This is a genomic window from Paraburkholderia sp. CNPSo 3281, assembly GCF_024206515.1.
GTDB classification, from domain to species: domain Bacteria; phylum Pseudomonadota; class Gammaproteobacteria; order Burkholderiales; family Burkholderiaceae; genus Paraburkholderia; species Paraburkholderia nodosa.
In genome coordinates this window covers 1-57671 of record NZ_JAMBPS010000012.1, presented here as the reverse complement: position 1 = coordinate 57671, position 57671 = coordinate 1, and the positions used below count along the sequence as shown (strand labels likewise).

Sequence of the window (57671 nt, the reverse complement as noted above, 5' to 3'; positions counted from 1 at the left end):
GCTGCCGGGCGCGATCAGGGCACGTCCGGCTTCACCAATCCGTGCGCACAGCTCGATATCCTCTTGATGAATACGCTTCGCCTCGGCAACGAGCGCTTCATACAGCGCGGCGCCTGTCGCGTCGGACTGCGCGCGTGCGTGTGAGAGCATTCGCTCCAGCGCCCAGCGCAAATTGACCGCGGTGGGCCGCGCGCTGTCCAGATACGCAGCGTGCGCTTCAAGACGCGCGAGGAACGCATCGCGCGAATCTGCCCGCTCGTGCCGCATCGCCACACACAGGCCATAGGCGGCCGCAACGCCGATCGCGGGTGCGCCGCGAACGCGCAGCTCGTGGATCGCGCGCCAGACGGCCTCGACACTGTCCACGGCTTCGACCACGCATTCGCGCGGCAAACGCGTCTGGTCGAGCAGATAAAGGGTGCCGTCGCGCCACTCGATGGTGGGCGGAAGACTCGATTGCTGCGCCTGCAACGTCATAAGCTCTCCGTCGATGCCGGTTGTCCGGGCTCTGCCGCTCATGCGGCAGTCTGTATTCACTTACGCAGGTTCGGTGAGCACCTGTGCGGCCAACGCGGTGACCGCCTCGATCGACGCCAGCTCGCGGCGCCGTACCAGCAGCCCTTCGGCGAGCTTCAGGCAGCGCACTTCCACGCGCGCGCGCACCGCGTCGTCCTTGATGCTCGTAATCTCCGCCACCTTCGCCATGCCGACGATGCGGCGGATCATCTTGCAGCCCGCAAAGCCGAGCGTATCGGCGAAGAGGCGTTTGATGAAATCGTCGCGGAAAGCGTCCGCAGCGCGCGTACCCGCCGGACCGCCAATATAGGCGTGGCCGGTTTCGCGCTCGTGCAGCCGCCAGATCTGCCCGAACTTCTGCGCGAAGGCGTTCCACACGGCCTCCACCTGCTCGAGCAGCCAGCCCTGATAGGCTGCTGGATCGCGTCCCGCCTCGCGGTCGTGCCAGTCGCGCGCGTAACAGGCGAGCAGCAGGTTCGCAATGAACGCGCCCGCGTCGAAGCCCATCGGCCCGTAGAACGCGAACTCGGGGTCGATCACATACGTCTCATGCTCGTTCGCCATGATCGAGCCCGTATGCAGATCGCCGTGCACGAGCGTTTCCGCATGGTTCATGAAGGCCCACTTCATCTCGCCTGCCGCACGCCGCAGCGGTTCGTGCGTGCGCAGCCGTTCGATTGCAGCCGCAGGCAGCGCGGGGCTATAGACGTTCGAAGGATGATCTTCGAACGGAAACGTGAAGACGAGTTCCTCGGTAATTCTGCACAGTTCCGTGTTGATGTCGCCGCCGACGGCCGCTTTCTTGGCATCCGGCGCAAGATAGAGATCGGAGCCAAGAAAGAGCGTGCGGGCCAGAAACGTGGAAATGTGATCGGCGAGCCGCGGATACACGATGCCGTCTATCAGCCCTCCGCGCAGCACGCGATGCGAATCGAGCCGCTGCATCACCATCAGGAACTTCTCGCTATCCGCGTGAAAGACGCTCGGCACGTGCTCGGGACACAGCGCGCCGAAGCGGCGCAACGCCGCCACTTCGCGCTCCATGCGCTCGCGCGGCAAGGGCCACGCTTCGCCGACCAGCCGCAGGTACGGCGGCGCCTGCTTCACCACGACGCTCAGGCGCGGGTCGCGCGTGCTGCTCACGAAGTAGACGTAGTTCAGATTGCCATCGCCCACTTCGACGACCTGTAATTCCCTGTCGTCGCCGAGCCTTGCGCAAACGGCCGGAATGCCCAGCAGATAGGCGGTCAATTCGGCAGAGCTGAAAGCTTCGAAGTGCATACGTTCTTCCTGTCCGGAAATGGGCCGCTGGCCCGCCTAACGTCGCTTGCGCACGAGATCGAACTTGAAAATGCTGGCGTTGTAATAGTCGTTGCTGTAGCAGACCGCGCGGCCGGTCTCGTCGAAATCCACTTCGTCGATCAGCAGGAACATGCCGATGCTCTCCTGTAGTTCCGGCAAATCCCGCGGCGTGAGAACGGTTGGCTGGATCGAACTATGGGTGTGGGAGAGCCGAACGCCCGCCCGCTCCAGCGTGCCGAACAGCGACTCGCCCAGTTCCTGCCCTTCGAGCAGTGCCTTGGGCACGATGTCGATGCAGTAAGCGGCGATCGCATCGTCGGCACGCCGCACGCGCTCGAACCGCGCGCAGGGTTCGCCCTCGGCGAGGCCGAGCTTGTGCGCGAGACTGCCCGAAGCCGCGATCGTCTTCACCTGCAAGCGGCTCGTGGAAGGCACCGCACCGACACTGCGTATCATGTCCGTCACAGACATCAGATCATCCAGCCCGCCTTGCAGCTTGAGCGTGATTTGTCTGACGAAGGTCCCCTTGCCGTGCACACGTGTGAGGAGACCATGGGAAATCATCTGCGCGACCGCCTCCCGCAGGCTCGAGCGGCCCACGCCCAACAGTTCGCAAAGCTCGGGCTCCGGGGGGATTTGATCGCCCGGCTTGAACGAGTGCTCGCGGATCATTTCCAGCAGCGAATCCTGGATTCGCTCGCACATCGATTGATCGACGCTCAGGCGCATGTCTTCCGCAAGATTGCGTGGGTTGGCTATGTTGGGCTCCAATCTACATCAGACGTCTGATGTTATGGGCTCGTGGTTTTCCCTTTCATGCGCCGCAACATAATGAGGGCTGCGGCGGCGCGCCGTGCTATTTGACGCTCACCGAAAGCGGCACCGACTCGAGCAGATCTTCGATCCCGAGCCACAAGATCTGCAGACCGATGCACAGCAGCACAAAGGCGAGCAGACGCATGAGCACTTCCGTCCCGACCGGTCCGAGCCGCTTGCCGACGTGCCCCGCGAAACGCACACAGAGATAGATGCAGCCGCAAAGAACGATCAGGGCGAGCAGCACGCCGACGACATTGACGAGTTGCACATGACCGCGCGGCCGGCCAGTGCCAAGCGCAATCGCGACCGCAATCGACCCCGGTCCAACGGTGACCGGCAGCGTGAGCGGATAGAACGCCGTGGCACGCAGCGTCGCCTGGCGCGCCGAGTCCGGCGGCGCCTGCGATTGTGCCGCCTCCGAGCCATCGGGCGATTTGTGCAGCAGATTCCAGCCGGCGAACGCGATGACCAGCCCGCCCGCAACCCGCAACACCGGTATCGATATGCCAAAGAACGAGAGCACATACGCGCCCATCAGCAGCGCCCCGAGCAGAATGAACAGGCTGTTGATGGCGATGATCCGCGCGAGAAATGCGCGTTCGCCGGCGGTCGCATGCGGCAGCATGCTCAGCACGATGAACCCGGCCGCAGGCGGATTGAGCACCGGGAAGAGTCCGGCGAAGACGAGCAGGAAGGTGTCGGAGAGTTGGTTGAGCATCTCTGTTCCCCGTTGGCATCACGGAGTATACAGACCCGCTCGCCGCCCGTTCAATACGACGATGGTCCGATTGAATGACGATTATGGAACCGGAATGGAACTTCATGGGCCGATGCGGCTCGAACAATGCCGCGAAATCTCGACGCGCGCCGCGCAGACCCAACGTTCAAGCTCATCTGTCGATGCCCCTTGCTTCCCGACTTCGATTGCTGCGCAGCCTGCTCGCCCTGATCGTCGCGGGCCTCGCGGCCGGCGCGGCGCCGGTCGGCGCCCATGCAGCCGCTCATCACACCGTGGCCGAAAAAACCGTCCACGCCACGCCAAAAAAGAAAACGAGAGTCGCGCACAAAACGAAACCCGCGCATCGTTCGATGCCTGCCGACGCGCCCTCCACCAGACTCTCCGGGCCGAAGCGCCGCACCAAACGCGCGAAGCCCAGACACGGCCCGCCGCCGGCGCCGCATCACGCCGCGCACGCGAGCGCCAGCAACGCGCACGCCCCTCGCCTGCTCGCCCGCTGCGGCTTTACGCCGGCATCGCGCAAGCAGCTCTTTTCGCATGCGATCTACGTCGTCGACGAAAACACCCACACGCCGCTCTACGCGCGCCATGCCGACACGGTGGCGCCCATTGCCTCGGTGTCGAAGCTCATGACGGCCATCGTCTGGCTCGATAGTGCGCATGCGCCAATTCAACAGCGGCTCTCCGTCACGGCCGCCGATCTCGACACGCTCAAGTTCACGCATTCGCGCCTCGGCGTGGGAGCGTCGCTCACGCGCGCGACCATGCTGCACGTTGCGCTGATGTCCTCGGAAAATCGTGCGGCTTCGGCGCTCAGCCGCGACTATCCGGGCGGGCGGCCTGCATTCGTCGCGGCAATGAACGCGAAGGCGCAGCGTCTTGGCATGGCGCACACGCATTTCGTCAATGCGACGGGACTCTCGCCACAGAACGTCTCAACCGCGCGCGAACTGGCGAGCCTCGTGCGCGCAGCCAATGGCTATCCGCTCATTCGCCGCTATTCGATCGATCACCAGGAACGCGTGACCACTGGCCACGGGCAGTTGCAGTATGTGAACAGCAATCGGCTGGTGCGCTACGGGCAGGTGCGCGCGAGCGTGCAAAAAACCGGCTTCATCAACGAGTCCGGCCACAATATGGTGATGCGCGTGATGGTGCACGGCCGGCGGCCCGTGATCGTCACCCTCCTAGGGAGCGCCACGCCCGAGGGTTCTCGCCTGGACGGCGTGCGTATCGCGCACTGGCTGTCGTGCTCCTTGCGCTGAACGAGCGCGTCAGGGCGTCTTCACATCAGCGCCCTGCGCTCTCCGAGCGCATTCCAGCGGCGGATGGCGCGGCTTTCGTGGTCGAAGCCAAGAATGCTGACCGAAGCCGTGTCGAGATACAGATGCTCGCCGAGCGCCGCCGAACCGGAAGCCCAGCAGCCCCCCAATGCGCGCAGGAAATGCGCGTGCGAAAAGAGCGCCACGCGGCCCCGCATCGCCAGCAGCCCCTCGATCACCGCCGCGGCGCGCGCCTGAACCCGAGCGAGATCCTCGCCATGCGCGATGGGCGAATGCCACACGCTCCAGTCGGGTTCGGTCTTACGGATATCCGCTGTCTTGAGGCCTTCGTAAATCCCGTAGTCCCACTCGTGCAAATCGGCCGAAATCGTCATCTCGTCGCCGAGGCCCGCGAGCTGGCACGTCTCGATGGCACGCGCCATCGGGCTGCAAAGCACCGCGTCGAAGTGCTGTGCGGCGAGCGACGGCGCCAGCGAGCGCGCCTGCTCGCGTCCGTGACCTGTGAGCGCGATATCGGTGCGACCGGTGTGCTGCCCGGAAAGGCTCCATTCCGTTTCACCATGACGGATCAACCAGACTTCGCGCAGTCCGGAGGACACACTGGCAGGATTGGCAGACATCGGGAGCTCCACGTTCGTGCCCCGCGCGGGACACACGGGATGCCAGCAGCATACCTGTTTTGAGGTCGTTTCGCCGTGCCGCTACCCTCTTGTTGCACATGGCAAAATGAAGGCATATCGAAAGCGACGAGGCTGTCATGCCGCGCCACCATCTATTTGCACTCCGTAGTAATGTGCTTCAGAAAAGATGCGAGATGCCGAGCACCGCAAGCGTTTGCGAAGAATGCGGGGCTGTGACGGAAATGCCGGGCCAGCTCATCGTCGCCTGGCCGTGGTTCTTCAGATAGCCCGCGCGTGCGTAAAGGCTCGTGCGCTTCGATATCTGGCGATCGTAGCCAAGCTCAATGCCGAGTGTTTCGTCGTTGACGCCGTGAATGTTGCGCTGAATACCGGCGATCTGGATCGCGTCGAACGAAGTGGCCTGAATCGTCGCGCCAACCTCCGTCACGTTATACGCATGCGCGGTGCCGAGCGCAGCCGCGAGCGAATGCGCGGGCGGTGTTTTCGGGCTCGCATACGAATAGTTCGCCTGCAGGTTGACAATGCCGATACGGTAGGCGAGCGCCGCCGTGTAGTGCTCCGTGCCCACGAGCGTGAGGGCGGACGGCAGGCCCGGCACGGTTTCCGTGCCTGCATGTTCGTTCATGTAGGCCAGGCCGACGAAGAGGCCATAGCCGGTGTAGGTCGCGGAAACGTCGAGAATATTGCCCGTGGTCGCCGGCACCGGCTGCGTGACGGTCGCAGCGAAGCCATACATGGCGTTGAGCTGAAACCCGGCCAGTTTCGGCGAGACATACAGGATCGAGTTGCTCGTGCGGCCCGCGGCGTATTGCGCGGAAAGCGTGTTGCGATCGGTCGCGAGCACGGCGGCCGAAAGCGGCGAAAGCACCTCGTTGGCGCGAAACGGATCGCTCGGATAGACGGCCCGGAAGCTCGGCTGGTACTGCCTGCCGAACGTGAGCGCGCCGTAGTCGCCGTGCGCCACCCCTACCCACGCCTGGCGATAGAACAAGGCGGTCGTGTCCGCAAAACCCGCGCCATTGTTGATGTTGTAGCCGTTTTCGAGCACGAAATTAGCCTTGAATCCGTTGCCCAGGTCTTCGGACCCCTTAAGGCCGAACATCGAGCCCGTCGAACCGCCGCTGCGCTGCGAAACAGACGCGGTGCCGCCGTTGTTCAGGTACTGAAAGAACGTGTCGGCCACGCCGTAGAGCGTCACGCTCGTCTGGGCGCAAGCTGCGCTCGCGGCCATTGCGAACGTCGCGCCCATCACACCCTGGCTAATCAGCTTCAAACGCATGCATGTCTCCTCTTGTGTTGTCGGTATCCGATCGTTGGCGGAATGGATCGCACTGCGAATTACTAAAAAAACCGGCCCAAAAATCTTCCGGTTGAATCGGGTACGCGAACCTCAGCGCGCCCCACGGCCCTCCTTTGCCGGCTGCAGCCACAGAAAGCCCGCCACGCCCGCTACGGCGAGCAGCACGCCCATCGCGCCGAAACCCGCTTCGTAGCCGCGTGGGCCCGCAGTCGAATCGACGAGATGTCCCATGAGCGCCGGCGCGAACAAACCGGCTGTCGTCGCGAGCGCATGAACGCTTGAGAGCATGGCCGCGCGGTTCGCTCCCGGCACCACTTCGGCCACGAGTTGCGGCCCGAACGTGAACGCCTGAGTGGCGAATGCGCAGGCCAAGCCCACCAGCGCCACCTTCGCGAGCGGCGGCCACGCTGCAAACGAGACGCACAGCAAGATGCCGCCGACCGTGCAGCAGGCGCTCACGAGCACGCCTCGCGCGATGCGCGTCGAGACGTTGCGCCTAAGCAGCACGTGCGAGAGCGTGGCCAGCGCGAACCCGACCGGCACCTGCAAAAGCACCTGGAGACCGAACAGCCACCCAGCGCGAGCGGGGGGCAAGCCCAGCCCGAGGCGGAAATACACGGGCATCCACGTGATGCCGCAGGCGACGACTGCATAGCCCGCGAACGACTGTAGCAAGACGGTCAGCACCGTGGCGCTGCCGAAGTACGGGCGCAGCACACGCCAGCAGGGGGTGACGGCGCGCGGGGCGGCCCCCGCCCGTACGCGCACACCGTGCTCCCCCACAAGACGCAGCGCGAGCCATAGCGCTACCCACGCCACGCCAGCTACGCCGAGTGCGAGGAACGTGGCACGCCAGTGCCAGCGCTGCTCGACGAACGTCAGCGCGGGACCGGCCAGCACGAGCCCCGCCGTCGCGCCGAGCTGCACGATCAGCGTGGGCAGGCTGCGCCGCCGGTCGTCGAAGGCCTCATAGGTCACGTGCATCGCGAGCGGCAACGCGGGGCCCTCGCCCGCGCCCAGCACGATGCGGCACATCACGAGCGTCGCGAAGCTGGCTGGCCAGATCATCGGCAACTGTGCGGCCACCCAGACGAGCGCAAGCCCGGCGAGCAGCCACGTGGGATCGAGGCGGTCCGCGATCGAGCCCACGCCGATGGCCGACACGGCGAACAGCACAAAAAACGCGCTGCCGACGATGCCAAGCTGCGCTGGGCTCAATCCCATGTCCCGCATCAGCGGCACCGCGACCAGCCCGACCACGGCTTTGTCCGCGAAATTAAGCGCCATGAACAGAAACAGCGCGGCGACCGTGGCCCAGCCGTTGCGTGCACGCACAGCGTGCGTCGCGGCCACGGGTTGTTCGATCTGAAGCATGAGTCTTGACCTCGGTTTCTAACGCGACGTGTTTCGATTCGTTATCCGAATCAACTGAAAGCAACCGAAAATGTAATAGCGGGCGTCGTCTAAATGTTGGCGTGCATCAGGTCCGCCGCCTTTTCCGCGATCATGATTGCGGCGGCATTGGTGTTTCCGCCCACGAGCGTAGGCATGACCGACGCGTCCACGACGCGCAATCCCGTCACCCCTCGCACGCGCAACTGCGGATCGACGACCGATTGCGCGTCGGCGCCCATGCGGCAGGTGCCCACGGGGTGATACACCGTGTCGGCGTTGCGACGCACGAACGCGCGAATCGCCTCGTCTCCCTCCGCCTCCCGCGCGATGTCACCCGTGAACAATTCGCGGCCGCCATAGCGCGCGAGCGCGTCCTGTGCGAAGATCCGGCGCACCAGCTGCACGCCCGCGACCATGCCTTCCATGTCGCGTTCGTCGCCGAGAAAACGCGGATCGATCGACGGTGCATCGTGCATGTGAGGCGAGCGCAACGTCACCTCGCCGCGGCTGTATGGCCGCAGTACGCATGCGTGGCACGAATAGCCGTGCCCGCGCGGCGGCTTGCCTTCGCCTCGGTTGCCAAGCATCGCGGGCACGAAATGCAGTTGCAGGTCGGGTGCGGCGAGGCCCGGCGCACTTCGCACGAATGCGCCCGCCTCCGCGAGGTTCGACGTGACCATGCCGGTGCGCTCGCGCCGGTAGCGGTGAATTTCGCGGGCGAGCCGCATCAGGCCCGGCACGGAGCGCCCGAACAGCTCGGTCGATGCGACCTGCTTGTTCACGATGATGTCCAGATGGTCCTGCAGATTCTGGCCGACCTGTGGCGCGTCATACACGACCTCGATGCCGAATGCGTGCAGATGCGCAGCCGGTCCGATGCCCGAGGCCATGAGCAGCTGCGGGGAATGAAACGTTCCGGCGCTCACCACGATCTCGCGGCGCACTCGCACGGCTTGCACAACGCCGTCACGCCATATCTCGACCGCCGCGGCGCGCGCGCCTTCGAACACGATGCGCTGCGCCCGTGCCCCGGTCAGCACCGTGAGCCATTCGCGGCCGCCATTGTGCGCCGTGTCGCCGCGATACCCGCCGTGCAGATAAGCGCGCGCCGTGTTCCAGCGTTCGCCGTCGCGTTGCGTGACCTGATAGAGGCCAACGCCCTCCTGGTCCACGCCATTGAAGTCGGGGTTCACCTTCAAGCCCGCCTGCAATGCCGCTGCGATGAAATGCTGCGAGAACGGATTGGGCGAGCGCAATTCGCTCACGTGCAACGGGCCACGCGAACCGTGAAAGGGATCGTCGTCACGGCCGGCGCAACGCTCGTTAGACTCGCTGCGGCGGAAATACCGCAGCACGTCTTCGTAGCTCCAGCCCGTGCAGCCCGCGTTCGCCCACGCGTCGAAGTCCAGGCGATGACCGCGAATGTAGACCATGCCGTTGATCGACGAACTGCCGCCGAGACCCCGCCCTCGCGGCTGATACGAACGGCGGCCGACCAGGCCGGCTTGCGGCTCGGTATGAAACGCGTAGTTGCGGGGCCCCTCGCGCGGCACCGTCGCCGCGATACCGAGCGGCGCCCACACCGTGTAGTGGTGATCGCTCGGACCGGCTTCGATGAGCGCGACGCTCGCGCTCGCGGTTTCGCCAAGACGCGCGGCAATCGCGCAACCCGCCGACCCCGCGCCGATCACGACGTAGTCGAATTCCTGTGCGGTTTGGCTCATGCCGTGCAACCCGTAATCTGCTTGTATTCGAGAAACTCCGCGAGACCATATGCGCCGTGCTCCCGCCCATTGCCGGACGCCTTCATGCCGCCGAACGGCGCGGCAAGATCCATCTTCGCGCCGTTGATCTGCACGCTGCCCGCGCGAAGTCGTGCCGCCACGCGCCGAACGCGCGCCGCGTCGCCGGACCACAAGTAGGCGGCGAGTCCATACGGCGTGTCGTTCGCGATAGCGACGGCCTCTTCCTCCGTATCGAACGGAAGGATCGCGAGCACCGGACCGAAGATTTCTTCACGCGCGATCGTCATGTCGTTGCGCACGTCGGCGAACACGGTTGGCCGCGCGAAGAAGCCGCGTGACAAGTGCGCGGGCCTCCCCTCGCCGCCGGCCACGAGACGCGCGCCCTCGTCAATGCCGATCGCGATCATCCGCTGCACTTTTTCATACTGGGCACGATTGGAAATCGGGCCGAGGATCGTGTCCGCCGCGGCCGGATCGCCGACCTGTAGCGCGTTGACCGTCGCGCAGGCGACTTCGATGGCCGCATCGTACTGGCTGCGTTGTACGAGCAGGCGCGTGGGCGCGATACAGGTTTGCCCCGAATTCAGCATGCAGGCCAGCACGCTCGCCTTCACCGCGGTTGCCAGATCGGCGTCTTCGAAGATGAGGCTGGGCGACTTGCCGCCCAACTCCTGCGCCACGCGCTTGACCGTGCCCGCCGCGCTTGAGGCGACTTGCGCCCCCGCTCGCGTCGAGCCCGTGATCGACACCATGTCGATGTCGGGATGGCTGGCGAGTGCCGCGCCCACCGTCGCTCCGTCGCCGTAGACCAGGTTGAATACGCCGGGCGGCACGCCTGCCTCGTCGAGTACCTCTGCGAACAGACGCGCGTCGAGCGGCGCGATCTCCGAAGGCTTGAGCACTACCGTGCAGCCCGCCGCGAGCGCCGGCGCGACCTTCGCCGCGATCTGGTTGAGCGGCCAGTTCCACGGCGTGATGAGCGCGACGACGCCCACGGCTTCGCGCACGATCTCGGTCGTGCCGCGCCGTTCGCTGAATTCGAACGATTCCAGTGCGGCGCGCACACTCTGCAGCTGCGCGAGGCCCACGCGCGCCTGCAGCTCGTGGCTCAACTTGATCGGTGCGCCGATTTCCGTGCTCACCGCACGCGCGAGTTCGTCATAGCGCGCGGTATAGCGCTCGACGATGCGCGTAAGCAGCGCCACGCGGCTCGCAACACGTGTGGCCGACCACGCGGGCCACGCGGCGCGGGCCGCGGCGACGGCGCGCTCGACATCGGCGTGCGTGCCGAGGAGCACGGTACCCGCCACCGCCTCCGTGACAGGGCAAACCATCTCATGAATATTCGCGCCTGGCGCGGGCGCGACCCACTGCCCGCCAATGTAGTACTGGTCGATCTTGTGCACGGCTAACGGTTCCTGTCGATTGGGATGCGCAGTGACACGCGCGATACGTCAGAACGGCCTGTCGCCGATGATCGTTGCGCGCATCATGCGCCGCACGGCCGGGAAATAGTCCTGAATCGCGTAGTGCTGGGTTGAGCGGTTGTCCCAGAACGCGATGGTGTTGGGCGCCCAGCGCAGCCGAACCTGGTACTCTGGCACGGCGGCCTGGCGAAACAGATATTGGAGCAGCTCGAGTTCGCCGTAGCGGTAGTCGAAGCCCACGCGAAACGTGCCTTTGCTCAGATAATTCGCAAGATGGGTCGTGAAGCCCTCGTTCACGTACAGGATTTTTTCGCCGCTTTCGGGATGCGTGCGGACCACGGGGTGCGTAACGGCGGGAAATTTCACGCGATTTGCTGCGCGCTCTTCGGCCGACATGCGCGAGCCGAACGACGGCATGATGTCATGAACGGCTTCGAGGTCGGCGAGTTGCTCCCTCACGGCTTGAGGCAGATCAGCATAGGCCTTCGCCATGTTCACCCAGATCGTGTCGCCGCCGCTGCGGGGGCATTCCACGCAACGCAGCATCGACGCCATCGAAGGAGTTTCGCGCCAGGAGACATCCGAGTGATAGATGTTCTCGCGCGCCTTCGAGGCCTGCGTGCCGCCCAGCAGGACAAGTTCGGGATGATCGGCGTGATGCGGAAAAACGGGATGCACTTCGAGCTGGCCAAACCGGCATGCAAGCGCCACATGCTGCGCGGGCGTGATGTCCTGGTCGCGGAAGAACAGCACCTTGTGCTGCACCAGCGCGGCGCGCAGCGCGGCGACGGTGGCGTCGTCCAGCGTTTCGCGCAGGTCGATACCGCTGACTTCCGCGCCGATGGCGGGCGAAACAGGGTCCATCGTAAAGTGGGCGTGCGCAGGGGTCCGGCTCGCCTCGGGCGTGGCGATCGCGTTCGTCATGTCTTGTCTCCGTTATTGGGCGCCGGTGGGATCGGCGCTGTCTGATCGGTGTTAACTTAAGGTGGACACAAATTGCTGTCGTGGTCCTAAAGCAGGAAACGGCAGGAAGCGTTGGTGTGTTGCGCGGTGCTTCGAACGGAGCAAGGGTTTGCCCCGCGGCTCCTCCGTTCGATCGTGCACTCAGGCGCCCCGATCGTTGCGCGGCCAGCGAAACAACGGTGTTTCCTTGCGCGCAAAGCGCGCCGCCGCCTCGCGCAGATACGGCGAGTTCAACGCAATGGCCTGTGCGCTCGCCTCCGCGTCCAGGAGTGCGCCGAAGTCGCGTTCGAACGTCTGCGCGAGCAAACGCTTGGTCATCGCGAACGCATGCGGCGATTGCGCGCTCATGGCGAGCGCCAGGTCGTACGCTCGCGCGTACAGCGCATCGCCAGGCACCACATCTAGCACGATGCCCAACGCCTGCGCCTCGTGCGCCGCCAGTTCGCGGGCCGAGTAGACGAGGTCCCGCGTGCGTTGCGTACCGATGATGCGCGGCAGCGTATGCAACGCGCCCAGATCGGGCACGAGGCCCATGCGCGCGAAAGCGAGGCAAAAGCGCGCCCGCTCGCTCGCGACGATGAAGTCGGCCATCAACGCAATACTGAAGCCCGCGCCGTACGCCACGCCATCCACCGCTGCGATCACCGGCTTGTCGAACGTCGCCAGCGCTGCGCACGGCCGCTGGCTCTCGATCATGCGGCGGCGCACGGCGGCCGTATCGGCGGGGCCTTGCATCGCGCTCACGTCGCCGCCCGAGCAAAAGTCGCTGCCTGCGCCAGTCAGGATCAACGCGCGCACCGTGGCGTCGCGGCGCAATGCTTCGATGGCATCCGCGAACGCGGCGAGCGCCGCAGCGCTCAGGGCGTTCTTGCGCTCCGCGTTGTCGAGCGTCAGCGTGGCGACGCCATTTTCAATCGTAGTACTGATCATTTTTGGAAAAATCGAAGATCCGTAAAAGAACCGCCCCGCATGATGCGGGGCGGCGCGTGGGGCTCAGTCTTCCATCGCCTCGACGTAACTCGCGAGATGATGGTCGGTGTCGCCAAGGAGCGGATCGAATATCGTCAGGTGCTTGAAATAGTCGCCCACTTCCAGCTCGTCGGTCATGCCCATGCCGCCGTGGAGTTGCACCGCCTGCTGGCCAACGAAGCGTCCCGCCTGGGCTACCGTCACTTTCGCGGCAGCGAGCATGCGGCGGCGCTTGCGCGCATCGGGTTCGTCCAGCGCTTGCGCGGCGACGTAGGCCATCGAAAGCGCCAGCTCCTTGTGCACGAGCATGTCCGCCATGCGATGTTGTAGCGCCTGGAACGCGGCGAGCGGCTGGCCGAACTGGCGGCGCGTGCGCAAATACTCGCCGGTGATCTCGATCAGGCGCTCCATCGCACCAGCCGCTTCCGCGCACAGCGCCGCGATCCCGTAGTCCACGCCGTGCCCGAGCGCGGCAACGCCAGCGCCGGGTGCGCCGATTAGGCCTTCCGCGCCCAATGCGACCGCCTCGAACGTTACGTCGGCGGCGCGCTGGCCGTCCATGGTCGGATAGCCGGCCACTTTCACGCCCCGGCTCTCGCGCGGGACGAGGAAAAGCGCGATTTCGCCCGTGGCCGCATCACCCACGCGTGCGCTGACGATGAACGCATCCGCAGCCTCGCCATGCCAGACCAGCGCTTTCGCGCCATCGAGCACGTAGCCGCGCCCAACCGGCGTCGCGAGTGTGCCGACCGCATCGAGCCGGTAGCGCGACGCGGTTTCCGCGAACGCGGGTACGACGACCTGCTGCCCCGTGGCGATCGCGCCCAGCCAGCGGTCCTGCTGCGCAGCACTGGCGTATGCCGCGAGTATCGCGGTTGCCATGACGCTGCACGGAATGACCGGTTCGAGCACCAGCGCACGGCCCAGTTCGCGCTGCACCACGAGCCGGCTCGCCGCGCCTTCGCCGAACCCGCCGTATTCGGCGGGCACCGTGAGGCCGAGCACGCCCATTTCCGCAAGCCGCGTCCAGATCGCGCGATCGAAGCTCGCGCCCTCGCGCGCGCGCCGGCGCCGGTGCGCGAACGTGTATTCGCTTTCGACGAAACGACGCAGGCTATCGGCGAGCATTTGCTGCTCTTCGCTATACGTGAAGTCCATGTGCGTGTCCTAAAAGCCGATGATCATCTTCGCGATGATGTTCTTCTGCACCTCGGTTGCGCCGCCGTAAATCGAGGTCTTGCGCATGTCGAAATAGGTGGACGCAGCAGGCGCCGCCCAATGCGGCCCGCTCACGGGGGCATGGGCGCCGGGCTCGAGCCATTGCGGCGCGTAGGGCCAGCCGTGCGGTCCGGCCACTTCCTGCTGAAGCATGGCGATGTCCTGCTGCAGTTCCGAGCCGCGAATCTTCACGATCGATGCCGCGGGGCCGGGACCGGGCCCGCCATCAGCCGTCGCCACGCGCAGCAGCAGCATTTCCAGCGCCATGAGGTTCATTTCGAGGCGAGCGATCTTGTCGCGCATGCGCGCGTCGTCGAGCATGCGGCCGCCCGTGCCGTCCGCAGCCTGTGCCGCGTAGTGCTTCAACTGCCGCAACTCGCGATAGCAATGGCCGATACCCGCAATGGCCGTGCGCTCGTGCCCGAGCAGATACTTCGCGTAAGTCCAGCCGCGGTTCTCCTCACCTACGAGATTCTCGACGGGCACTTCCACGTCCTCGAACCATGTCTCGTTCACGTCGTGGCCGCCGTCGAGCGTGACGATCGGCCGGACCGTGACGCCCGGCGACTTCATATCGATCAGCAGCATCGAAATGCCTTCCTGCGGCTTCGCTTCGGAGTCCGTTCTAACGAGACAGAAAATCCAGTCCGCGAAATGCGCCATCGTGGTCCACGTTTTCTGGCCGTTCACGATGTACTTGTCGCCCTTGCGCACCGCGCGCGTTTTCAGCGAAGCGAGGTCGGAGCCCGAACCGGGCTCGGAATAGCCCTGGCACCAGAAGTCGTCGAGGTTCGGAATGCGCGGCAAAAAACGCGCCTGCATCTGCGGGCTCGCGTACTTCATGAGCACCGGGCCGATCATCGTGAGGCCGAACGGCAACAGGCGCGGCGCGCCCGCGCCGAGCGTCTCGATCTCGAAGATCAGGCGCTGCAGCGCGTTCCAGCCCGTGCCGCCGAATGCCCTGGGCCACGTGGGTGCGCCCCAGCCGTGCGCGTTGAGGATGCGGTGCCAGCGCACGTAATCGTCCTTCTCCACCCGCTGGTGCGCGAGCACTTTCTCGCGGATGTCGCCAGGCAGGCTCTCCCGCACGAACGCCCGCACTTCTTCGCGGAACGCCTGTTCCGCTTCGGTATAACGCAAATCCATCTGGTGCTCCCAAGTAGCGACGTTACAGCGTACGGGCGATCAGTTCCTTCATGATCTCGTTGGAGCCACCGAAGATCTTGCTCACGCGCGCATTCACGTAGAGCCGCGCGATCGGATACTCCATCATGTAGCCGTAGCCGCCATGCAGCTGCAGGCATTCGTCGATGATTTCGCAGCTGCGTTGCGTGCACCACCATTTCGCCATGGCGGCCGTCTCGGCGTCGAGCTCGCCGCGCAGCACCTTCGCCATGCAGTCGTCGATGAAGGTTCGCGCAATGGTCGTGTGAGTCTTGCATTCGGCGAGCTTGAAACGCGTGTTCTGCATGTCCAGCAGGCTCATGCCGAACACCTTGCGCTCGCGCACGTAGGCCGTGGTGACATCCAGCGCCTTTTCCATCGCGCTCAGCGCGCCGAGCGCGATGATCATGCGTTCCTGCGGCAACTGCTGCATCAGTTGATAGAAGCCCTTGCCCTCTTCCGTGCCAAGCAGGTTTGCGCACGGCACGCGCACGTCGTCGAAGAACAGCTCGGCGGTGTCCTGGCCCTTCTGCCCCATCTTCTCGAGTACGCGTCCGCGCCGGAAGCCAGGCAGATCGTCGGTTTCCACGACGACGATCGACACGCCTTTCGCGCCCTGCGCCGGGTCCGTCTTGACGACCACGCAGATCAGGTCGGCGAGCAAGCCGTTCGAAATAAAGGTCTTCGAACCGTTGATGACATAGTGATCGCCATCACGTACCGCACGCGTCTTGATGCTCTTGAGATCCGATCCCGCGCCCGGCTCGGACATGGCGATCGCCGCCACGCGCTCGCCGCTCGCCATTTTCGGCAGCCACCTGCGCTTTTGCTCCTCGGTGCCGTAGCGCAGGATGTAATGCGCGACGATGCCGCTATGCACGTTCGTGCCGAGGCTCGACACCATCGCGCGCGACTGCTCGAGCGCGATGATGGCCTCGTGCGCGAAGGTGCCCCCACCGCCGCCGTATTCCTCGGGAATGCTCGCGCAGAGCATGCCGAACTCGCCGGCCTTGCGCCACACCTCGCGATCCACATGCTGCTGCTTCCACCAGCGCTCTTCGTGTGGCACGAGTTCGCGCTCGATGAACTTGCGGATCGAATCCTGGAACAGCACGAGATCGTCCGTGATCCACGGACTACGGTATTCAGCCATGTTCGACTCCTTCTTTGCGAGCCACGTTTTACGGACGGCCGCCGCCAACCACCAGCACCTGCCCCGTCACGTAGTTCGATTCGGGAATGCACATCAGATACACCGCGCCCGCCGCTTCTTCCGGCGTGCCGCCGCGGCCGATGGGAATCATCGCCTCGATGTTCTTCATGAGCTGCGCGTTGACGCCCACCTTGATTGCCTGGCCCGCGATGTCGATGGTCGAGCTATTGCCCTCGCCCGCCACCGCCTCGGTGAGGCGCGTCTTGATGAGGCCGAACGCCACGCTGTTCACGTTGACCTTGTAGCGGCCCCACTCTTTCGCGAGCGCCTTCGTGAGGCCGTTGATCGCGGCTTTCGCGGCCGAATAGTTCGCCTGGCCCGCGTTGCCCATCACGCCCGAAACGGAGGAGATGTTCACGACTTTGCGGAACACCTCCTGGCCCGCATCGGCTTCGGCCTTGGCGCTTTCGCGGAAGTAGTCGGCGGCGGCACGCAGGATGCGGAACGGCGCGCTCACGTGCACGTCCATGATGGCGTTCCACTGCTCGTCGCTCATCTTCTGGATCACGTTGTCCCACGTGTAGCCCGCGTTGTTGACGATGATGTCGAGGCGCCCGAACTCCTTGAGCGCCGCGCCGACGAAGCGCGTGCCGAAGTCCGCGTCCGTCACGCTGCCCGTGCACGCCACGGCCTTGCCGCCCGCGGCGACGATCTCGGCCACCACGCTTTGCGCGGGTTCGGCGTCCAGATCGTTCACCACGACAGCCGCGCCTTCGCCCGCGAGCTTGAGTGCAATTTCACGGCCAATGCCGCGGCCCGACCCCGATACGATGGCGACCTTGCCAACCAGCTTGCTCATCTTCTGTCTACTCCGTGTGTGTGAAGGATCGTTCAGGCGTCGAGCGCGACGAGCGCCTCGCCTGAAAGCTTGATTTCGCCTTGTGCGTCGCGCGTGGTGAGCGCGACTTTGACGGTGCGCGCCGTCTCGTCACGTTCGGTGACGATGCCGCTGCAGGTAATGGCGTCGCCCACCTGCGTAATCGCCGCGAAGCGCACTGAGAACTCGCGGATGGCCTGCTGTGGCACCCAGTTCGTGAGCAGCCGCCCGAGATATGCCATGGACAGCATGCCGTGCGCGAAGACGTCGGGCATGCCGGCGCGGCGCGCGAAGTCCAGATCGACGTGAATCGGGTTGTGGTCGCCGGACGCGCCCGCGTAAAGCGCGAGCGTGAGGCGCGTGAGCGGCGCGGCGACGAACGGCGGCAACGCGCTGCCTACGGCCAGGTCGTTCAAACGAATCGATTGCATGTTGGCTCCTGCTTCTGCTTTTCTATCAACCGTTGCGCACGACGATCACGCTGCGCAGGTCTGCAACGGGCGCGTCGTCTTGTGCGTTCGTCACACGCGTTTCGCGCACGACGAATTCCAGTGCGCCGCCCTTCTTGCCGTAGATGTCCGCGATGCGCGTTTCGAATGCGAGGCGTTCGCCCGCAAACGCCATGCGGTGATAGCGGAAGCGCTGCTCGCCGTGCAGCACGCGGGCGATGTCGATATTCAGGCGCTCGACGGTCGCACGCGGATTGGGCGATTCCATTTCGAGGCAGAACAGGAACGTGGGCGGCACGGGCAGCGCGGGATAGCCGGCTTCCCTCGCGGCCTCGTCGTCGAGGTAACGGCGGTCCGTCTGGCCGGTCGCCTTCGCGAAGAAGCGCAGGCGACCCGCCTCGACGAGCGCCGTGTGGCGCGAGATCAGTGCGCCGATATGGCTTTTGTCGATCATCGTCGAGCCTCGCGTTACTGGCGCTCGTAGAGCGTGACCACGCACGCGCCGCCGAGTCCGAGGTTGTGCTGGAGACCGAAGCGCGCGCCCGCGACCTGGCGGTCCTGCGCCTGCCCGCGCAGTTGCCACACGAGTTCGGTGCATTGCGCAAGACCCGTCGCGCCCAGCGGATGGCCTTTCGAAAGCAGGCCGCCCGAGGGGTTCGTGACGACGCGGCCGCCATAGGTATTGTCGCCATCGAGAATGAACTTCTCGGCCGTGCCCTCTGGTGTGAGGCCGAGCCCTTCGTAGGTGATCAGTTCGTTCGCCGTGAAGCAGTCGTGCAGTTCGACGACCTGAATATCTTCGGGTCCAACGCCCGCCTTTTCATACACCTGTTGCGCGGCGGCGCGCGTCATGTCATAGCCCACCACCTTGCGCATGTCGCCTTCGTCGAACGTGCTGTTGCGGTCCGTCGTCATCGCCTGGGCCTTGATGACCACGCGCGTGTCGAGTCCGTGCTTCTTCGCGAACGCTTCCGAGCACACGATCGCCGCCGCCGCGCCGCAGGTGGGCGGGCAGCACTGCAAGCGCGTGAGCGGGTCGAAGACGGCGGGCGAAGCCATCACCTCTTCGAGCGTCACCGTGTTGCGAAACACGGCGAAGGGATTGCGCGCGGCGTGCTGGCGCGCTTTCACGGAAATGCGCCCGAACGTTTCCGGCTTGATGTCGTATTCCTTCATGTAGGCACGGCCGCCGCCGCCGAAGAATTGCGCCGCGCGTGGCGCGGTTTCGTCGAAACCTTGCACGTCGAGCATGGTCTTGACGAAGCGCTCCATCGGCGTGGGGCGGTCGGTGTACGCGCCCTTTAGCGCGCCTGGCACCATCTGCTCGAAGCCGAGCGCAATGGCGCACTCCACGGCCCCGCTTTCCACGGCCTGGCGCGCGAGGAAGAGCGCGGTGGAGCCGGTCGCGCAATTGTTGTTGACGTTCACGACCGGAATGCCGGTGAGGCCCACGCCATAAATGGCGGCCTGACCGGACGTCGAATCGCCGAACACGTAGCCGACATAAGCCTGCTCGACGAGCGCGTAGTCGATGCGTGCATCGGCGAGCGCCGCCTTCGCGGCATTGGCGCCCATCGTGGCGTAGTCGTCGCTCGCGCCGGGCTTGGTGAACGGAATCATGCCGACGCCGGCTACCACAACCTTGTTGCTCATTTTGGATACCTGATTAAGTGAGATTGCAAGTTAACGATGACGATGCCCACCCCTGCGGATCAGCCCACCTGTCTTGACTGGCTCTGCCAGTACGGCGCGCGCAGATCGCGCTTGAGAATCTTGCCGGCGGCCGAAAGCGGCAGCGCCTCGCGGAACTCGACACTCTTCGGGCACTTGTAGCCGGCGATGAACTGGCGACAGTACTCGCGCAGCGCCGCTTCGTCGACGTCGCTGCCGCTGCGCGCGACCACCACGGCGTGCACGGCTTCGCCCCAGCGCGCATCGGGAACGCCGATCACGGCGCATTGCGCAACGGCAGGATGACGCGAGAGCACGTTCTCGACTTCGGCGGAATAGACGTTCTCGCCGCCCGTCACGATCATGTCCTTCATGCGGTCTACGATGAAGAGGTAGCCGTCTTCGTCCATATAGGCGCCGTCGCCGGTATGCAGCCAGCCGTCGCGCAGCGTCTCGCGCGTTTCTTCGGGCTTGTTCCAGTAGCCGAGCATGACGTTCGCGCCGCGCACGGCGATCTCGCCCACGGTATTGCGCGGCACTTCCACGCCTTCGGCATCGACGATCTTGACGGTCACGCCGTAGCCCGCACGCCCGGCCGAGCGGTAAAGGCCGCTCGCCCGCCCTTCGGGGCCGTGATTCGCGGGCGGATTGACCGACACCACCGGCGACGCCTCCGTGAGACCGTAAGCGTGAAAGAATGCGATGCCGGGCAGCGCGGCGAGCGCGGCGTCGAGCACGCCCGCGGCGATCGGCGACGCGCCGTAGTAGATGCGCCTGAGCGAAGAAAGATCGCGCCGCTTGAAGTCGGGGTGCTCCAGCACGGCCTGCAGCATGGTCGGCACGAGCAGGATCTCGTCCACGCAGTCGCGCTCGATCGCTTCGAGCACGGCGCGCGGCTCGAAAGTGGGCACCACCACGTGCGTGTCGCCGGCCACGAAATGGCCCACGGCGCGCGCCATCGCCGCCGTGTGGAAAAGCGGCGCCGCATGCAGCGAAACGGCGTGCGCGTAGCCGCGGAACTCCGCCATGCGCGAAGTCGCCGAAGACCACAGGTTCAGGTGCGACTGCATCACGCCCTTGGGCCGGCCCGTCGTGCCGCCCGTGTACATGATGGTCGCGAGATCGTTGCCGCCGCGAAACACGTCTGCCACCGGCTGTGCGTCGGCGATCAGCGACTCGTAAGCGAGCATGCCGGGCGGTGCGTCGCGCTCGCCGGTGTAGACGAGCGTCGGGCGATGCGCAGCGCTCGCCGCGATGTCCCCGGCGAGCGGCAGGAAGTGGTCGTCCACCAGCAGGATGCGCGTGTCGCAGTCGTCGAGCGAATAGACGATCTCGGGCACGCTCCAGCGGATATTCACCGGGTTGAGTACGCCGCCGCCCCACCACACGCCGAGCATGTATTCGAGGTAGCGGTCGGAATTGAGCGCGAGCATGCCCACGCGGTCGCCCGCGCCTATACCGAGCGACTGGAGCGCGCCGGCTAGCCGCGCCACGCGGTCGCCCAGCTGCGCGAAAGTTCGCGTGCGCTCGCCGAAGCGGATCGCGACTTCCGCCGGGTGTTGTTGCACGCAGCGATGCAGGCCTTGTGTGAGGTACATGGTGTCTCCGGGCTTCCTTATGTCGTTCCGGCTGCGCCGCTTGATCGTCGGTTGGTCGATCGTGGCGCGGATGCCGTGAAGTCGATGTCACTTTAGGCGCGCGCCGGCCTGCTGTCCTGAGCCGAAGGGAGGATTTTAGGACGCGCAGGCGAATCGTTCGAAAGGAGTACGACGCCGGCCAGCCGCTATGGAACAATAGCCCCACGGTTGCACCAGCAACGTAAAAACAGGGCGCGACCCCTCGCCCCAACAACGCCCCGAGTGAGACAGGTCCGCCGCCGCCTAACCCGTGCGGCCCGCGGACCCGAAGGGCGCGCCGCCGCGCGCGCCGCAGAAGGAAACAGCGCCTGTGAACATCGTCGATGCCCACGCCGCAAGCGGCCATCAGAATCCTCCCCGCGGGATCGTCGCGTCGAAGCTGACGCCGCCCGCAGACAGCCCGTCACATCTGTTGCGCACGCAACTGATCGAGACAATTGCAGGCGCCCACACGGCGCGCCTCGTGCTGATCCGCGCTTCGGCGGGCTTCGGCAAGACCACGCTTCTGCAGCAATACGCCGCGCACTGCCGCGGCCATCGCCGCGAGGTGGCGTGGCTGCGCCTCGACGCCGCCGACAACGACTTCGGGCGCTTCCTGCTGCATCTCGACGCCGCGTTGCCAGGCACACGCACGCCGCGCGCGCTCACACTCGACCCGGACACGTTCGCGTCGAGCCTGATCGAGCGCGTGGCGGCGCACGGCAAGCCGCTCGCCATCCTGCTCGACGACTTCGAGTCGGTCCAGAGCCCTACCGTGCTCGCCTTCATGCAGGACCTGATCGCCGCCCTGCCGCCTGGCAACCCGCTCGTGGTCGCCTCGCGCGTGACGCCCGAACTCGGCATCGGGCGCATCCGCGCGCGCGGCGAGCTGCTCGACATCAATCCCGCCGCACTGCGCTTCACGCTCGCGGAGGCGAGCGCGTTCATCCGCGAGAAATGCGCGCTGCCGCTGCGCGACGCCGATATCGCCACGCTGCATCGCTGCACCGAAGGCTGGGCCACGGCCATTTATCTGGCCACGCTCTCGCTGCGCACGCGCACCGACCATGCGGCCTTCGTCGCCTCGTTTTCGGGCACGAACCTCGAACTCGCGGAATATCTCGCCGAGGACATCCTCGCCCGGCAATCCGAAGCGTGCCGCTCGTTCCTGCTGGAGACGAGCGCGCTGCCGCAGTTCTGCGCGGCGCTTTGCGACGCCGCCACCGGACGCAACGACAGCCGCGAGATGCTGGACTATCTGGAGCGCGTCAATCTCTTTCTCGTGCCGCTCGACGGCGAGCGCAGCTGGTACCGCTATCACCGGCTGTTCGCGAGCTTCCTGCAGCATCGGCTGCGTGCGGCGCAGCCGGAACGTGAACGCGAGGTGCACGGGGCGGCCGCGCGCTGGTATCTCGACGCGCAACGCCCTGTGCCCGCCATCGACCATTTGCTCGACGCGGGCGACGAAGCCGGCGCGCTCGCCGAAATCGCGGACCACTCGCGGGCGTTGCTCGGCAGCGGCCGGCTGCGCCTGTTGATGCGCTGGCTCGACCGCATCGGCGCCGCGCGGCTCGCCACGCGGCCCGACGTCGGCCTCACCTATGCATGGGTGCTGCTTCTGAACCACCGCTATGCGGACGCCATGCGCACGACGCAGAGCATTGTCGAGGGCAGCCTCGGGCAGCCCAACCAGGATAGCGTCGCCCTCGTGGCCGAAGCGATTCGCGGCGTGCTGCTCGCGATCACCGACCAGGTCGAGGCATGCGCGCAAACGAGCGCCGCCCTGCTCGACCGCCTGCCCGACCGTGCGAACTTCTCGTTCTACAGCCTCACGAATTCGCTCGCGTTCAGCTACGTCTGCACCGATCGCTACGACGAGGCGCGCGGGGTGCTCTCGCGTGCGTTGCGGCGCACGCATGATCATCCCTATGTCGTGATGCGCACGATGTCGGAAACCATCGAAGGGATCATCGATCTGGTGCAGGGGCGGCTCGGCACGGCGCTGGCGCGGCTCGAAATTTCGGCGGCCAACGCCACGGCGAACCGCACCGTGGACTCGGGCGGCGGCCGCACCAGCGTGGACGGCGTGCGCTCGCTCGCGCTCTACGAGAAAAACGCGCTCGACGAAATGACGCATCTGCTCGCCGACGCGCTGCCGCGCGCCAAGCGCGTGGGCGTGACCGACGGGCTGATCGCCACGCATGTGCTTTCGGCGCGCGCGGCGCTCATCGAAGGCAATGTCGAGCAGTGGTTGCGCCTGCTCGCCGAACTCGAACAGCTGGGCCGGGCAGTCGAATCGGACCGCGCCGTGAGTGCCGCATGGCTCGAACGCACGCGCGTCGCCACGCTCGAAGGCCGCTTCGACGCCGCCGAGCAGGCGCTGCGCGCGGCCACGCTGCACGCGGACTGGGCGCGCCCGGGCGTCTCCTATCACGCGAGCGAGATCGACGAACCGGTGATTGCGCGCTGCCGCCTCGATATCGCGCAGGGACGCTACGCCACGGCGTGCGCGACCCTGAGCGAAGCGCTCGCGCAGGCGATCGCGCGGCGGCGTCATTGGCGCGCGCTGAAGTTGCGAGTCTTGCTCGCACTCGCGCTCGACGGCAACGGCGAGCGCACGGCCGCCTTCGACACGCTCACGGAAGCGCTGCGCATGGCGAGCCATGAAGGCTTCGTGCGCGCGTTCCTCGACGAAGGCGAAGCGCTCATGCGCCTGCTGGGCGCATGGGCCGAGCGCGGCCCCACGCAGATTGGCTCGCTTGGCGTGGTGCCCGCGTTCGTCACGCAGTTGCTGGGCGGCGTGGCGCCCGCCCACGCGCGCATGGCGGACTCAGCGGCGAGCGCCGCCGATCTCTCGCCCTACGCCGCAGACTCTCCCGCCGACGCGCTCACCGCGCGCGAGCTGGACGTGCTGCGCATGCTTTCGGCGGGCCACCGCAACCGCGTGATCGCGGAGAAGCTGTTCGTCTCCGAACTGACGGTGAAGTCGCATCTTCGCAAGATCAACGCCAAGCTCGGCGCGGGCAATCGTACCCAGGCAGTCGCCGTCGGCCGCGCGAAAGGGCTGATTCCCTGATTGTGGAAACTCGGACAATGAACGATCGCCTACCCGTGAATGACATCCCGCTTGACGTTGCGAACGCCCCCGTCGAAAGCGATGGCGACGCCCCGCCGTCCGGCTTCGTGGCGTTGCCGTTCCGTACGGGCTATATGGGCCAGTTCGGCGCGCTTTACTTCGACGAAGCCCGCGGCGTGATCGGCACGCGCGTGGGCGAGCGCCATTTGAACAATCTGGATATCGCGCACGGCGGCATGCTGGCCACGCTCGCCGACACGGCCATTGGCGCGGCCATGATACGCGCGGCGGGACGCGAACGCCCGGCAGTCACGGCGCATCTGGGCCTCGATTACCTCGGTTCCGTGCGTCCCGGCGACTGGCTGGAAGCGCACGTGGCGCTCGACAAAATGGGGGCGCGTCTGCGCTTTGCCACGTGCCGCCTGATAGTGGACGAGCGCTGCGTGCTCAAAGCCAACGCGACCTTCGCGGTGCTGAACCCGCCGGCCTGAGCGCCGAGCGCGCCACATGCGGACAGCGTGACGCCGCCGCCCCTTCCGAGGCGGCGGCGCTCTGGGTTAGCCGTCGTTTATCAGTGATGGCGCTTCACGTCCTTCGCCATATCCTTTGCGGCCTCCTTCAGGTCACCCACGTTCTTGCGTGCCTGGCCAGCTTCCTGCTGGAGGTCCCCCTTCACTTCGCGCGCCGGGTTGTCGGTTGCGCGGCCCACGGCCTCATTGACCTTGCCCTTCATCTTTTCAGCCGTGCCCTTCACCTGGTCCTTGTTCATGGTCACACTCCACGTAAAAGCGACGGTGTGTCGCGACGCTTCGTATAGCGCATGCACTGTGCCCAAGGTGCCCGGCGCGCACGTATTGAGGGACGCAACGTAATACGTCAGTCGTGCGCCATGGCGCGGTCGATCGAGATCTGCGTGGGCATCATGTTGACGTTCGCGTTGTGCATGACCCACAGCGAAAGCCCGACGATCACCGCAATCAGAAACGCCGTGCAGACAAAAATGGCCGTGTTGGCGCGCTGGCTGCGCGACGCGCCGATATGCAGGAAATACACGAGTTGCACGACGAGTTGCGCGATGCACAGCACGACGATGGCTGCAAGCCCGAAGCCCGGCGAAACGACTCGAAACATCACCACGCCGAACGACGCGAGTGTCAGCACGAGCGAGAGCACCGTGCCGATCATGTAGCCCTTGAAGCTGCCGTGCGACGCGTCATGCACGGCGTGATGAATGGCATGGGACTGGCTCACAGGAAACCTCGCAGGTAAACGAACGTAAATACACAGATCCACACGAGATCGAGAAAGTGCCAGAAGAGGCTCAGGCAGGCGAGACGGCGGCGGACCGTGCCGGTCAGACCGAACTTGAAGGTCTGGTGCATCAGGATCGCGATCCACAACAGACCCGCCGTGACGTGCAGGCCGTGCGTGCCGACCAGCGTGAAGTACGCCGAAAGGTAGGCGCTCGTGCCGGGCCCCGCCCCATCGGCGATGAGCTTGGCGAACTCGTTCACCTCCATCGCGACGAAGCCCGCGCCGAACAGGAACGTGATGGCGAGCCACACGATCACCTGGCCGCGCCGCTGCGCGTAGAGATTCAGCATGGCCATGCCGAACGTGACGCTGCTCGCAAGCAGCAGCAGCGTTTCGCCCAGCACGTAGGGCAGTTCGAATAGTTCCCTCGCGCCCGGACCGCCTGCCGTCGCATTCGCGAGCACACCGAACGTGGCGAACAGCGTCGCGAAGATGAGGCAGTCGCTCATCAGGTAGATCCAGAAGCCCAGCGTGGTCCTGGTACTGTCATCGTGATCGTGACCATGAACGTGGGCGTGAGTAGTAGCAGCGTGAGCCATGGTTTACGCCATCTCCTCGATGTGTTCGGATTGATCGAAACGCTGGATGCCAAGTTGTCTGAACCGCGCGTTCTCGATGCGCTCGACCTCGGCGGCCGGAACCCAGTAATCCACGTCCTGGTTGTAGGTGCGCACGATGAACGTGGCGATCATGCCGATGAGGCCCACCGCCGCGAACAGCCACATGTGCCACACGATCGCAAAACCGAACAGCAGGCTGAACGCGGCGATGATAAAGCCCGCGCCCGTGTTGCGCGGCATATGGATGTCCTCGTACTTCGCCGGCTGCACGTAGGCGCGGCCCGCTTCCTTGTTGTCCCAGTGCTGCTCCATCGAAGTGATCTCCGGCAGCACCGCGAAGTTGTAGAACGGCGCGGGCGAAGCCGTCGACCACTCGAGGCTGCGGCCATCCCACGGGTCGCCGGTCACGTCGGGGTTCGCTTCGCGATCGCGCAGGCTCACCACGATCTGCACGATGAACGAGAGAATGCCGAGGCCCACGAACACGGCACCCACGAGCGCCACCACGAGCCACGGATGCCACTCGGCCACCTCATAGTGATTCATGCGGCGCGTCATGCCTTCGAAGCCGAGAATGTAGAGCGGCGTGAACGCGAGCCAGTAGCCGATCAGCCAGCACCAGAACGACACCTTGCCCCAGAACTCGTTGAGCGTGAAGCCAAACACCTTGGGGAACCAGAAGCTCACACCCGCAAGACAGCCGAACACCACCCCGCCGATGATCACGTTATGGAAGTGCGCGACGAGAAAGAGCGAGTTGTGCAGCACGAAGTCCGCGCCCGGCACGGCCAGCAGCACGCCGGTCATGCCGCCCACGGCGAACGTCACCATGAAGCCGATGGTCCAGAGCGTGGCGCTGTGATAGCGGATGCGGCCGCGATACATCGTGAAGAGCCAGTTGAAGAGCTTCACGCCGGTCGGGATCGAAATGACCGTGGTCATGATGCCGAAGAACGCATTGACGTTCGCGCCCGAGCCCATCGTAAAAAAGTGGTGCAGCCACACGAAGAACGAAAGAATGCCGATCGACGCCGTGGCATAGACCATCGACTTGTAGCCGAACAGCGGCTTGCCCGAGAACGTCGCAATGATTTCCGAGTACGCACCGAATGCGGGCAGGATGAGGATGTACACCTCCGGGTGACCCCAGACCCAGATCAGGTTGATGTACATCATCGCGTTGCCGCCCAGCTCGTTCGTGAAGAAGTGCATGTCGAAGTAGCGGTCCATCGTGAGCAGCGCGAGCGTGGCGGTGAGCACCGGGAACACCGCGACGATCAGGATGTTGGTGATGAACGCCGTCCACACGAACACCGGCATTTTCATCATGTCCATGCCCGGCGCGCGCATGCGCAGGATCGTGACGATGAAGTTGATGCCCGAGAGCGTGGTGCCGAGGCCCGATAGCTGCAGCGACCATATGTAGTAATCCATACCGACTGTCGGGCTGTAGCCAAGCTCCGAGAGCGGCGGATAGGCCACCCAGCCCGTGGCCGCGAAATCGCCCACGAACATGGAAACCATCACGAGCACCGCGCCCACCACCGAAAGCCAGAAGGAGAGCGAGTTGACGAACGGATAGGCCACGTCGCGCGCGCCGATCTGCAGCGGCACGACCACGTTCATCAAGCCGAGAATGAGGGGCGTGGCCACGAAGAAGATCATGATGACGCCGTGCGCCGTGAAGATCTGGTCGTAGTGATGCGGCGGCAGATAGCCCGCGGCGTCGCCATACGCGATGGCTTGTTGCGCGCGCATCATGATCGCGTCGGCGAAACCGCGCAGCAGCATGACGACCGCGAAAATGATGTACATGACACCAATACGCTTGTGATCGACCGACGTGATCCACTCGCGCCACAAATAACCCCACTTGCCCGCGATCGTGATCGCGGCGAGCAAGGCAAGGCCGCCGAGCGCCACGACGGCGCCCGTGCCCATGATGATCGGCTCGTGCCAGGGAACGGCGTCGAGCGTGAGTTTTCCGAACATGGTGTGATTACTCCGCTGCCAGGATGGCACTACGGTTGAGCGTGAGCGCCGGGGCGCCTGTGCCAGGGACTGTGCTTGGGACCGTGGGGACCGTGCCGCAAATCGGGTTGCCGTGCACGTCGCGCATGTATTTGCCGACCACGCCGTCGAACAGGCCCGGCGCGACGTTCGAATAGAGCGTCACCGGCGTCTTTTCGCCGGGCAACGCGAGCTGTTCGTAGGCCGCGCGGCTCAGCATCGTGGGCGACGCCTTCGCCTGCGCGATCCAGGCGTCGAAGTCGGCGCGGCTCTTGGCCAGCGTTTCGAAATGCATGTCGGAGAAGCCCGGGCCGCTGAACGCCGCCGAGCGGCCCGCATAGATGCCGGGCTCGTTCGCGATGAGGTGCAGCTTCGTCTGCATGGCCGGCATCGCATACACCTGGCTGCCCAGTTGCGGGATGAAGAACGAGTTCATCAGCGACTCGGCGGTGAGGTTGAACTCAACGGGCGTATCCACGGGAATTGCGAGCTGGTTCACGGAGGCCACGCCGTAATCCGGATAGATGAAGAGCCACTTCCAGTTGAGCGCGACCACGTCCACGCGCACGGGCTTCGTTTGCGATTCGATCGGGCGATACGGGTCGAGCGAGTGCGTCGTGCGCCAGATCAGCACGGCGAGCGTGAGCACGATCACGCAGGGAATCGTCCACACCACCACTTCGATGACCGTGGAATGCGACCAGCGCGGCGCGTAAGTCGCGTTCGTGTTGGAAGCGCGGTAGCGCCACGCAAACCACAGCGTGAGCACGATCACGGGAATCACGACGAGCAGCATCAGGCCGAGCGCGATCAGGATCAGGTTCTTTTCCTGCACGCCGATGTCGCCCTTCGGGGCGAGCAGCGCCATGTTGCAGCCGCTGAGTAGCACGAGCGGTGCGCCCGCCGCGACGAGAGCGGCGCGGCGCAGAAAGCGGGTAATCAGGGGTGGACGGGACGAAGAAGGCGGGCCGGCCGTAGCGGCCCGCCCCGAGCGAGGGTCTGGATTGCGCATGTCTGGTTCCAAGGTTGACGTTCGCGCAAACCCATCCATACGTGCTCACTCTGCTGCCGCACGAGCGGCCCCGGAGGGCCGCCGCAGAAGCCATACATAGCCTATATGTATGGATTTACGCGCTTCATGCACGCATGCTAGAGTAAGACATGACGCATACATCCGCGACAGAATGACACACGACCAACCTGCCGAAAGCGCCGGCGAGATCAATGCATGGGCCGCGGCGATGCAGTCCGGCAACGGCCCGCGCTACCTGCGGCTCGCCGATTTCATCGAGGGCGCGGTGGCGCAAGGCCAACTGCGCCCCGGCGAGCGCGTGCCCGCGCAGCGCAGTCTCGCCACCCTGCTTGCGGTCGATCTGACCACCGTCACGCGCGGTTTCAACGAAGCCCGGCGGCGCGGGCTGATCGAGGCGCGCGGGCCGCTGGGGACCTTCATCGCCGCGCCGCGCGCCGAGCTGCTCCAGCGCGTGGACCTCAGCATGAATATCCCGCCCGCGGCCGCCGGCCTCGACATGAATGCGCTGCTGCGTGAAGGCATGGCGCGCGTGCTGGTGCGCAGCGACGCCGATCTGCTCATGACCTACCACATGGGCGGCGGCGGCCGCGCCGACTGGCAGGCGGGCGCGAAGTGGCTGCAGCCCATGCTCGGCCACGTCGCGCCCGATCGCGTGGTGGTCTGTCCCGGCGCACAGGCGGCGCTTGCCGCGCTCATCCTCGCCTTCACGCAGCCGGGCGAGGTCATCCTCGCCGAGCCGCTGCTCTATCCGGGCCTGCCGCACGCGGCGGCGCAACTGGGCCGCCGTATCCTCCCCGTTGCCGTCGATGCCCACGGCATGCGCCCCGACGCGCTCGAAGCGGCTTGCCGCGAGCACGCGGCGCGGCTCATCTACCTGAACCCCACGTTGCAGAACCCGACGACAGCGACCATGCCGGAGACGCGCCGCCTGGAAATCCTGAGGGTGGCGCAGCGCTGCGGCGCGCGGATCGTCGAAGACGATCCTTACTGGCGTTTCGTACCCGATGCGCCCGCGCCGTTTGCCCGGCTCGCGCCCGCTCAGGTCTGCTATCTCGCGACGCTTTCCAAGACGCTCTCGCCCGGCCTGCGCACGGCTTATCTCGCGCTGCCCGACGAAGAGGCACGCACACGCCTCGTGACCGCGCTGCGCACGTTTTCGCTGATGGCCGCGCCGCTCACCAACGCGCTCGCCACGCACTGGATCGAGGAAGGCGTAGCCGAGCAGATCTTCGCGGACGTGAAGGCCGAAGCGCGCGAGCGCCAGCGCATCGCGGCGCACACGCTGGGATCGTCGGCGGGCGCGGGCATTCATCTCTGGTACACGCTGCCGCGCTACTGGCAGGCGCGCGAACTGGCCGCGGCCGCGAGCACCGAGGGACTCGCCGTGGCGCCCTCCACGGCGTTCCAGCAAGGCGCGGAAACCGCGAATGCGATCCGCATTTCTCTCGGCGCGACGGGCGGCCGCGAAGCGTTGCAGGCGGCGCTGCGCAAGCTCTCGGCGCTGCTCGCGAACGACCGCAGCGCGCAGGCGCAAGTCATCGTGTGACGTCACGTGCCGCTGCCCCTGGCACCGCAATTGCTACGGTTTATCGTTTCCCTTCTTCAGTGCGGCTGCGCGGCCATGCCCACATAATGGCAAAGACGCGGCGCAGCGGCGCAAGTACACTCGTCGCAGCAGGCGGCGACCGGATTCGAGTAACCGCGCCCGCAAGGGCGCCCCAATACGGGAGATACGAGGATGGCAAACGAGCAAATGCTTGCGCAGATGCGCGACAAACCGGGCTTCATCGCCGCGCTGGACCAGAGCGGCGGTTCGACGCCTGGCGCGCTGCGGCAGTACGGCATCGCCGAAAGCGCGTATAGCGGCGACGCCGAAATGTTCCGCCTCATCCACGAAATGCGGGTGCGCATCGTCAGTGCCCCCGCGTTCACGGGCGAAAAGGTGATTGGCGCGATCCTCTTCGAAGCGACCATGGATGGTCAGGCCCAAGGCAAGCCCGTGCCCGACTTCCTCTGGAACGAGCGCGGCGTCGTGCCGTTCCTCAAGGTCGACAAGGGGCTCGAGGCCGAGGCCGACGGCGTGCGCCTCATGAAGCCGATTCCGGGCCTCGACGCCCTGCTCGAACGCGCGGTGAAGGCCGGCATTTTCGGCACCAAGATGCGCTCGGTAATCGAGCATGCCTCGCCTTCGGGCATCGCATCGATCGCCGCGCAGCAGTTCGCATTTGGTGCGCAGATATCCGCGCACGGACTCGTGCCGATTCTCGAGCCCGAAGTCTCGATCAAGGCACCCGACAAGGCCAAGGCCGAGAAGCTGTTGCGCGACGAACTGCTCAAGGGGCTCGACGCGCTGCCCGCCTCGCAGAACGTGATGATCAAGCTCACGATTCCCGATACGCCCGACTTCTATCTGCCGCTCATCGAACATCCGCGCGTGGTGCGCGTGGTGGCGCTCTCCGGCGGCTATTCGCGCACCGACGCGTGTGCGCGTCTCGCCAAAAACCATCGCATGATTGCCAGCTTTTCGCGCGCGCTCATCAACGACCTCACGAAGTCGATGAGCGACGCCGAGTTCGACGCCGCGCTCGCCGCGAGCATCGACGAAATCTGGAAGGCCTCGGTGCAGAAGGACTGAACCCGGCCTGAACGCTGCCAGAAGCCGCGCCGGGCGCGACGCCCGGCCCCGACACCGATCAGGGATGTGAAAACGGGATGACACGCAGCCGGCCTCATTAATCGGGGCCGGTTATACTTGCGCCTTCTTTTTCTCCTATGCACCGGCCATGAGGCAGTTACTCTGCCTGCTCGTCCTGTTGCCGGGCCTCGTGCAGACCACGGCCGCGCAGGCGCAGCAGGCGCCCGCTAGTGACATCGTCAGCGCATCGGCTGCGAGCGAGGTTGCTCCCGCAAGTTCCAGTGCAATGTCCGTCGCGGTTTCGAAATACCTCACGCAAAAGTTCGGTATCGCGAAAGAGAAAGCCGCGCAAATCTCGCAAGCCGTCACGGGCGCCGCCGAGAAATATTCGCTGCCGCCTGCGGTGCTGCTCGCCATCATCTCGATCGAGTCGCGCTTTCGCGAGAAGGCGCACGGCGCGAATGGCGCGACCGGACTCATGCAGGTGGTGCCGTCAGCGCATCGCAATCTTCTGCACAACAAGGATCTCACCAACCCCGAGGTCAACATCGACGTTGGCTCGTCGATCCTCTATGGCTACCAGCGGGCCGCCGGCGGCGACCTCAACGCCGCGATGAAGAACTATGGCGGCTCGAAGGCCTATGCGGAAAAGATCCGCACGCGCGCCGTGGAGTTCAGCCGGGTGCTCGACACCGCTAGCGCGCCTGCCGCGAGCGATGCGCCGGCGAGCGTCGGACTGGCGGCTTCGGCGGCTTCCGCCTTTGCGGCTGCGGCGGCAACCGCCGCGATCGGCGCATCCGCGCCTGCCGCCGCCCCCTCCGTGACATCGGAGGCCTCCGCACTGGCTGCCGTGCAAAACGCCGCTTCGGCCAACGCGCGCTAACACCGCTTCCTGCTTCGTTTAGCCTGCCTTGTGCGGGATCGGCGCACATGCGATGCGCGCCGAAATCACCCCGAGATCACGATACGAAGGCCGACGTGTGTGGCGAACGTTGCGCACGCATCGATCGGCAGCGCCTCGCCGGACGTGCGAACGCCCCTCGCACGGCGGTGCCGCGAGAGGGGCGTTTCGAAGGCGGAACTTCCGGCGCGCGGGCTCAGGCGCCGCTTGCGGGCGTCTCGCCGTTTTCCGTTTGCTGGACCGCGGCTTCCGGCGCGTTGGACGGGGCTTGCGGCTCTGCGCTGTGGGCTTCGGGCTGGGGCGCGGGTTCGGTCTTCGCCTCGGCCTTGGCGTCGTCCTTGGCCTCGGGCTGGGCCTTGCCCTCTTCGCGCGCCTTGGCTTGCGCCTCGGCCTTGGCCTTCTGACGCGCAAGCGCCGCATTCGCTCGGCCGACGTGCGACGGATCGATGCCCGCGCCCTCCGAGGCCGTGCCGTCGAGCTCGTAGCGCGAGCCGCCCGCGGCCACACGCTCGTGATAGCGCGGATGGTTCACATGGCGCTTGAGCACGGCGACGATCATCGTGCGCTCGTACTCGGGGTGACGCGCGACGAGGTCCTCGGCGACGCCGATCTTGAGCGGCAAACGGTCGCGGAACGCCGGGTAGTGCTTCGCGAACACGTTCCAGACCGTGTTGAGCTGGCGGTTGCGCTCCATGCGCGCCTTTTCGGCCTCGCTCAGATTCGCGGCCGGCGGCTGCTGGGGACGGGCCGGACGGCGGCGCTGCTGCTGCCCGGAACGCTCGGCCGCCTCAGGCCCGCGGGCAGGCTTCGGCTGCTGCGGCCGGCGCGGCTGCTGCGCTCGCTGCCCCTGCTCGCCTTGATTCTGCTCCTGCGCTCGCGCGCCCTGAGGCCGGCCGTGGCGCGAGCGCGCACGCTCGTCCTTGCCGCCGGCCGCGCCAGCGGCCGCCGAACCGTCTCTCGGCGCACGCGGGCCCTTTTGGGCTTGCGAGCCGCCATGGCCCTTCGCGCCCTTGTGAGCGGGCTTGCCTTGCGATTTTTGCGCCTGTTCTTCGGCTGGCTGGCCTGAGCCGCCCCCCATGCTCTTCTTGATCTCAAGAAGACCTTCCTTGAAGCTCAGGGTACGGCGTTGTTGCGATGCGGCTTTCACGTCCAGATCTCTTCCATATGGAACCGGACGCTATGATACCGAAAACGCGGCCGACCCAACCGGGCAATCGCTTGCCGCGGCCGGTTTTGAGTCCGCCGTCGCGCGCCGCGCCGCACCGCGAATCCACGCGGCGCGCGGCAAAATCCCTCGGATATCAAGCGTCAACACCTTGCGTGCGCAAGGATCGCATCCTTTTTTCATCACGACACCATGACGATTTCGACATCCGCCCCCCGTTCCACCATGCGCGCCATCGTGACCGGCCATACGCGCGGATTGGGTGCGGCGCTCGCGCAATCGCTGCTGCAACGGGACTTCGAGGTGCTCGGCCTCGGCCGCGGCGCACATGCGGAACTGGCTTCCCGCCATCCGGAACGGTTCTCCGAGACCGTCGTGGACCTCGCCGATCCTGCCGCACTCGAGCGCTGGCTGGCGGGCGACGCGCTCGATGCGTTCGCGCACGGCGCGCAGTGCGTGCTGCTCTTCAACAACGCGGGCGCCGTCGAGCCCATTGCGCCGCTCGGCGCGCAGGACCCGCTCGCCATTGCCCGCGCCGTGACGCTCAACGTGGCGGCGCCGTTGATGCTCGCGAATGCGCTTGCCGCCACGCCCGCGCTCGGCGCGAGCGCGTCGCGCCGCATCGTGCATATTTCGAGCGGCGCCGCGCGCAACGCGTATGCGGGCTGGAGCGTGTATTGCGCGAGCAAGGCCGCGCTCGACCATCATGCGCGTGCCGTCGCCCTCGACGCGCCAGCCGGCGTGCGCATTTGCAGCATCGCACCGGGCGTGATCGACACCGGCATGCAGGAGGCGATCCGCGCGACCGCCGTCGACCAGTTCCCGATGCGCGAGCGCTTCGAACAGCTCAAGCAGAACGGTTTGCTGTCCACGCCCGAAGCGGCCGCGCAGCAATTGATCGACTATGCGTTGAGCGAGGCATTCGGATCGGTGCCCGCCACCGACGTGCGCGAACTCGGCAAGGCGTGAGCGCGTTGCGCAGTGAATGCACCTTGAATGCAGCCACGGAGGCTCCCGCAAACCCTCACCTTTGAATTGTCGCCGTCGCGCTTCACGTGAGCGCGACGCGCGGCCGTACCGCTTTCAGGCGCCGCACGCTACCCGCGAGGACCAGCAATGCGCCGACCGCGAGCACATCGCCCGCGAGCCGTGCGGGCAAGGAAGCGGTGACGTGCGTTGCACGCAACAGCGTGTCGATGAGGTTCGAAGCCACCGCGCCCCCCACGAAACAGACGAGGCCCTGCTGCCCCACGGTGACGACGGCCGGCAGGTGTTGCGCAAGCCATGCTATCCAGCCCTTGCGCACCGCCTGCGCGGCGAGCCAGGCCACGGCGGCGAAGTTCACGATGCGCACGCTCGCGAGATTCTGTTTCATGTAGCCAGGCTGAGCGTCCAGATCGGCGAACAACTGGATGAACGCGAACGTGGCGACAAGCACCAGCGCGAACGCCGTCAACGCGCGGCCCGTCCACGAGACCTGGAACGCGCGCGACACCGGATAGATGCGGCACAGCAGGCCCAGCATGAACATGGCCTGCCAGGCAAACGGGTTGAACGGCCAGATGGCGCCGGGCGCGGTAGGCAAATAACCCACTAGCCAGCACCCGCCGAACCACAGCACGAAGCTGCCCACGAGCACGAGATCGGGCGAGCGGCGCGCAAGCGGCATCACGAATGGCAAGATCATCACGAGCATGATGTACATGGGCAGCACGCCGGCCAGATAGGGCTGGTCGCGAAATACCGCGATATTGGCGAGCATCGTGAACGGCTGCGCGGCGAAGCGCAGATAACCCGACTCCGTCACCAGCGGCGAATCCACCCGCAGCATCACCGCGGCGGCGCCCGACAGCAGCATGAGCGCAGCGGTGCACAGGTAGGCGGCGTAGATCTCGCGCCCGCGACGCCAGAAGCGCCGGTTGGCCGCGCCCTCGCCCTTTCTCCCGGCAATGGCGAGCCAACTCGCCGCGCATACATAGCCGCTCACGAACACGAAAATTTCCGCGGAGTCGCAGAACGCGAAGTTGTGCAGCATCGCATGCGAAAGCACGCTGGAAGGAATGTGATCGAGCGCGATGGAAATCAATGCGAAACCGCGGAAAAAGTCGATTTCGATCGATCGCTTCGCTGTCTGACTCACTGGTGACGACTCCCGTTCGTGTCGAACATTACGATTGAAGGGGTGCGCGACTTCGGTTCGATGAAGCTGTCAGCTTTATGAGTCTTTTTGTAAGGATGCCTGATCGATTCGTCGCCGCACGCACAACGCATGAAAGGATTCCGTAAAAGGCTGCGCCAGAGCACCGCCTCACCAAGCGACTTTAATGCCAGCTCGACACGAAATGCGGCTGCGTAACCCATGGTAAGCATTTCACCCACTTCGCGCTTCCACGCGGTCGCGCACGCACGCCCGGACGGTGCGCGCCATGCACGCCGAGTCAGCGCCCGCCCTTTTCTGGTGCCACATCCTGCGGCTTCACCTCTGCGCCGTCGCGACATTTCGGCCGCCGCGCCTCGTGGAAAGGCGTGCGAAAGCCTGCATGTTCCCTTTGCTCGCGTCATGGCAAGTTGACGCCGCGCCGCGCCGAGGGTTCCGGAAATATTCCGAAGATTCACCGCCGCGCCCAGGGTCATCCCGCCCCCGCCTGCGAATTACTTGACACCTAAAGTAATTGGACCTACATTGACCTTGCAGACTGAACGAAGGAGCGAGCATGCGCATTGTTTGCATGGGTGGCGGGCCCGCAGGCCTCTATTTCGGCCTTTTGATGAAGCGCCGTCACCCCGACTACGAAATCACCGTGATCGAACGGAACCGCCCGTATGACACATTCGGCTGGGGCGTGGTGTTCTCGGACCAGACGCTGGGCAACCTGCGCGCGGCCGACCCCGAAAGCGCGGACGAAATTCTCGACGCCTTCAACCATTGGGACGACATCGAGATTCACTTTCGCGGCAGCGCGATCCGCTCGTCGGGCCATGGATTCTGTGGCATTGGCCGCAAGCGTTTGCTCAACATCCTGCAGGCGCGCTGCGAAGCGCTCGGCGTGAAGCTCGTGTTCGAGTCGCAGATCACGGACGACGACCTCGCCCATGCGGACCTCATCATCGCGAGCGACGGTCTGAACAGCGCCACACGCCAGAAGTACGCCGCCACGTATCAGCCCGATATCGATTTGCGCAATTGCCGCTTCGTGTGGCTCGGCACGTCGAAACTCTTCGACGCGTTCACGTTCGCGTTCGAGGAAACCGAATGGGGCTGGTTCCAGGCGCACGCCTACCGCTTCGACGACAACACATCGACGTTCATCGTCGAAACGCCCGATCACGTGTGGCGCGCAGCCGGCCTCGACACCATGAGCAAGGAAGACAGCATCGCGTTCTGCGAGAAGCTGTTCGCGCGCTATCTCGACGGCCACGCGCTGCGCTCGAATGCGTCGCATCTGCGCGGCTCGTCGCAATGGATCCGCTTTCCGCGCGTGGTCAATCGCGAATGGGTGCACTGGAAAACCGCGGCCGACGGCAAGGAAACGCCCGTCGTGCTGATGGGCGACGCGGCGCACACCGCACACTTCTCGATCGGTTCGGGCACGAAGCTCGCGCTCGAAGACGCGATCGAACTCGCCAACAGCATGGAAGCTCATCCCGGCGATCTGCGCGCGGCGCTCACGCACTACACGAACGTGCGTAGCGTGGACGTCCTGCGCATTCAGAACGCCGCGCGCAATTCCACCGAGTGGTTCGAGCACGTGGACCGCTACGCGAAGTTCGATCCGGAGCAGTTCGCCTATTCGCTGCTCACGCGCTCGCAGCGCATTTCGCACGAAAATCTGCGCGAGCGCGACGCGCGTTATCTGGCCGGCTTCGAAGCGTGGCTCGCGCAGCGCGCGGGTGGCGAGGCGCGTGCCGTGCCGCCCATGTTCACGTCTTATACGGTGCGTGGCGTGACGTTGAAAAACCGCGTGATCGTCTCGCCGATGGCGCAGTACTCCGCCCATGACGGCGTAGCCGGCGACTATCACCTCATGCATCTGGGCGCGCGCGCCATGGGCGGCGCCGCGCTCGTGATGACCGAGATGACCTGCGTCTCGCCCGATGCTCGCATCACGCCCGCCTGCCCCGGCATGTATGCGCCCGAACATTTACAGGCGTGGAAGCGCATCGTCGATTTCGTGCACGCGAACTCGGACGCGAAAATCGGCATGCAGCTCGGCCATTCCGGCGCCAAGGGCTCGACGCGCGTGGCATGGGAAGGCATCGACCAGCCGCTCGACGACGGCAACTGGCCGCTCGTCTCCGCTTCGCCGCAGCAATATCTGCGCGGCGTGAGCCAGTGGTCGCACGAAGCGAGCACCGAGGAACTGCGCGAAATCGAGGCGCAATTCGTGCAAGCCACGCAAATGGCGAACGAAGCGGGCTTCGACTGGCTCGAATTGCACTGCGCGCACGGCTATCTGCTTTCCAGTTTCCTCTCGCCGCTCACGAACCAGCGCACGGACGAATACGGCGGATCGCTCGACAATCGTCTGCGTTATCCGCTCGAGGTTTTCAAGGCGATTCGCGCGATCTGGCCGGAAAACAAGCCGATTTCGGTGCGCGTCTCGGCACACGACTGGGTGGAAGGCGGCAACACGCCCGACGACGCCATCGAAATCGCGCGCGCGTTCAAGGCGGCAGGCGCGGACATGATCGACGTTTCGTCGGGCCAGGTGAGCAAGGAAGAAAAGCCCGTCTTCGGCCGCATGTTCCAGACGCCCTTCGCCGACCGCATCCGCAACGAAGCGGGCATCGCGACGATCGCCGTCGGGGCGATTTCCGAAGCGGATCACGTGAACGGCATCATCGCGGCCGGTCGCGCCGACCTATGCGCCGTGGCGCGGCCGCACCTGGCCAACCCCGCGTGGACGCTCACCGAAGCCGCGCGCATCGGCTATCTCGACATCAAGTGGCCGAACCAGTACATGGCGGCCAAAACGCAACTCGAACGCAACATCGAGCGCGAACGCGCCGCCGCAGCGGCCGCGGCCGGCCTGTCGCCGATCGAGCGTGCGCAACGCGCCGAAGGAACCGTGTGAGCATGAACCAGGCAATCCTGAACGATCGTCATGCAGTCGTGACCGGCGGCGGCAGCGGCATCGGCGCGGCGACGGCCGCCGCACTCCTGCATGCGGGCGCGCGCGTCACGCTGATGGGCCGCGACGCCGCGCGGCTCGACGCCCAGCGTGCCGCGCTCGCCGGCGGCGAGAACGTGGCTTGCGTGAGCGTCGATATCACCGACGAAGACGCCGTGAACGCCGCGTTCGCGCGTGCGGCTGAAACGCTCGGCGCCGTCGATATCCTCGTGAACAACGCGGGCCAGGCTCAGGCCGCGCCATTCGCGCAAACCGACCTCGCGCTGTGGAAGCGCATGCTCGACGTGAATCTCACCGGCGCGTTTCTGTGCACGCGCGCGGTGCTGCCCGGCATGCTCGCGCGCAAGGCCGGACGCATCGTCAATGTCGCGAGCACGGCGGGCCAGGTCGGCTACCCGTATGTCGCCGCCTATTGCGCCTCGAAACATGGCGTGATCGGCATGACACGCGCGCTCGCGCTCGAGGTGGCCACGCAAGGCGTGACGGTAAACGCCGTGTGCCCCGGCTACACGGAAACGGAACTGCTGCAGGCGTCGCTCGAGCAGATCACGCGCAAGACCTCGCGCAGCGAAGCCGAGGCGCGCGGCATCCTCGTGCGCCACAACCCGCAGCAGCGTTTCGTCACGCCGGAAGAAGTCGCCAACGCGGTGCTGTGGCTGTGCGCGCCTGGATCGTCCGCGATCACGGGCCAGTCGATATCCGTTTCCGGTGGAGAAATCACATGACATCGCCCGCATCCACGCGCAAGAACGCCACCGCGAAGGCCGCAACGAAAGCGCCGCGCAAGGGCGTCGAAAAGCCGGCCGGGAATGTCGTCGACATGGAAATGAGCACGGGCGCCGACAGCCACATGGGCTTGCGCCTGTGGCTGCGCCTGCTCACCACGACGAACCTCGTGCAAGCCGAGCTGCGCCGCCGCCTGCGCGTCGAGTTCGATACGACGCTGCCGCGCTTCGACCTGATGGCGCAGCTCGAGCGCCACCCCGAAGGCCTGCGCATGACGGAACTCTCGCGCCGCCTGATGGTGACGGGCGGCAACGTCACGGGCATTACCGATCAGCTCGAAAAGGAAGGCCTCGTCGTGCGCGACGTCGCCCCCGACGACCGGCGCGCCTTCGTGGTGCGCCTCACGCCCGAGGGCCGCGCCCTCTTCGACCGCATGGCGGCCGCGCACGAGCAATGGGTGGTGGAACTGTTCGGCGGCCTCTCGCTCGACGAGAAGTCGAAGATGCACGAGCGGCTCGGCAAGCTCAAACAACATCTGCGCAACGGGCTCGAAAGCTAAACACACTGCAATTGCAAAGATCCGGGAGACATATCTTGACGACACGTTCCAGCGCCGAAGCGCTCCTCGCGGGCAACCGCGTCACGCTTGCCGGTTATGAGGCGCAACACTTCGGCTGGTCGGTTCAAGCCCGCGTGGCAACCATCACGCTCAACCGCCCCGAGCGCAAGAATCCGCTCACGTTCGAATCATATGCAGAACTACGCGATCTGTTTCGCCAGCTCGCCTACGCGACGGACGTGAAGGCTATCGTGCTGCATGGCGCAGGCGAAAACTTCTGCTCGGGCGGCGACGTGCACGACATCATCGCGCCGCTCATCGATCTGCCGATGCCCGAACTGCTGATGTTCACGCGCATGACCGGCGACCTCGTGAAAGCCATGCGCCACTGCCCGCAGCCGATCATCGCCGCCGTGGACGGCATCTGCGCCGGCGCGGGCGCGATTCTCGCCATGGCCTCCGACATGCGCTACGCCACGGCGCGCAGCAAGCTCGCGTTCCTCTTCACGCGCGTCGGGCTCGCGGGCTGCGACATGGGCGCGTGCGCGATCCTGCCACGCATCATCGGTCAGGGCCGCGCGGCCGAACTGCTTTATACGGGCCGCTCCGCAAGCGGGGAAGAAGGCCACGCCTGGGGCTTCTACAACCGGATCTGCGAGCCCGAAACGCTGCTCGCCGATGCACAGAAGCTCGCCGCCGATCTCGCGTCCGGCCCGACCTTTGCGCACGGCATCACCAAGACGATGCTGCATCAGGAATGGACCATGAGCATCGACGAGGCGATCGAGTCCGAAGCGCAGGCGCAGGCGATCTGCATGGCCACGCGCGATTTCGGCCGCGCCTATGAGGCGTTCGCGGCCAAAACGCGGCCGGTTTTTGAAGGGGACTGAATTGAACGCTGCCGTTGAAACCAACCTCCACGACGCGCTCGCGTGGCCGTTCTTCGAAGATCGCCATCGCGCGCTCGGCGCGGGAATCGAAGCGTGGGCGCGCGAGCATCTCGCGCACGTGCCGCACGACGATGTCGATGCGACCTGCCGCGCGCTCGTGCGCAAGCTGGGCGATGCCGGCTGGCTGCGCTACGGCGTGGGGGGCACCGCTTACGGCGGCCATGGCGACACGATCGACACGCGCGCCGTCTGCCTGCTGCGCGAAACGCTCGCGAAGCACTCGGGCCTCGCCGATTTCGCGCTCGCCATGCAGGGCCTCGGCTCCGGCGCCATCTCGCTGGCCGGCGACGAAGCGCAAAAGTCGCGCTATCTGCCGCGCGTAGCGCGCGGCGAAGCGATCGCCGCATTTGCGCTCTCCGAACCGGAAGCGGGCTCCGACGTCGCCGCGATGGCGCTCGCCGCGCGCGCCGAGGGCGACGACTTCGTGCTGGACGGCGAAAAAACGTGGATCTCGAACGGCGGCATCGCCGACTTCTACGTGGTGTTCGCCCGCACCGGCGAGGCGCCGGGCTCGCGCGGCATCAGCGCGTTCGTGGTCGATGCCGACACCCCCGGGCTCGAAATCGCAGAACGCATCGACGTGATCGCGCCGCATCCGCTCGCGCGCCTGCGCTTCACCGGCGCGCGCGTGAAGCGCAGCCAGATGCTCGGCGCGCCGGGCGAAGGCTTCAAGATCGCCATGCGCACGCTCGATATTTTCCGCACCTCGGTGGCCGCGGCTTCGCTCGGCTTCGCGCGCCGCGCGATGGCCGAAGGACTCGCGCGCTCAGCTTCGCGCAAGATGTTCGGCCAGACGCTCGGCGATTTTCAGCTGACTCAGGCAAAACTCGCGCAAATGGCGCTCACCATCGACAGCAGCGCCCTGCTCGTCTATCGCGCGGCGTGGCTGCGCGACCAAGGCGAAAGTGTGACGCGCGAAGCCGCCATGGCGAAGTGGCATGCAAGCGAAGGCGCGCAGCAGGTGATCGATGCGGCCGTGCAACTTTGGGGCGGCATGGGCGTGCAAAGCGGCAATATCGTCGAGTCGCTCTACCGCGAGATTCGCTCGCTACGCATTTACGAAGGCGCGACCGAGGTGCAGCAGCTCATCGTCGGGCGTGACTTGCTCAAGGCATACAACGCCGCGTAAGCGCGTGCTGCGCGACACTTCTCTACGGAACCGGACGAAACATGAAACAAGCCCTTCTTCCCGCAGGCTGGGTCAAGCCGCGCGGTTATGCCAACGGCGTCGCCGCTGCCGGCACGCAGGTCTATATCGCCGGCCAGATCGGCTGGGACGAGAACGCGCGCTTCACGAGCCGCGAATTCGGCGCGCAGGCCGTGCAGGCGTTGCGCAATATCGTCGCCGTTCTCGAAACCGCGGGCGGCAGGCCCGATCACCTCGTGCGCATGACATGGTACGTCACCGACAAGAAGGAATACCTGGCATCGCTGAAGGAAATTGGCGCCGCGTTTCGCGAGCTGATCGGCGACTACGACATCGCCATGAGCGCGGTGCAGGTGGTTGCGCTCATGGAAGACGACGCCAAAGTGGAAATCGAAGCGACGGCCGTGATTCCCGACGACGCGCGTCTCACGCGCCGATAGACCGCCGCCCACGCAACAGAACGATCCGCTCACACAGACAGCCGGAGACGCCATGCAACCCACCGCCCATGTCGATACGTTCGCACGCGATCATCTGCCGCCCGAGTCGCAGTGGCCCGACATGCTGCTCGACAATCCCGACGTTGCCTACCCTGCGCGCATGAATTGCGCGGTCGAGCTGCTGGACCGCGCGATCGAGGCCGGGCACGGCGAGCGCCCGGCCATCTGGTCGGACATCGACGGCAAGCCGCAAGCCACCACGTACGGCGAACTGCTCGCGCTCGTCAATCGCAGCGCCCGCGTGCTGGTGGAAGACATGGGGCTGCAGCCGGGCAACCGCGTCCTGTTGCGCGGGCCGAACACGCTGCAAATGGCCGTGGCGTTTCTCGCGTCGCTCAAGGCAGGGCTCGTGGTGATTCCCACCATGCCGCTCTTGCGCGCGAAGGAGCTCAAGCAGATCGCAGACAAGGCGCAGGTATGCGCGGCGCTGTGCGATGTGCGGCTCACTGAAGAACTCGCGCGCTGCATGGACCCCGCCGACGAGTTCTTTTGCGTAGGCATCAAGCAGGTCTGCTACTTTCACGACACGGCGCCAGGCACGCTGGAAGCGCTCACGGCAGGCAAGCCCGCCGACTTCACGGCCTGCGACACGGCCAGCGACGACGTCTGCCTGATCGCCTTCACGAGCGGCACGACAGGCATGCCCAAGGGCTGCATGCACTTTCACCGCGACGTGATCGCGATGTGCGACCTGTTCCCGCGCCACATCCTGAAGCCCACCGCCGAGGACGTGTTCTGCGGCACGCCGCCGCTCGCGTTCACGTTCGGGCTGGGAGGGCTGCTGTGTTTTCCGCTGCGCGTCGGCGCGTCGACGGTGCTGATCGAGAAACTCACGCCGGCGCTGCTGCTCGACACGATCCAGCGTTTTCACGCGACCATCGTCTTCACCGCGCCCACGTTCTACCGGCAGATGGCGGCGCTCGTCACGCAGTACGACCTGGCCAGCCTGCGCAAGACGGTATCCGCCGGAGAAGCGCTGCCGCAGGCCACGCGCGATCTATGGCGCGACGCGACGGGCATCGAGATGATCGACGGCATTGGCGGCACCGAACTGATTCATATCTTCGTGTCGTCCGCGGGCGCCGATGTGCGCCCCGGCTCGATCGGTCGCGCGGTGCCTGGCTACGTCGTGCAGGCGCTGGATAATGACCTGCAGCCGGTGCCGCCCGGCGTGACGGGCAATCTCGCCGTGCGCGGCCCGACCGGCTGCCGCTACCTCGCCGACGAACGCCAGGCCGTGTTCGTGCGCGGCGGCTGGAACCTGCCCGGCGACGCCGTATCCATCGACGCCGACGGCTATGTGTTCTATCAGGCCCGCTCCGACGACATGATCGTTTCGTCGGGCTACAACATCGCGGGGCCCGAAGTCGAGACGGTACTCATGCAGCACCCCGCCGTGGCCGAGTGCGGTGTAACGGGCGTGCCCGACGAAGTGCGCGGCCAGGTGGTGAAGGCGTTCGTCGTCTTGCGCCCGGGCTTCAGCGCCGGCGACGCCCTGGTCGCCGAGTTGCAGAACTTCGTGAAGAGCGCCGTGGCGGCGTACAAATATCCGCGCCTGATCGCTTTTATCGACGCGCTGCCGCGCACCGAGACCGGTAAGCTCAAGCGCTCGGCGTTGCGGTCGATGTGAAGCAGCGCGAGGCGGAAGAAATACTACGTAAACCGTTGAACCTTTAACTGTTATGCATCGCGCAGCTGATACTCGATATGCGCAAAATCATGCGCATATCGAGTATCAGCTGCGGCTTTGCGCAAGATTGCGCGCATTTTCCCACGAAATCCGGCCGCCTTTATGCGCAGAATTATGCGCAAATCGCTCAATAACCACCTATAATGCGCACCATGATGCGCAAAAAATCCGCGAATCTCTCGATCTCTAACGTCGAACGCCTGGCAGAAGGCCTGCGCGCGACGCGCCGCGAGCGCAAGCTGACCCAGCAGGCCCTCGCGGAGCAGGCGGGCGTCGCCCGCCGCACCGTCACGAACGCCGAACACGCAGGCAACGTCGGCGTACGCGAACTCTGCCGTCTCGTGAACGCGCTCGGCTATGAAGTCGTGCTTCGCCCCATGGATACCATCATCCTCGAGGACCTGAACGACATATTCAGGGACGACGAATGAGTGCCAGCGCCGCATTCAACCTCGAGAGGCTCCTGCGCGAAATCCGCAACCTGGAAGTCCATACGCCGCAGGGACCGAGCGGTCTGCTCGCGCGTGAAAGCCGCTTCGTCTTCAATTACGGCGACGCGCCGGACATGGCCGCCGTATCGCTCACCATGCCGGTGCGGCGCCAGAGTTATGCGAGCGGCGACCTGATGGGCGTCTTCGCGATGAACCGGCCGGAGGGCTACCTGCGTTTCGTCATCGAGGAACGGCTCGCGCGTTACGGCGCGCCGAGCGACATGTTCCTGCTCTTTCTCGCCGGCACCAATCAGATCGGGCGGCTCACCTATTCCGTGCCGGGAGAGCGCGTGCCGCAAAGCGACGGCGAGCGTCTGGACGAATTGCTTTCCTCGCCGTCGGGCCGGTTGTTCGAGCGCCTGATCGACCGCTACGCGCTCGGCTCAGGCATTTCCGGCGTGCAGCCGAAGGCCGTCGTTCCGCTCGCCGCAGAAGCCGCCTCGCGCCCCGCCGAGCATACGGCACTGCCCCTGCGCACGGTGATCGTGAAGGCCGAAGGCGACGACTTCCCCGGGCTCGCGCGCAACGAATACTTCTGCATGTCGGTGGCGAAAGAGGCGGCGCTCGAAGTCCCCGACTTCTGGCTTTCCGAAGACGGCAAGCTCTTCGTCATGTCACGTTTCGACCGCGAGCCAAACGGCACAGCCATCGGATTCGAGGACATGAGCGTGCTCACCGGCAAGGCCAAGTACGAGGGCAGCTACGAGATGATCGCCAAGGCCGTGGACATCTATACGCGCTCGGACCCGGCGCAGAAACGCCGCCTGTTCGAGCGCATCGCCCTCTCGTGCCTGTTGCGCGACGGCGATGCCCACATGAAGAACCTGGGAATCCTCTATATCGATCCGACCGGACCGCGCCGTCTCGCTCCGGTGTTCGACGTGGTCTGCACGGACATCTACCCGGATCTCGACGGGCGCATGGCGCTCAGCCTCAACCGGAGCAAGACGTTCCCTCTGCCGGCGGAACTCCATGCCTTCGCCCGGCGCCTCAGCCTGCGGCAGTCCGAAGGCGAGGACATCATGAGCCGCCTGCACGGCGCCTATCTCGCGGTCGCCGAGCGCTTCGCCGAGGACCGGCGATTCCACGAAGGCGACCTGCTCGCCAGGATCCGGCGGGTCGTCGAACGTCCGGGCGTCAAACCCGTCTCGCGCCCGAAGCTGGTGCGCTAGGCGCGCGAGCACGGGCAACGCCGCCCGGCCGCCCGCATCAGCTTTCGCCCGTCCCCTGCAACGCGAATGCCATGCGTTTGCCCGCCGCGTCGTAACGGCATACGACTTTGGAGCCCTCTTTCACGCCGCCCTTGAGCATTTCCTTCGCCAGTTCGTTCTCCACCGCCTGCTGCATCTTGCGCTTCAACTCGCGCGCACCGAATTCCGGCCGATACCCCTCCGCCGCGAGGTAATCGATCACGCTGTCGTCGAACGTCAGGTCGATGTCCTGGCTGCGCGCCATGCGCCGGACCTGTTCGAGCTGCAGCCGCACGATCGAGCGCAGCTCGTCGCTGGTGAGCGGTTGGAACACGATGATCTCGTCGATACGATTCAGGAACTCGGGCCGGAAATGCTGGCGCAACTCGCCCATCACAGCGCCCTGCATCGACCCTTCGGCGCTCGAGAGGAAACCCGGCCCCGAGCGCTTTTGCCCCGAGACCACGTCGGAACCGAGATTGCTCGTCGCAATCACGACCGTATTGCTGAAGTCGACCACGCGCCCCTTGCCGTCGGTGAGCCGGCCGTCGTCGAACACCTGCAGCAGCACGTTGTAGACGTCGGAGTGAGCTTTCTCGATTTCGTCGAGCAAGATCACGCAATAGGGACGGCGGCGCACCTTCTCGGTCAACTGGCCGCCTTCGTCATAGCCGACGTAACCCGGCGGCGAGCCGATCAGCCGCGACACGGCGTGGCGCTCCATGTACTCGCTCATGTCGATGCGCACGATGGCGTCTTCGTCGCCGAACACCACTTCGGCCAGCGCCTTCGCAAGCTCTGTCTTGCCGACGCCGGTCGGCCCGAGGAACAGGAAGACCGCCGTGGGCCGCCGGCCGCGCCGCAGCCCGGCGCGCGAACGGCGCACCGCGTCGCTTACCGCGACGATGGCCTGCTCCTGGCCGATCACGCGCTCATGCAGCCGCGTTTCCATTTCGAGCAGCCGCGTGCGCTCCTCGGCGGTCAGTTGCGTGACCGGCACGCCCGTGAGCTTCGAGACGATCTCCGCGATATCTTCGCTCGTCACGTCGGAGGTCACGGTGCCGAGCTGATCTTTCCAGTCATTGGTGGCCAGTGTGAGCGCCTTTTCCTTGTCGGCGATCGGCTCATCCAGCGTATGGGCGCGCTCGAAGTTCTTGCGCGTTGCCGCGTAGTCCTGCTCGCGCCGTAACTGCGCCAGCTCCGCTTCGAGTTCGAGGATCGCCGCAGGCCGCGAGGTGGCCGAAAGATGCACGCGAGCAGCCGCCTGGTCGACCAGATCGATGGCCTTGTCGGGCAGGAAGCGCCCCATCACATAGCGGTCCGATAGCTCAGCCGCCGACACGAGGGCGTCGTCGCGAATGGTGACGTGGTGATGCACCTCGAGCTTGTCGCGCAAGCCGCGCAGGATGTTGATCGTCTGATCGACGCTCGGCTCGGAGACGAACACGGGCTGAAAGCGCCGCTCGAGCGCCGCGTCTTTCTCGATGTACTTCTGGTACTCGGAGAGCGTCGTCGCGCCGATCAGGTTCAGTTCGCCGCGCGCCATGGCCGGCTTGAAGACATTGGCGATGTCGAGCCCGCCCTCGCCGCCGCCTTGGCCCGCGCCGACGATCATGTGCACTTCGTCGATGAAGAGCACGAGGCTTTCGCGCTGCGCCGAGATTTCCTCCATCACGCCCTTCACGCGCTCTTCGAATTCGCCGCGATACTTCGCGCCCGCGATCAGCCCGTTGACGTTCAGCTCGACGAGCCGCCGTCCGCGCAGCGATTCGGGCACGTCGCCGTTGAGCATGCGTTGCGCGAGGCCTTCGGCGATCGCGGTCTTGCCCACCCCCGGTTCGCCGATCAGCACCGGATTGTTCTTGCGCCGGCGCGCGAGCACTTCGACCACGGTCTCGATCTCGCTCGAACGGCCGATCACGGGGTCGAGCTTGCCCTCGCTCGCAAGCGCGGTGAGATCGCGGCTGTATTGGTCGAGTTGCGGCGTCGCGCTCGGCCCCTTCGCGGCAGGACGCTCGCGTTTGTCGCCCTGGGCCTCCACGAGCCGCTGCAACACCTTCTGGGGCGTGACGCCGTAGCGGCCCAGCAGATGGCCCGCGAAGCTTTCCGGCACCTGCGTGAGCCCGAAGAGCAAATGCTCGGGCGCGACGTAGCTGTGACCCAGTTCGCGCGAGACCAGAAACGCGCGGTCGAGCGCGCCCTTCAGGCGCGGCGAGACGCCGATGCGGCCGTCCTCGGGTGCTGTCGCGCCTTCGCGCTTTTGCGCGTTGGCGTCGATGAACGCGCGCACATCGTCTGGCTGAATGCCGAGACGCTTGAGGATCGCCGCGCCTGCGTCGTTGCCCGCGAGTTCGTAAAGCAGATGCTCGGTGTCGACCTCGCGCCGCCCGAACTGTACCGCCCGCTCCACCGCGCGCTGGAGCAATTCACGCGCCACGTCGCTGAAATAGCGTTCGACGATGGCGCCGTCGCCCGCTTCCATGGCCTGTGGCGCAGGTTCGGCCGCCGGGGCTCCGGCATCGCCCGCGCCGTCTGCCTGCTGCGAGGCGCGAAACAGCGCCTCCAGCGGGCTCAAGGTGCGCTGATGCCGGGTGAGTTGCGCGTAGTGAAAGTCGCAGACATCGAGAAAGCGCCGCCTGCCGTCCTGCAACACGGCGACCCGCACCGTAGCGGGGCGCACGCCGCAGATATCGCAGTTGAACTGAGCCATTTCGTCTCCTTGGAAGCGATGCGCGGCGTGCGCGGATGCGCTGCCCGCGACCAGGAATGGCACGAGCCATGCTCACGCGAGCGCCGCATGAATGCTCTAACGAATGCCGAAGCGAAGTTCAGACGTCATCGTAACGTCGAATCGAACTGCGCGTCGTCAAGAGGAGACGTTTGCTAATCGATGGCGTTGCCTGCGCGGCGTCAAACGTCCTGGCGGGCAGCCGGGCTGGACGCACCGCGGGCTTGCGCCGCCGGGTCGCGTATCCAGGCGCTCAGCAAGGTGGACGAAACGGCGAGGATCACCGGCCCGATGAAGAGCCCGACGATGCCGAAGGCGAACAAGCCGCCGAGCACGCCGGAGAGAATCAGCAGCATCGGCAGATTGACGCCGCGCCGGATCAGCACCGGACGCACGAGGTTGTCGAGCATGGCGACCATCACCGACCACACCGCGAGCAGGCTGCCCGCAATGTGCGCGTCGTGCACGAACAGCCAGATCACGCCGCCGAGCAGCGGCAGCGTCGGGCCGATCTGCGCGAGACACAGCATGAGCATCACGGCCGTGAGCACGCCCGCGCCCGGCACCCCGGCCACCCACAGGCCGATGCCGCCGAGCGCCGACTGCAGGATCGCCGTCACGACGATGCCGAGCGCCACCGCGCGGACCGAAGCGCCCGCGAGCTTGACGGCCTGCTCGCCATAGGCGGGCGCCACGCGAATGGCGAAGCGCGTGACATAGTCGGCGGCTTGCTCGCCGTTGCTGTACAGAATGCCCGTGATGATCACGGTAATGAACATGTGCATGACGAACACGCCCACCGACGCGGCGTGGCCGATCAACCAGTGCGCCGCGATCGAAACGTACGGTTCGAGCTGCGCGAGCAGACCGCCGGGGCCGGCGTCCGAAAACTCCTGCCACTTGCTGGCGATGCGAGAGCCAACCACGGGAATGTCGCCGACCCACTGCGGCGGCGCGGTCAACGCATAGTCGGGCAGCTTGCGGATCAGTTCCGTGATCTCGCTGCCGTGCAACGCGAGCGTCGAGATGGCTTCATAGAGCGGCAGCACGATCACGAACAGAAGGATCAGCAGCATGACGAGCGTGGCGAGCCACCGGCGGTTGCCGCAGCGCCGCTCGATGGCTTTCATGGCGGGCCAGGTCGCGACGACGATGGTCGTGGCCCAGATCAGCCCCGGCAGGAACGGGCGCATGACGTAGAGGCTGCCGATCGTCAGCGCGCAGAGTATGGCAACAACGAACAGGATGCGGGCTAGGTCCGGCGTGGCTTGCGGCTTCACGTACTTCTCCTCACGGCAGGGCGCGCCTGATGGCGCCGACGCGCTAGTCTATATCGGATAGGCTACGAATCCCTTTTAAAAGTCCCGCACGGCAGCCGACCGGAACGCACTCTGGAATAATGGCCCTTTCCCCGACCTTGCAACGAAGAAGAGCCAGCCATGACCGCAACCGATACGAAACTGCCCTGCGTGCTCCTCACCAACGACGACGGCATCGACGCGCCCGGCCTCGCCGTGCTCGAAGCCGTGGCCGCCGAACTCGCGCACGAAGTCTGGGTCGTCGCGCCCGAGCACGACCAGAGCGGCACCTCGCACTCGATCAGCCTGCATACGCCGCTGCGCGTGAGCCGGCGCGGCGCGCGGCGCTTCGGCGTGCTCGGCACGCCGGGCGATTGCGTGGTGATGGCGGTGCGCCAGCTCATGGGTGACGTGCGCCCATCGCTCGTGCTCTCGGGCATCAACCGCGGCGGCAACCTCGGCGTGGAGACGATGTTCTCGGGCACGGTCGGTGCAGCCATGACCGGCCTGTTGCTCGGCCTGCCGTCCATCGCCTTGAGCCAGACCTTCCGCGACCGCGAGCGGGTGCGCTGGGACACCGCCCGCGCACTCGCGCCGGACGTGATTCGCCGCCTCGCCGCCGTGGCGCATGACGCGCCCGTCTGCCTGAACGTGAATTTTCCCGATATCGACGCGAGCGCGGCGGGGCCGCTCACGGTCACGCGCCAGGGCGTCGGGCTCGTGCAAGGCATCGACGTCGTGCCGCAGATCGACCCGCGCGGCATGGACTACCACTGGCTGCGTTTCAATCGCGGCCCGCGCGAAAACGGGCCCGACAGCGAAACGGCCGTGGTGAACTCGGGCCGTGTTTCGGTCACGCCGCTGCATTTCGAGCGCACCGACGACAAAACGTTTGTCACGTTGCAAGCGGCGCTGGGCGCTGCCGCCTGAACATGGCTCGATGATCAATCGTGCGCGGCGGCCGTCATCGCCCGCGCGATCGCGTCGCGAATGTCCTCAGGAATCCCAATCGACTTGTGAGTGTCGAGCGAGGTGGTCACGATGGTCTGGCGTGCCGCCATCCGCAGCACGCCGTCCACGCCCGTGCAGGCCCACGCGAGCGTGAGCGACGCCCCGCCCAGACGCTCGACGTCGAGCGAGAGCCAGACCTCGTCGCCCATCTTGCTGACCGCCTTGAAATCCACTTCGAGCCGCACGGTCGGCATGCCCACGCGGCGAGCGCCTATCACGCCGTGATAGCCCTCCTGCGGCAACAACTCGTCGATCCACGACTCGACGAGATCGTTGAAGAGGACGAAATACTGCGGATAGAACACGATCCCGGCGGGATCGCACTCCGAGAAATGAATCTTGTGTTTGCGCCGGTAGATGGGCGTCGCCATGCGTGTGTCTCCTTCCATGCCTGCTCGCGACAGCGTCAAATGACGAGCCGCGACACCTTCACGCCTTCCAGCGACACCCCGGCCATGAGCCCCGCGTTGGTCAGCACAAACGCTTCCACGGGGCTCGTCGCGGTCGAGGTATCGACGTTGCCGTTCGCGCCCACGGTGACGAGCGCGACCGTGGCGTCTGCGCCTGCCGACCAGCCCTGGCTGCTCGTGAAATCGTTGAGCGCGACCGGGTTCATGAACGCGAAGATGATGGCCTTGGACTGCGCGCCGATCTGCAGGCCGAACGAGCCCGCAATGGTGCTGTAGTAGCCCGTCGTGCGGCCATCCACGCGCAGCGCGCCGGTGCCATACTGCCCGCCGATCCAGAAGCCTGCCGAGAGAACCTGCGGAAAGACGAGCACCCCGCTCGACTTCGAGATCAGTTCCTGCGACCCGCTCACCGTGCTGAAGAGGCGCGAGAGCGTAGCGTCGACGCCCGCGTCGATCGAATTGCGCTTCGCCGTGTTCTGCGAAGCGCTGTTCTGCGCGCCGAGCGGCGTTGTCGTGCAGCCGGCAAGCGCGAGGCCGCTGGCGGCGAGAGCGGCACTGGAGCTGAGAAGAAATTGACGTCGGCGCATTACGTGGTTTTCCTGTGCAAATGGGGCTTCGGGTGCCCGCGCAGGCCCGATCGTGGACAGCCGGGCCGCGCGCAAAGCGCTACAGGATAGCGCGCATGGCCGTCGCCGGGGCAAACCCGCAATCCGGCGCGTGGGCCCCGGCCGCCTGTGGCGGCCATGACCGCTCATCCTTGGGGGTATAGGACCATGCAGCGGGCATCGAGTTCGCGCGAAGATGTAAGGAAATCCCCAGCCGCGGGCGTTCGATGCAACGCACCATCGCCCACGGTCGCGACATCGCACCGCGCTTATTGCCACCCTCAGAGCGGTGGGCGCGCGTGGGCAAATGCGAAAGGCCGTGTTAGACTCCGCCGCGCAATCATTCTCATTCTCATGAATTCACGCAAGCATTCACTGCTGACCGCATGGCTTGGCCTCGTCGCCATGTGGCTCATCGTGCTTGCACCGCTCGTGAGCCAGCTCGTCGCCGCGCAGCGCGCGCACGAGCCGGACGCCACGCTCTGCTCGGCCATGCAGCCGGCCAGGGCCGGTAGCACGCCGCATCTTTCGCACGACGATGCCTTCGGCGCTTGCGGCTACTGCCATCTGCTCGAGCATCATGTGGCGATGCCTTCGGTCGCCGCGCCCGCTCCGCTCGCCGCGCTCGTGCTCGCGCGCGAGACGATCGCGCCGCCCGTCACGCACGATCTCCCCTTAGGCGCCTTCCCTTCGGGCAGGCCGCGCGCCCCACCCGTCCTTTCCTGAGTTACGCCTTTACCGGCCGGCCGATCGCAATCTGATTGCGTGCGCAACGAGCACGCACGCCGCGCGGCTGCTCGATTCCCGTTTTCAGGAAAGCACCTCATGTCCACGCTCACCACGCGTGGCGCTGGCGTTCGCTCGCGCGAACGTACAACGCCGCGCGCGCTGCGGCACGCCGGGCGCCTCGCGCTCGCCATGCTGGCGCGCGTCTTGCCGCTGCCTTTCGTTGCACCCATCGTCGTTCACGCGGCTCAGGCTGCCGAGGCGCAACCCGCCGATGCCGCCTCGTCCGCCACGCTGCTGCCCACCGTCAAGGTCAGCGCCACCGCTGGCAGCGCCGCGGCGCCCGCCGTCGACCCCAACCTGCCCGCGACGGTGGAAACCGTCACGCCCGCGCAGTTCTCGAACTGGAACGTCGTCAACACCGAAGACGTGCTCAAGTACCTGCCCAATCTCGCCGTGCGCAAGCGTTACGTGGGCGATCTGAACTCGATCATCGCCGTGCGCGGCACGAGCAATACGCAAAGCGCGCGCGGCCTCGTCTATGCCGATGGCCTGCTGCTCTCGAACCTGCTCGGCAACAGCTACAGTTTTCCGCCACGATGGTCGATGGTGTTCCCCGACCAGATCCAGCAAGTGGATGTGATCTATGGGCCGTATTCCGCGCTCTATCCCGGCAACTCGCTCGGCGCCACCGTGCTCATCACCACGCGCATGCCGAAGGCGTTCGAAGCGAACGCGGACGTGAAGGCGTTCACCCAGCATTTCAGCCTCTACGGCGTGAACCAGAACTTCAACGGCAGCGAGATGAGCGCGTCGATCGGCGACCGCATCGGCAAGTTCTCGTATCTGCTTGGCGTGAACCACCTGGAGAACACGAGCCAGCCGCTGCAGTTCGCCACGCTTGCGCAGTCGACGAAACCCGCGCAGCCGGGCGACGTGCCCGTGCGTGGCGCCTACTTCTACAACAACCAGACCAACACGCCCACGGTCGTGCTCGGCGTGAACGGCGAAGGCATGCAGCACACGGTGCAAGACCAGTTCAAGCTGCGCATGCAGTACGACTTCACGCCCACCGTGCAAGGCGGCGTGACGCTCGGCTACTGGCATCAGACTTATAACAACGCCACCTCGACCTTCCTTTACGATGCGAACGGCAACCCCGTGTACAGCGGCAAGGTGTCGATCAATGGCTACGAGTACACCATTCCCGCCGCCGCGTTCGCACCGAGCCGCGGCTGGAGCGAGAACTGGCTGTATGGCGCGACACTGCGCACGCATCAGGCCACCGGTTGGAATGCGGAAGCCGTTGCTTCGTACTACGACGTAAGCAACAGCGTGGCGCGCACGGCGAATGCCGGCGGACCCGGCAACGGCCCCGGCGTCATGACGCTCGGCGACGGCACCGGCTGGAAGACGCTCGACCTCAAGACGACGTGGACGCCCGCCACCCCCGACGCCGGGCTCGCCGCCCACTGGCTCACGTTCGGCTATCACTACGACGACTACGCGCTCGACAACCGCACCTACAACACGCTCGCGTGGCGCGACGGCGGCGCGGACAGTTTCGCCAACGCCTTCGCGGGCAAGACCGAGACCCAGGCGCTCTACGCACAGGACGCCTGGCGCTTCCTGCCGCGCTGGAAGCTCGTGTACGGCGTGCGCTACGAGAACTGGCGCGCCTTCGACGGCTATCAGGCGCTCGGCCGCGTGAACGTGCCTTATGCGAACGTGGGCGACCATCACTTCTCGCCGAAGGCTTCGCTCTCGTTCGACGTGACCGACGACCTCACGCTGCGTGCATCGATTGCGCGCGCCTACCGCTTCCCGACTGTGAGCGAGCTGTTCCAGGGGCAGGTGAACGGCTCGTCCATCGTCAACAACAATCCGAATCTGCGCCCCGAGGACGATCTCTCGAAGGAACTGAGCGCCGAATGGGCGCACTGGAACGGCCTGTTCCGCCTGACGCTCTTTCAGGACGACGTAAAAAACACGATCTTCAGCCAGACCGATACGACGGTCATTCCGAACGTCACGAACTTCCAGAACATCGGCAAGGTGCGCTCGCGCGGCGTGGAAACGAGCTATCAGGGGGAAGACGTCATGCTGCGCGGGCTCGATCTCGCGGCGAGCGTGGCGTATACGCAGTCGAAGATCCTGGAGAACGCGCAGAATCCGGCCAGCGTCGGCAAGTACTTCTACCGCATTCCGCTGTGGCGCGCGAATCTCGTCGCGACCTACCGCTTCGATGCACGCTCCGCGCTCACGCTCGCCGCACGCTACTCGGGGCGCCAGTACAACACGCTCACGAACACGGACACGAACCCGAACGTATTCGGCGGCACGAGCACCTACGCGGTCGCCGACGTGAAGTACACCTTCCGGCCGACGAAGAAGAGCGAGATAGGCGTGGGCATCGACAACCTGTTCGACGCGCGCTACTTCGTCTATCACCCGTATCCCGGCCGCACGTACTACATCGAAGCGAAGCTCGGCATTTGAGCGGCGCGCTCGCGGCCTTCGCTTCCGTGCGCGTTTCCGTGCGCATTTTCGTCTGAATCATCCATGCATTCGAGCCTTGCCGGCTCGACAAGGAGTCCCCGATGTCCACCATCTCCGACCCGGTGAGCGCGCCGCCTGCCCGCGCGGTGCAGCCCGGCTACCGCACGCTGTGGCGCTGGCATTTTTACGCAGGCCTCTTCGTCATGCCCCTGCTGCTCGTGCTCGCCATTACGGGCACGATTTACTGCTTCCAGCCGCAGATCGAACCGCTGCTTTACCCGCATCGGCTGGTGGTCGCGCCGGCGGCTACACCGCGCCTGCCCGTGGACGCGCTGCTGGCCCGCGCGCGAACCGCGCTGCCGCCGGGCGCGCGTGCGCTGCGCGCGCACGTCGAGTCGAATCCCGCGCGCAGCGCCGAATTCGTTTTCGCTCTGCCCGGTGGGACCAAAGAGAGCGTCTACGTGAATCCTTACGATGGCGCGGTGCTCGGCACGCTCGACGTCGATCGACGCTTCATGCAGGTCGACCGCATGCTGCATCGCAAGCTTCTGCTCGGCAAGCCCGGCGAACTGCTCATGGAACTGGCCGCCTGCTGGACGCTCGTGATGCTCGCCACCGGCATCGCGCTCTGGTGGCCGGGCGCGGGCGCGTCGTGGCGCGCCGCGCTGCTGCCACGCTTCGGCGCGCGCGGACGGCCGTTCTGGAAGAGCGTGCACGCGAGCGTCGGCATCTGGCTCGCCGTGGGCGCGCTCGCGTTCGTGCTGAGCGGCTTGCCGTGGACGGGCTCGTGGGGCAAGCAGTTCAAGGCGCTCGCCACGCGCGCGAGCCTCGGCGCGCCGCGCGGCGCGTGGGGCGGCGGCCTCGCGCTGAAGTCGGCCTTGCCGGGTGCGCCGGCCGCTGCCGCGGCAGCGGCAGCCAGCGGCGCAGCGGCGAACCCTCCCGCAGGCCACGCCGACCGACAGGAGCACGGCGGAGAGCACGCAGGCCACGACATGGCGTCGATGCCGGGCATGGTGATGGACGACATGCCGCTGCCGCTCGTGCCCTGGGCGGTCGGCGCGGTTCCCGTGCCGCACTCGCCCGACGCGTCCAGCGCACCGCAACACTGGACGCTCGCTCAGGTCGTCGCCCAGATGCGCGATCTCGGCGTGCGCGACGGCTACGACATCGTGCTGCCCGCCACGCCCGATGGCGTCTACACAGTCTCGTACTTTCCGCCCGATCCGAAAGCGGAGCGCACGGTGTATATCGACCAGTACAGCGGCGCCGTGCTCAGGGACATTCGCTATGAGGATTACGGCGCAGTTTCGCAAGCCATCTCCTATGGCACGTCGCTGCACATGGGCCGCTACTTCGGCCTCGCGAACCAGCTGATCTGCGCGGCCATTTCGCTGGGCCTCGGCGCGCTCGCGGTGACCGGCTTCGCGATGTGGTGGATGCGCCGTCCCGCTCGCGCGAAGGGCGCATCCAGCGCACCGCGCATGCTGGGCGCGCCGTCACGCGAGCGCGCCGCGGCCCCGCTGCGCGCATGGAAGACTGGTCTCGTGCTGCTCGGCATCGCGTTTCCGCTGATGGGCGCGACGCTCGTGGCGGTCTGGCTGTTCGACCGCGCAGCCTTCCGACGCGCCTAGAAGCTGTCGTCTTGCCGGCATCGGCGGCCGCGGCGGCCCTGCGGTAATCTGTGGACACAATTGCGTCTGAACCTGGCTGCGCCAAACGGTTTCAAACGTATATATGTGGAGATTATCGTGTTGCGGCTAATTTCAGCGCTAGGCGCGGCCGCGGTGCTCGCGGGCTGCGCGGTCGCGCCCTATCCCGGTTACCCGGGATACTACGGCTATGACTACGGCTACCCCTATTACTCGGGCTATCCGTACGCCTACGGTTACGACTACTACCCCGGCTATTTCGGCGGCGGCTATGGCGGCGTCGCCATCTGGGGCGGTGGCGGCGGATGCTGCTATCACCACGGCTGGCACGGCGGCGGCCATGGTGGCGGCTGGCACGGCGGCGGTGGGCACGGCGGCGGCGGGGGCTGGCATGGAGGCGGAGGCGGCACGTGGCAAGG

Annotated in this window: 52 protein-coding genes (1 of these 52 running past the window's edge); 21 read left to right on the top strand and 31 right to left on the bottom strand. The window is 65.9% G+C overall.

The window, feature by feature from the left end; translation table 11 throughout:
* The 4 genes from mtnA to M3I56_RS15130 all read right to left on the bottom strand — a co-directional run.
* Positions 1-477: the 5' portion of an S-methyl-5-thioribose-1-phosphate isomerase gene (mtnA, locus tag M3I56_RS15145; protein ID WP_254354664.1), read on the bottom strand. Its footprint begins 600 nt before the window's first position; only the first 477 of its 1077 coding nucleotides appear in the window; the start codon lies at positions 475-477; its stop codon lies beyond the left edge, outside the window.
* Positions 478-537: 60 nt separating this feature from the next.
* Positions 538-1797: an S-methyl-5-thioribose kinase gene (mtnK, locus tag M3I56_RS15140; protein ID WP_254354663.1), complete on the bottom strand. Its 1260-nt coding sequence runs from the start codon at positions 1795-1797 to the stop codon at positions 538-540.
* 36 nt (positions 1798-1833) lie between these two features.
* A complete protein-coding gene (locus M3I56_RS15135; protein WP_254354662.1) occupies positions 1834-2523 on the bottom strand; it encodes a GntR family transcriptional regulator in 690 nt (229 codons plus the stop codon).
* A 151-nt stretch (positions 2524-2674) separates the two neighbouring features.
* Positions 2675-3355, bottom strand: a complete 681-nt coding sequence (locus M3I56_RS15130; RefSeq protein WP_254354660.1) for a MarC family protein — start codon at positions 3353-3355, stop codon at positions 2675-2677.
* Positions 3356-3537: 182 nt separating this feature from the next.
* Between M3I56_RS15130 and M3I56_RS15125 the strand changes: the two genes are divergently transcribed.
* Positions 3538-4641, top strand: coding sequence for a serine hydrolase (locus M3I56_RS15125; RefSeq protein ID WP_254354658.1), 1104 nt, complete (start codon positions 3538-3540; stop codon positions 4639-4641).
* Between the two features lie 20 nt (positions 4642-4661).
* Here M3I56_RS15125 and M3I56_RS15120 read toward each other — a convergent pair whose 3' ends face one another.
* From M3I56_RS15120 to M3I56_RS15050, 15 genes are all read right to left on the bottom strand, one after another.
* Positions 4662-5279: a histidine phosphatase family protein gene (locus tag M3I56_RS15120; protein ID WP_254354656.1), complete on the bottom strand. Its 618-nt coding sequence runs from the start codon at positions 5277-5279 to the stop codon at positions 4662-4664.
* Between the two features lie 178 nt (positions 5280-5457).
* Complete coding sequence (locus tag M3I56_RS15115; protein ID WP_375541729.1) at positions 5458-6573, bottom strand: porin; 1116 nt, start codon at positions 6571-6573, stop codon at positions 5458-5460.
* Between the two features lie 117 nt (positions 6574-6690).
* Positions 6691-7974, bottom strand: a complete 1284-nt coding sequence (locus M3I56_RS15110; protein ID WP_254354652.1) for an MFS transporter — start codon at positions 7972-7974, stop codon at positions 6691-6693.
* An 89-nt stretch (positions 7975-8063) separates the two neighbouring features.
* On the bottom strand, positions 8064-9719 hold the full coding sequence (locus M3I56_RS15105; protein ID WP_254354650.1) for a GMC family oxidoreductase: 1656 nt from the start codon (positions 9717-9719) through the stop codon (positions 8064-8066).
* A complete protein-coding gene (locus M3I56_RS15100) occupies positions 9716-11146 on the bottom strand; it encodes an aldehyde dehydrogenase family protein (protein ID WP_254354649.1) in 1431 nt (476 codons plus the stop codon). Before M3I56_RS15100 ends, M3I56_RS15105 begins: the two co-directional genes overlap by 4 nt.
* Before the next feature lie 48 nt (positions 11147-11194).
* Positions 11195-12091 (bottom strand): TauD/TfdA family dioxygenase, encoded by an 897-nt coding sequence (locus M3I56_RS15095; RefSeq protein ID WP_254354648.1) that lies wholly within the window; start codon positions 12089-12091, stop codon positions 11195-11197.
* A gap of 180 nt (positions 12092-12271) precedes the next feature.
* Entirely contained in the window at positions 12272-13060 is a 789-nt protein-coding gene (locus M3I56_RS15090; protein ID WP_254354647.1) for an enoyl-CoA hydratase/isomerase family protein, read from the bottom strand.
* Positions 13061-13123: 63 nt separating this feature from the next.
* Positions 13124-14257, bottom strand: coding sequence for an acyl-CoA dehydrogenase family protein (locus tag M3I56_RS15085; RefSeq protein WP_254354646.1), 1134 nt, complete (start codon positions 14255-14257; stop codon positions 13124-13126).
* A gap of 9 nt (positions 14258-14266) precedes the next feature.
* Positions 14267-15463: an acyl-CoA dehydrogenase family protein gene (locus M3I56_RS15080; protein WP_254354645.1), complete on the bottom strand. Its 1197-nt coding sequence runs from the start codon at positions 15461-15463 to the stop codon at positions 14267-14269.
* Positions 15464-15485: 22 nt separating this feature from the next.
* The gene (locus tag M3I56_RS15075) at positions 15486-16634 is read right to left on the bottom strand and encodes an acyl-CoA dehydrogenase family protein (protein ID WP_254354644.1); all 1149 of its coding nucleotides are present in this window, start codon (positions 16632-16634) and stop codon (positions 15486-15488) included.
* Positions 16635-16662: 28 nt separating this feature from the next.
* Complete coding sequence (locus tag M3I56_RS15070; RefSeq protein ID WP_254354643.1) at positions 16663-17493, bottom strand: SDR family NAD(P)-dependent oxidoreductase; 831 nt, start codon at positions 17491-17493, stop codon at positions 16663-16665.
* 32 nt (positions 17494-17525) lie between these two features.
* Positions 17526-17942: a MaoC family dehydratase gene (locus tag M3I56_RS15065; RefSeq protein ID WP_254354642.1), complete on the bottom strand. Its 417-nt coding sequence runs from the start codon at positions 17940-17942 to the stop codon at positions 17526-17528.
* 25 nt (positions 17943-17967) lie between these two features.
* On the bottom strand, positions 17968-18414 hold the full coding sequence (locus M3I56_RS15060; RefSeq protein ID WP_254354641.1) for a MaoC family dehydratase N-terminal domain-containing protein: 447 nt from the start codon (positions 18412-18414) through the stop codon (positions 17968-17970).
* 14 nt (positions 18415-18428) lie between these two features.
* The gene (locus M3I56_RS15055) at positions 18429-19613 is read right to left on the bottom strand and encodes a lipid-transfer protein (protein WP_254336164.1); all 1185 of its coding nucleotides are present in this window, start codon (positions 19611-19613) and stop codon (positions 18429-18431) included.
* Positions 19614-19672: 59 nt separating this feature from the next.
* A complete protein-coding gene (locus M3I56_RS15050) occupies positions 19673-21229 on the bottom strand; it encodes a long-chain-fatty-acid--CoA ligase (protein ID WP_254354640.1) in 1557 nt (518 codons plus the stop codon).
* Positions 21230-21578: 349 nt separating this feature from the next.
* Between M3I56_RS15050 and M3I56_RS41375 the strand changes: the two genes are divergently transcribed.
* Together M3I56_RS41375 and M3I56_RS15040 are read left to right on the top strand one after the other, a co-directional pair.
* Positions 21579-24323 carry a LuxR C-terminal-related transcriptional regulator gene (locus tag M3I56_RS41375; RefSeq protein ID WP_254354639.1) on the top strand — a complete coding sequence of 915 codons (2745 nt, stop codon included), beginning with the start codon at positions 21579-21581 and terminating at the stop codon, positions 24321-24323.
* Positions 24324-24340: 17 nt separating this feature from the next.
* Positions 24341-24814 carry a PaaI family thioesterase gene (locus tag M3I56_RS15040; protein ID WP_254354638.1) on the top strand — a complete coding sequence of 158 codons (474 nt, stop codon included), beginning with the start codon at positions 24341-24343 and terminating at the stop codon, positions 24812-24814.
* A gap of 80 nt (positions 24815-24894) precedes the next feature.
* Here the strand turns inward: M3I56_RS15040 and M3I56_RS15035 are convergent, their stop codons facing one another.
* The 5 genes from M3I56_RS15035 to cyoA all read right to left on the bottom strand — a co-directional run bounded on the left by M3I56_RS15035 (position 24895) and on the right by cyoA (position 29219).
* Complete coding sequence (locus M3I56_RS15035; RefSeq protein WP_254354637.1) at positions 24895-25092, bottom strand: CsbD family protein; 198 nt, start codon at positions 25090-25092, stop codon at positions 24895-24897.
* A gap of 107 nt (positions 25093-25199) precedes the next feature.
* A complete protein-coding gene (gene cyoD / locus M3I56_RS15030) occupies positions 25200-25574 on the bottom strand; it encodes a cytochrome o ubiquinol oxidase subunit IV (RefSeq protein ID WP_028203629.1) in 375 nt (124 codons plus the stop codon).
* Positions 25571-26176: a cytochrome o ubiquinol oxidase subunit III gene (gene cyoC / locus M3I56_RS15025; RefSeq protein ID WP_254354636.1), complete on the bottom strand. Its 606-nt coding sequence runs from the start codon at positions 26174-26176 to the stop codon at positions 25571-25573. The genes cyoD and cyoC overlap by 4 nt, the downstream gene beginning before the upstream one ends.
* Before the next feature lie 3 nt (positions 26177-26179).
* The gene (cyoB, locus tag M3I56_RS15020; protein WP_254354635.1) at positions 26180-28189 is read right to left on the bottom strand and encodes a cytochrome o ubiquinol oxidase subunit I; all 2010 of its coding nucleotides are present in this window, start codon (positions 28187-28189) and stop codon (positions 26180-26182) included.
* A 7-nt stretch (positions 28190-28196) separates the two neighbouring features.
* Positions 28197-29219 (bottom strand): ubiquinol oxidase subunit II, encoded by a 1023-nt coding sequence (gene cyoA, locus M3I56_RS15015; RefSeq protein WP_302056853.1) that lies wholly within the window; start codon positions 29217-29219, stop codon positions 28197-28199.
* A 172-nt stretch (positions 29220-29391) separates the two neighbouring features.
* Between cyoA and M3I56_RS15010 the strand changes: the two genes are divergently transcribed.
* The 3 genes from M3I56_RS15010 to M3I56_RS15000 all read left to right on the top strand — a co-directional run bounded on the left by M3I56_RS15010 (position 29392) and on the right by M3I56_RS15000 (position 32758).
* Positions 29392-30786 (top strand): PLP-dependent aminotransferase family protein, encoded by a 1395-nt coding sequence (locus M3I56_RS15010; protein ID WP_254354634.1) that lies wholly within the window; start codon positions 29392-29394, stop codon positions 30784-30786.
* A gap of 192 nt (positions 30787-30978) precedes the next feature.
* Complete coding sequence (locus tag M3I56_RS15005) at positions 30979-31875, top strand: fructose bisphosphate aldolase (protein ID WP_254354633.1); 897 nt, start codon at positions 30979-30981, stop codon at positions 31873-31875.
* A 148-nt stretch (positions 31876-32023) separates the two neighbouring features.
* Complete coding sequence (locus tag M3I56_RS15000; protein WP_254354632.1) at positions 32024-32758, top strand: transglycosylase SLT domain-containing protein; 735 nt, start codon at positions 32024-32026, stop codon at positions 32756-32758.
* A 214-nt stretch (positions 32759-32972) separates the two neighbouring features.
* On the opposite strand, the gene M3I56_RS41370 is transcribed toward M3I56_RS15000, so the two are convergent.
* Entirely contained in the window at positions 32973-33923 is a 951-nt protein-coding gene (locus tag M3I56_RS41370) for a ProQ/FINO family protein (protein ID WP_254354631.1), read from the bottom strand.
* Positions 33924-34133: 210 nt separating this feature from the next.
* On the opposite strand from M3I56_RS41370, the gene M3I56_RS14990 reads away from it, so the two are divergent.
* On the top strand, positions 34134-34910 hold the full coding sequence (locus tag M3I56_RS14990) for an SDR family oxidoreductase (protein ID WP_254354630.1): 777 nt from the start codon (positions 34134-34136) through the stop codon (positions 34908-34910).
* 82 nt (positions 34911-34992) lie between these two features.
* Here M3I56_RS14990 and M3I56_RS14985 read toward each other — a convergent pair whose 3' ends face one another.
* Both M3I56_RS14985 and M3I56_RS14980 read right to left on the bottom strand, forming a co-directional pair.
* Entirely contained in the window at positions 34993-36081 is a 1089-nt protein-coding gene (locus M3I56_RS14985; protein ID WP_254354629.1) for an OpgC domain-containing protein, read from the bottom strand.
* Complete coding sequence (locus M3I56_RS14980; protein ID WP_254354628.1) at positions 36078-36575, bottom strand: hypothetical protein; 498 nt, start codon at positions 36573-36575, stop codon at positions 36078-36080. Before M3I56_RS14980 ends, M3I56_RS14985 begins: the two co-directional genes overlap by 4 nt.
* Before the next feature lie 80 nt (positions 36576-36655).
* Here M3I56_RS14980 and M3I56_RS14975 point away from each other — a divergent pair, with 80 nt between their 5' ends.
* The 9 genes from M3I56_RS14975 to M3I56_RS14935 all read left to right on the top strand — a co-directional run bounded on the left by M3I56_RS14975 (position 36656) and on the right by M3I56_RS14935 (position 46308).
* A complete protein-coding gene (locus tag M3I56_RS14975; RefSeq protein ID WP_254354627.1) occupies positions 36656-39016 on the top strand; it encodes a bifunctional salicylyl-CoA 5-hydroxylase/oxidoreductase in 2361 nt (786 codons plus the stop codon).
* Positions 39017-39018: 2 nt separating this feature from the next.
* Entirely contained in the window at positions 39019-39798 is a 780-nt protein-coding gene (locus M3I56_RS14970) for an SDR family NAD(P)-dependent oxidoreductase (protein WP_254354626.1), read from the top strand.
* On the top strand, positions 39795-40358 hold the full coding sequence (locus M3I56_RS14965) for a MarR family winged helix-turn-helix transcriptional regulator (protein ID WP_028203619.1): 564 nt from the start codon (positions 39795-39797) through the stop codon (positions 40356-40358). The genes M3I56_RS14970 and M3I56_RS14965 overlap by 4 nt, the downstream gene beginning before the upstream one ends.
* Before the next feature lie 35 nt (positions 40359-40393).
* Entirely contained in the window at positions 40394-41248 is an 855-nt protein-coding gene (locus M3I56_RS14960; protein ID WP_254354625.1) for an enoyl-CoA hydratase family protein, read from the top strand.
* Between the two features lies 1 nt (position 41249).
* On the top strand, positions 41250-42437 hold the full coding sequence (locus M3I56_RS14955; protein ID WP_254354624.1) for an acyl-CoA dehydrogenase family protein: 1188 nt from the start codon (positions 41250-41252) through the stop codon (positions 42435-42437).
* Positions 42438-42478: 41 nt separating this feature from the next.
* A complete protein-coding gene (locus M3I56_RS14950; protein WP_254354623.1) occupies positions 42479-42895 on the top strand; it encodes a RidA family protein in 417 nt (138 codons plus the stop codon).
* Between the two features lie 52 nt (positions 42896-42947).
* Positions 42948-44585 (top strand): AMP-binding protein, encoded by a 1638-nt coding sequence (locus M3I56_RS14945; RefSeq protein WP_254354622.1) that lies wholly within the window; start codon positions 42948-42950, stop codon positions 44583-44585.
* 212 nt (positions 44586-44797) lie between these two features.
* Entirely contained in the window at positions 44798-45076 is a 279-nt protein-coding gene (locus M3I56_RS14940) for a helix-turn-helix domain-containing protein (protein ID WP_254354621.1), read from the top strand.
* Positions 45073-46308, top strand: a complete 1236-nt coding sequence (locus M3I56_RS14935; protein WP_254354620.1) for a type II toxin-antitoxin system HipA family toxin — start codon at positions 45073-45075, stop codon at positions 46306-46308. Before M3I56_RS14940 ends, M3I56_RS14935 begins: the two co-directional genes overlap by 4 nt.
* A 37-nt stretch (positions 46309-46345) precedes the next feature.
* Here the strand turns inward: M3I56_RS14935 and M3I56_RS14930 are convergent, their stop codons facing one another.
* Positions 46346-49036: an ATP-dependent Clp protease ATP-binding subunit gene (locus M3I56_RS14930; RefSeq protein ID WP_302056851.1), complete on the bottom strand. Its 2691-nt coding sequence runs from the start codon at positions 49034-49036 to the stop codon at positions 46346-46348.
* A 200-nt stretch (positions 49037-49236) separates the two neighbouring features.
* Positions 49237-50334 carry an AI-2E family transporter YdiK gene (ydiK, locus tag M3I56_RS14925; protein WP_254354619.1) on the bottom strand — a complete coding sequence of 366 codons (1098 nt, stop codon included), beginning with the start codon at positions 50332-50334 and terminating at the stop codon, positions 49237-49239.
* A gap of 159 nt (positions 50335-50493) precedes the next feature.
* Between ydiK and surE the strand changes: the two genes are divergently transcribed.
* Positions 50494-51282 carry a 5'/3'-nucleotidase SurE gene (surE, locus tag M3I56_RS14920; protein ID WP_254354618.1) on the top strand — a complete coding sequence of 263 codons (789 nt, stop codon included), beginning with the start codon at positions 50494-50496 and terminating at the stop codon, positions 51280-51282.
* Positions 51283-51296: 14 nt separating this feature from the next.
* Here the strand turns inward: surE and M3I56_RS14915 are convergent, their stop codons facing one another.
* Complete coding sequence (locus tag M3I56_RS14915; protein ID WP_254354617.1) at positions 51297-51734, bottom strand: thioesterase family protein; 438 nt, start codon at positions 51732-51734, stop codon at positions 51297-51299.
* Between the two features lie 35 nt (positions 51735-51769).
* Positions 51770-52360 carry a YSC84-related protein gene (locus M3I56_RS14910; RefSeq protein WP_254354616.1) on the bottom strand — a complete coding sequence of 197 codons (591 nt, stop codon included), beginning with the start codon at positions 52358-52360 and terminating at the stop codon, positions 51770-51772.
* Between the two features lie 372 nt (positions 52361-52732).
* On the opposite strand from M3I56_RS14910, the gene M3I56_RS14905 reads away from it, so the two are divergent.
* The 4 genes from M3I56_RS14905 to M3I56_RS14890 form a co-directional block, all read left to right on the top strand.
* Positions 52733-53104, top strand: a complete 372-nt coding sequence (locus M3I56_RS14905; protein ID WP_254354615.1) for a DUF2946 domain-containing protein — start codon at positions 52733-52735, stop codon at positions 53102-53104.
* Between the two features lie 192 nt (positions 53105-53296).
* Positions 53297-55603, top strand: a complete 2307-nt coding sequence (locus tag M3I56_RS14900) for a TonB-dependent receptor (protein ID WP_375541728.1) — start codon at positions 53297-53299, stop codon at positions 55601-55603.
* A gap of 101 nt (positions 55604-55704) precedes the next feature.
* On the top strand, positions 55705-57234 hold the full coding sequence (locus tag M3I56_RS14895; protein WP_254354613.1) for a PepSY domain-containing protein: 1530 nt from the start codon (positions 55705-55707) through the stop codon (positions 57232-57234).
* A 117-nt stretch (positions 57235-57351) separates the two neighbouring features.
* The coding region (locus tag M3I56_RS14890) for a hypothetical protein (RefSeq protein ID WP_254354612.1) at positions 57352-57671 on the top strand (320 nt) is incomplete at its 3' end.

Coding starts and splice junctions, on each gene's coding strand:
- mtnK (WP_254354663.1), bottom strand. CDS start 1,797: ATGCACTTCGAAGCTTTCAGCTCTGCCGAATTGACCGCCTATCTGCTG.
- M3I56_RS15135 (WP_254354662.1), bottom strand. CDS start 2,523: ATGTGCGAGCGAATCCAGGATTCGCTGCTGGAAATGATCCGCGAGCAC.
- M3I56_RS15130 (WP_254354660.1), bottom strand. CDS start 3,355: ATGCTCAACCAACTCTCCGACACCTTCCTGCTCGTCTTCGCCGGACTC.
- M3I56_RS15125 (WP_254354658.1), top strand. CDS start 3,538: ATGCCCCTTGCTTCCCGACTTCGATTGCTGCGCAGCCTGCTCGCCCTG.
- M3I56_RS15120 (WP_254354656.1), bottom strand. CDS start 5,279: ATGTCTGCCAATCCTGCCAGTGTGTCCTCCGGACTGCGCGAAGTCTGG.
- M3I56_RS15110 (WP_254354652.1), bottom strand. CDS start 7,974: ATGCTTCAGATCGAACAACCCGTGGCCGCGACGCACGCTGTGCGTGCA.
- M3I56_RS15105 (WP_254354650.1), bottom strand. CDS start 9,719: ATGAGCCAAACCGCACAGGAATTCGACTACGTCGTGATCGGCGCGGGG.
- M3I56_RS15095 (WP_254354648.1), bottom strand. CDS start 12,091: ATGACGAACGCGATCGCCACGCCCGAGGCGAGCCGGACCCCTGCGCAC.
- M3I56_RS15090 (WP_254354647.1), bottom strand. CDS start 13,060: ATGATCAGTACTACGATTGAAAATGGCGTCGCCACGCTGACGCTCGAC.
- M3I56_RS15085 (WP_254354646.1), bottom strand. CDS start 14,257: ATGGACTTCACGTATAGCGAAGAGCAGCAAATGCTCGCCGATAGCCTG.
- M3I56_RS15080 (WP_254354645.1), bottom strand. CDS start 15,463: ATGGATTTGCGTTATACCGAAGCGGAACAGGCGTTCCGCGAAGAAGTG.
- M3I56_RS15075 (WP_254354644.1), bottom strand. CDS start 16,634: ATGGCTGAATACCGTAGTCCGTGGATCACGGACGATCTCGTGCTGTTC.
- M3I56_RS15070 (WP_254354643.1), bottom strand. CDS start 17,493: ATGAGCAAGCTGGTTGGCAAGGTCGCCATCGTATCGGGGTCGGGCCGC.
- M3I56_RS15065 (WP_254354642.1), bottom strand. CDS start 17,942: ATGCAATCGATTCGTTTGAACGACCTGGCCGTAGGCAGCGCGTTGCCG.
- M3I56_RS15060 (WP_254354641.1), bottom strand. CDS start 18,414: ATGATCGACAAAAGCCATATCGGCGCACTGATCTCGCGCCACACGGCG.
- M3I56_RS15055 (WP_254336164.1), bottom strand. CDS start 19,613: ATGAGCAACAAGGTTGTGGTAGCCGGCGTCGGCATGATTCCGTTCACC.
- M3I56_RS15050 (WP_254354640.1), bottom strand. CDS start 21,229: ATGTACCTCACACAAGGCCTGCATCGCTGCGTGCAACAACACCCGGCG.
- M3I56_RS15040 (WP_254354638.1), top strand. CDS start 24,341: ATGAACGATCGCCTACCCGTGAATGACATCCCGCTTGACGTTGCGAAC.
- M3I56_RS15035 (WP_254354637.1), bottom strand. CDS start 25,092: ATGAACAAGGACCAGGTGAAGGGCACGGCTGAAAAGATGAAGGGCAAG.
- cyoC (WP_254354636.1), bottom strand. CDS start 26,176: ATGGCTCACGCTGCTACTACTCACGCCCACGTTCATGGTCACGATCAC.
- cyoB (WP_254354635.1), bottom strand. CDS start 28,189: ATGTTCGGAAAACTCACGCTCGACGCCGTTCCCTGGCACGAGCCGATC.
- cyoA (WP_302056853.1), bottom strand. CDS start 29,219: ATGCGCAATCCAGACCCTCGCTCGGGGCGGGCCGCTACGGCCGGCCCG.
- M3I56_RS15010 (WP_254354634.1), top strand. CDS start 29,392: ATGACACACGACCAACCTGCCGAAAGCGCCGGCGAGATCAATGCATGG.
- M3I56_RS15005 (WP_254354633.1), top strand. CDS start 30,979: ATGGCAAACGAGCAAATGCTTGCGCAGATGCGCGACAAACCGGGCTTC.
- M3I56_RS15000 (WP_254354632.1), top strand. CDS start 32,024: ATGAGGCAGTTACTCTGCCTGCTCGTCCTGTTGCCGGGCCTCGTGCAG.
- M3I56_RS14990 (WP_254354630.1), top strand. CDS start 34,134: ATGACGATTTCGACATCCGCCCCCCGTTCCACCATGCGCGCCATCGTG.
- M3I56_RS14980 (WP_254354628.1), bottom strand. CDS start 36,575: ATGACCCTGGGCGCGGCGGTGAATCTTCGGAATATTTCCGGAACCCTC.
- M3I56_RS14975 (WP_254354627.1), top strand. CDS start 36,656: ATGCGCATTGTTTGCATGGGTGGCGGGCCCGCAGGCCTCTATTTCGGC.
- M3I56_RS14970 (WP_254354626.1), top strand. CDS start 39,019: ATGAACCAGGCAATCCTGAACGATCGTCATGCAGTCGTGACCGGCGGC.
- M3I56_RS14965 (WP_028203619.1), top strand. CDS start 39,795: ATGACATCGCCCGCATCCACGCGCAAGAACGCCACCGCGAAGGCCGCA.
- M3I56_RS14950 (WP_254354623.1), top strand. CDS start 42,479: ATGAAACAAGCCCTTCTTCCCGCAGGCTGGGTCAAGCCGCGCGGTTAT.
- M3I56_RS14945 (WP_254354622.1), top strand. CDS start 42,948: ATGCAACCCACCGCCCATGTCGATACGTTCGCACGCGATCATCTGCCG.
- M3I56_RS14940 (WP_254354621.1), top strand. CDS start 44,798: ATGATGCGCAAAAAATCCGCGAATCTCTCGATCTCTAACGTCGAACGC.
- M3I56_RS14935 (WP_254354620.1), top strand. CDS start 45,073: ATGAGTGCCAGCGCCGCATTCAACCTCGAGAGGCTCCTGCGCGAAATC.
- M3I56_RS14930 (WP_302056851.1), bottom strand. CDS start 49,036: ATGGCTCAGTTCAACTGCGATATCTGCGGCGTGCGCCCCGCTACGGTG.
- surE (WP_254354618.1), top strand. CDS start 50,494: ATGACCGCAACCGATACGAAACTGCCCTGCGTGCTCCTCACCAACGAC.
- M3I56_RS14915 (WP_254354617.1), bottom strand. CDS start 51,734: ATGGCGACGCCCATCTACCGGCGCAAACACAAGATTCATTTCTCGGAG.
- M3I56_RS14910 (WP_254354616.1), bottom strand. CDS start 52,360: ATGCGCCGACGTCAATTTCTTCTCAGCTCCAGTGCCGCTCTCGCCGCC.
- M3I56_RS14905 (WP_254354615.1), top strand. CDS start 52,733: ATGAATTCACGCAAGCATTCACTGCTGACCGCATGGCTTGGCCTCGTC.
- M3I56_RS14900 (WP_375541728.1), top strand. CDS start 53,297: ATGCTGGCGCGCGTCTTGCCGCTGCCTTTCGTTGCACCCATCGTCGTT.
- M3I56_RS14895 (WP_254354613.1), top strand. CDS start 55,705: ATGTCCACCATCTCCGACCCGGTGAGCGCGCCGCCTGCCCGCGCGGTG.